This window comes from Herbaspirillum sp. SJZ107 (assembly GCF_006715485.1).
GTDB lineage: Bacteria > Pseudomonadota > Gammaproteobacteria > Burkholderiales > Burkholderiaceae_D > Telluria.
Genome location: NZ_VFNH01000001.1, coordinates 1,704,144 through 1,761,814 on the forward strand (window position 1 = coordinate 1,704,144; position 57,671 = coordinate 1,761,814).

General features: G+C 66.7%; 40 protein-coding genes (2 of these 40 cut by a window edge). 14 read left to right on the plus strand and 26 right to left on the minus strand.

What is annotated here, in order from left to right; all coding sequences use genetic code 11:
* A protein-coding gene (locus tag FBX97_RS07695) for an ATP-binding protein (protein ID WP_141830040.1) crosses the window boundary here: on the plus strand, positions 1-2,217 show its 3' portion. The gene continues 99 nt to the left of window position 1, outside the view; only the last 2,217 of its 2,316 coding nucleotides appear in the window; the start codon falls outside the window, past its left edge; the stop codon is at positions 2,215-2,217.
* 6 nt (positions 2,218-2,223) lie between these two features.
* On the opposite strand, the gene FBX97_RS07700 is transcribed toward FBX97_RS07695, so the two are convergent.
* Positions 2,224-2,661, minus strand: a complete 438-nt coding sequence (locus FBX97_RS07700; RefSeq protein WP_141830042.1) for an NUDIX hydrolase — start codon at positions 2,659-2,661, stop codon at positions 2,224-2,226.
* 19 nt (positions 2,662-2,680) lie between these two features.
* Positions 2,681-5,866: a response regulator gene (locus FBX97_RS07705; protein ID WP_141830044.1), complete on the minus strand. Its 3,186-nt coding sequence runs from the start codon at positions 5,864-5,866 to the stop codon at positions 2,681-2,683.
* A 143-nt stretch (positions 5,867-6,009) separates the two neighbouring features.
* On the opposite strand from FBX97_RS07705, the gene FBX97_RS07710 reads away from it, so the two are divergent.
* The 3 genes from FBX97_RS07710 to glf all read left to right on the plus strand — a co-directional run bounded on the left by FBX97_RS07710 (position 6,010) and on the right by glf (position 9,054).
* Positions 6,010-7,155 (plus strand): mechanosensitive ion channel family protein, encoded by a 1,146-nt coding sequence (locus FBX97_RS07710; RefSeq protein WP_185748502.1) that lies wholly within the window; start codon positions 6,010-6,012, stop codon positions 7,153-7,155.
* Positions 7,156-7,303: 148 nt separating this feature from the next.
* Positions 7,304-7,618 carry a KGG domain-containing protein gene (locus FBX97_RS07715; protein ID WP_141830047.1) on the plus strand — a complete coding sequence of 105 codons (315 nt, stop codon included), beginning with the start codon at positions 7,304-7,306 and terminating at the stop codon, positions 7,616-7,618.
* 281 nt (positions 7,619-7,899) lie between these two features.
* Positions 7,900-9,054: a UDP-galactopyranose mutase gene (glf, locus tag FBX97_RS07720; protein ID WP_141830049.1), complete on the plus strand. Its 1,155-nt coding sequence runs from the start codon at positions 7,900-7,902 to the stop codon at positions 9,052-9,054.
* Positions 9,055-9,581: 527 nt separating this feature from the next.
* Here the strand turns inward: glf and FBX97_RS07725 are convergent.
* The 10 genes from FBX97_RS07725 to uxaC form a co-directional block, all read right to left on the minus strand.
* The gene (locus FBX97_RS07725) at positions 9,582-10,805 is read right to left on the minus strand and encodes a glycosyltransferase family 1 protein (RefSeq protein ID WP_141830050.1); all 1,224 of its coding nucleotides are present in this window, start codon (positions 10,803-10,805) and stop codon (positions 9,582-9,584) included.
* 356 nt (positions 10,806-11,161) lie between these two features.
* On the minus strand, positions 11,162-12,367 hold the full coding sequence (locus FBX97_RS07730) for a DUF2863 family protein (RefSeq protein ID WP_141830051.1): 1,206 nt from the start codon (positions 12,365-12,367) through the stop codon (positions 11,162-11,164).
* Between the two features lie 109 nt (positions 12,368-12,476).
* Positions 12,477-13,196: a GntR family transcriptional regulator gene (locus FBX97_RS07735; RefSeq protein WP_255517342.1), complete on the minus strand. Its 720-nt coding sequence runs from the start codon at positions 13,194-13,196 to the stop codon at positions 12,477-12,479.
* Positions 13,197-13,232: 36 nt separating this feature from the next.
* Positions 13,233-14,186 (minus strand): sugar kinase, encoded by a 954-nt coding sequence (locus tag FBX97_RS07740; protein ID WP_141830052.1) that lies wholly within the window; start codon positions 14,184-14,186, stop codon positions 13,233-13,235.
* A 115-nt stretch (positions 14,187-14,301) separates the two neighbouring features.
* Entirely contained in the window at positions 14,302-16,422 is a 2,121-nt protein-coding gene (locus tag FBX97_RS07745) for a glycoside hydrolase family 28 protein (protein ID WP_255517343.1), read from the minus strand.
* Between the two features lie 42 nt (positions 16,423-16,464).
* Positions 16,465-17,736 (minus strand): porin, encoded by a 1,272-nt coding sequence (locus FBX97_RS07750; RefSeq protein ID WP_141830055.1) that lies wholly within the window; start codon positions 17,734-17,736, stop codon positions 16,465-16,467.
* 42 nt (positions 17,737-17,778) lie between these two features.
* Complete coding sequence (locus FBX97_RS07755) at positions 17,779-19,074, minus strand: MFS transporter (RefSeq protein ID WP_141830056.1); 1,296 nt, start codon at positions 19,072-19,074, stop codon at positions 17,779-17,781.
* Positions 19,075-19,195: 121 nt separating this feature from the next.
* A complete protein-coding gene (locus tag FBX97_RS07760; RefSeq protein WP_141830058.1) occupies positions 19,196-20,623 on the minus strand; it encodes a tagaturonate reductase in 1,428 nt (475 codons plus the stop codon).
* A gap of 78 nt (positions 20,624-20,701) precedes the next feature.
* Positions 20,702-22,300, minus strand: a complete 1,599-nt coding sequence (locus FBX97_RS07765; RefSeq protein WP_141830060.1) for a UxaA family hydrolase — start codon at positions 22,298-22,300, stop codon at positions 20,702-20,704.
* Between the two features lie 21 nt (positions 22,301-22,321).
* Positions 22,322-23,716, minus strand: coding sequence for a glucuronate isomerase (gene uxaC, locus FBX97_RS07770; RefSeq protein WP_141830062.1), 1,395 nt, complete (start codon positions 23,714-23,716; stop codon positions 22,322-22,324).
* 343 nt (positions 23,717-24,059) lie between these two features.
* Between uxaC and FBX97_RS07775 the strand changes: the two genes are divergently transcribed.
* On the plus strand, positions 24,060-25,352 hold the full coding sequence (locus tag FBX97_RS07775) for an NCS2 family permease (protein ID WP_141830064.1): 1,293 nt from the start codon (positions 24,060-24,062) through the stop codon (positions 25,350-25,352).
* A 77-nt stretch (positions 25,353-25,429) separates the two neighbouring features.
* Here the strand turns inward: FBX97_RS07775 and FBX97_RS07780 are convergent, their stop codons facing one another.
* Positions 25,430-28,063: an EAL domain-containing protein gene (locus FBX97_RS07780; protein WP_185748503.1), complete on the minus strand. Its 2,634-nt coding sequence runs from the start codon at positions 28,061-28,063 to the stop codon at positions 25,430-25,432.
* Between the two features lie 302 nt (positions 28,064-28,365).
* Positions 28,366-28,998, minus strand: a complete 633-nt coding sequence (locus tag FBX97_RS07785; protein WP_370457178.1) for a response regulator — start codon at positions 28,996-28,998, stop codon at positions 28,366-28,368.
* Positions 28,999-29,284: 286 nt separating this feature from the next.
* On the opposite strand from FBX97_RS07785, the gene FBX97_RS07790 reads away from it, so the two are divergent.
* Positions 29,285-30,097: a YdiY family protein gene (locus FBX97_RS07790; protein WP_141830069.1), complete on the plus strand. Its 813-nt coding sequence runs from the start codon at positions 29,285-29,287 to the stop codon at positions 30,095-30,097.
* Between the two features lie 98 nt (positions 30,098-30,195).
* Here the strand turns inward: FBX97_RS07790 and FBX97_RS07795 are convergent, their stop codons facing one another.
* The 4 genes from FBX97_RS07795 to FBX97_RS07810 form a co-directional block, all read right to left on the minus strand.
* Positions 30,196-30,690, minus strand: coding sequence for a hypothetical protein (locus FBX97_RS07795; protein WP_141830071.1), 495 nt, complete (start codon positions 30,688-30,690; stop codon positions 30,196-30,198).
* A 197-nt stretch (positions 30,691-30,887) separates the two neighbouring features.
* A complete protein-coding gene (locus FBX97_RS07800) occupies positions 30,888-32,195 on the minus strand; it encodes an MFS transporter (RefSeq protein WP_141830072.1) in 1,308 nt (435 codons plus the stop codon).
* A complete protein-coding gene (locus FBX97_RS07805; RefSeq protein WP_141830074.1) occupies positions 32,192-32,515 on the minus strand; it encodes a thioredoxin family protein in 324 nt (107 codons plus the stop codon). The genes FBX97_RS07800 and FBX97_RS07805 overlap by 4 nt, the downstream gene beginning before the upstream one ends.
* Before the next feature lie 102 nt (positions 32,516-32,617).
* Positions 32,618-35,731, minus strand: a complete 3,114-nt coding sequence (locus tag FBX97_RS07810) for an amidohydrolase family protein (RefSeq protein ID WP_141830076.1) — start codon at positions 35,729-35,731, stop codon at positions 32,618-32,620.
* A gap of 12 nt (positions 35,732-35,743) precedes the next feature.
* On the opposite strand from FBX97_RS07810, the gene FBX97_RS07815 reads away from it, so the two are divergent.
* The 4 genes from FBX97_RS07815 (at position 35,744) to FBX97_RS07830 (ending at position 38,348) form a co-directional block, all read left to right on the plus strand.
* Positions 35,744-35,950 (plus strand): hypothetical protein, encoded by a 207-nt coding sequence (locus FBX97_RS07815; RefSeq protein ID WP_141830078.1) that lies wholly within the window; start codon positions 35,744-35,746, stop codon positions 35,948-35,950.
* A gap of 11 nt (positions 35,951-35,961) precedes the next feature.
* Positions 35,962-36,150 carry a DUF3606 domain-containing protein gene (locus FBX97_RS07820; RefSeq protein WP_141830080.1) on the plus strand — a complete coding sequence of 63 codons (189 nt, stop codon included), beginning with the start codon at positions 35,962-35,964 and terminating at the stop codon, positions 36,148-36,150.
* 147 nt (positions 36,151-36,297) lie between these two features.
* Positions 36,298-37,464 carry a mechanosensitive ion channel family protein gene (locus FBX97_RS07825; protein WP_141830081.1) on the plus strand — a complete coding sequence of 389 codons (1,167 nt, stop codon included), beginning with the start codon at positions 36,298-36,300 and terminating at the stop codon, positions 37,462-37,464.
* 32 nt (positions 37,465-37,496) lie between these two features.
* A complete protein-coding gene (locus FBX97_RS07830) occupies positions 37,497-38,348 on the plus strand; it encodes a glucose 1-dehydrogenase (RefSeq protein WP_141830083.1) in 852 nt (283 codons plus the stop codon).
* Positions 38,349-38,462: 114 nt separating this feature from the next.
* Here the strand turns inward: FBX97_RS07830 and FBX97_RS07835 are convergent, their stop codons facing one another.
* From FBX97_RS07835 to FBX97_RS07845, 3 genes are all read right to left on the minus strand, one after another.
* The gene (locus FBX97_RS07835) at positions 38,463-40,874 is read right to left on the minus strand and encodes a penicillin-binding protein 1A (RefSeq protein WP_255517344.1); all 2,412 of its coding nucleotides are present in this window, start codon (positions 40,872-40,874) and stop codon (positions 38,463-38,465) included.
* Positions 40,875-40,961: 87 nt separating this feature from the next.
* Positions 40,962-43,772 (minus strand): EAL domain-containing protein, encoded by a 2,811-nt coding sequence (locus tag FBX97_RS07840; RefSeq protein WP_141830085.1) that lies wholly within the window; start codon positions 43,770-43,772, stop codon positions 40,962-40,964.
* A gap of 60 nt (positions 43,773-43,832) precedes the next feature.
* Positions 43,833-45,176: a chloride channel protein gene (locus FBX97_RS07845; RefSeq protein WP_141830087.1), complete on the minus strand. Its 1,344-nt coding sequence runs from the start codon at positions 45,174-45,176 to the stop codon at positions 43,833-43,835.
* 44 nt (positions 45,177-45,220) lie between these two features.
* Here FBX97_RS07845 and FBX97_RS07850 point away from each other — a divergent pair, with 44 nt between their 5' ends.
* Positions 45,221-45,715, plus strand: a complete 495-nt coding sequence (locus FBX97_RS07850; RefSeq protein ID WP_141830089.1) for a MarR family winged helix-turn-helix transcriptional regulator — start codon at positions 45,221-45,223, stop codon at positions 45,713-45,715.
* Positions 45,716-45,887: 172 nt separating this feature from the next.
* Here the strand turns inward: FBX97_RS07850 and FBX97_RS07855 are convergent, their stop codons facing one another.
* Positions 45,888-47,276 carry a metallophosphoesterase gene (locus tag FBX97_RS07855; protein ID WP_141830091.1) on the minus strand — a complete coding sequence of 463 codons (1,389 nt, stop codon included), beginning with the start codon at positions 47,274-47,276 and terminating at the stop codon, positions 45,888-45,890.
* Between the two features lie 186 nt (positions 47,277-47,462).
* On the opposite strand from FBX97_RS07855, the gene FBX97_RS07860 reads away from it, so the two are divergent.
* Both FBX97_RS07860 and FBX97_RS07865 read left to right on the plus strand, forming a co-directional pair.
* Entirely contained in the window at positions 47,463-49,892 is a 2,430-nt protein-coding gene (locus FBX97_RS07860) for a TonB-dependent siderophore receptor (RefSeq protein WP_141830093.1), read from the plus strand.
* A 226-nt stretch (positions 49,893-50,118) separates the two neighbouring features.
* On the plus strand, positions 50,119-50,883 hold the full coding sequence (locus tag FBX97_RS07865; protein ID WP_141830095.1) for a ZIP family metal transporter: 765 nt from the start codon (positions 50,119-50,121) through the stop codon (positions 50,881-50,883).
* Between the two features lie 2 nt (positions 50,884-50,885).
* Here the strand turns inward: FBX97_RS07865 and FBX97_RS07870 are convergent, their stop codons facing one another.
* Together FBX97_RS07870 and FBX97_RS07875 are read right to left on the minus strand one after the other, a co-directional pair.
* Entirely contained in the window at positions 50,886-51,455 is a 570-nt protein-coding gene (locus tag FBX97_RS07870) for a DNA-binding protein (protein ID WP_141830097.1), read from the minus strand.
* 29 nt (positions 51,456-51,484) lie between these two features.
* Positions 51,485-52,693, minus strand: a complete 1,209-nt coding sequence (locus FBX97_RS07875) for a cation:proton antiporter (protein ID WP_141830099.1) — start codon at positions 52,691-52,693, stop codon at positions 51,485-51,487.
* A gap of 181 nt (positions 52,694-52,874) precedes the next feature.
* Here FBX97_RS07875 and FBX97_RS07880 point away from each other — a divergent pair, with 181 nt between their 5' ends.
* On the plus strand, positions 52,875-54,587 hold the full coding sequence (locus FBX97_RS07880) for an ATP-binding protein (RefSeq protein WP_141830101.1): 1,713 nt from the start codon (positions 52,875-52,877) through the stop codon (positions 54,585-54,587).
* On the opposite strand, the gene FBX97_RS07885 is transcribed toward FBX97_RS07880, so the two are convergent.
* Positions 54,588-57,029: a catalase gene (locus tag FBX97_RS07885; protein WP_141830103.1), complete on the minus strand. Its 2,442-nt coding sequence runs from the start codon at positions 57,027-57,029 to the stop codon at positions 54,588-54,590.
* Between the two features lie 191 nt (positions 57,030-57,220).
* Positions 57,221-57,671 carry the 3' portion of a response regulator transcription factor gene (locus tag FBX97_RS07890; RefSeq protein ID WP_141830105.1) on the minus strand. 119 nt of this gene lie beyond the right edge of the window, so the window shows 451 of its 570 coding nt (coding positions 120-570); its start codon lies off the right edge, out of view — the gene reads right to left on this strand; its stop codon occupies positions 57,221-57,223.

Below are 57,671 nucleotides of genomic sequence, written 5' to 3' on the forward strand. Positions count from 1 at the left end.
ATACGCGCCCGCAGCCTCGAAGAAGCCCTGGTGCATGCCGGCAGCGACGGCTTTGCACTGATCCTGGCCGGCTACTCGGGCGACGCCGATGCCATGTTCGCCAGCGTGCGCGAACTGCGCGCGCGCCTGCCCCACACGCCGCTGCTGGTGCACGGCATCCCGCAGCATCCGCCATTCACGCTGGAGTCGGTGTTCGAGGCCGGCGCGCTGGCCGTGCTGCACGATCCGGTTTCGGTGCCGATCCTGCGCACCAAGGCCAGCTTCTTCCTGGAAGCCTATGCCAGCGCGGCCAAGCGGCGCCGCGCCGAGGCGGCGCTGCAGGAAACCCGCGCCCGCCTCGAATCGACCATCGCCAGCGCCGAAGTCGCGGTGTGGGACTGGGACGTGACACGCGACCGCGTCACCGGCGACCTGCGCATGACCGAACTGTTCGGACTAAACCCGGAGACCAGCGACGGCGCCCCGCTGTCGCGCTATTTTGCCGCCGTCCACCCGGACGACCTGGCGCCGACCGAGGCGCGCCTGCGCCAGGCACTGGAAACCGGCGCGCCCTACGACGCCACCTTCCGAGTGCGCACCTTCAGCGGCGGCTGGCGCTGGCTGCTGGCGCGCGGCCGGGTCGAGCGCGGTCCACGCGGCGCGGCGCGGGTGCGCGGCGTGGTGATCGACGCCACCCTGCAAAAGGAATCCGAGGCGCGCCTGCAGTCCAGCGAAGAACGCTACCGCACCCTGTTCGAGTCGGTCGACGACGGCGTCTGCCTGATCGAAATGCTGTACGACGCCAGCGGCAGGCCCTGCGACTACCGCTTCCTCGAAGTCAACCCGGCCTTCGAGCGCCATACCGGACTCAAGGACGCGGTCGGCCATACCGTGCGCGCCCTGAATCCGACCCACGAGCAGCACTGGTTCGACACCTATGGCCGGGTGGCCCAGACCGGCGAGCCGGAACGTTTCGTCAACGAGGCGGCCGGCCTCGGGCGCTGGTACGACGTGTACGCGGCGCGCGTGGGCGCGCCCGGCAGCCACCGCGTGGTGGTGCTGTTCAGCGACATCACCGAACGGCGCCGCACCGAAGTCGAGCTGCGCCGCCTGGCCGACGACCTGGCCGAGCAGGACCGGCTGAAAACCGAATTCCTGGCCACCCTCGCCCACGAGCTGCGCAACCCGCTGGCGCCGATCCGCAGCGGCCTGCAGCTGATGCGCCGCGCCAAGGCCGACCCGGCCGCGATCGCGCGCGTGCAGGACATCATGGACCGCCAGATCGACCACCTGGTGCACCTGGTCGACGACCTGCTCGACATTGCGCGCATCACGCGCGGCCAGGTCGACCTGAAACCGGCCCTGATCGACCTCGGCGACGTCCTCAACGCCGCGGTCGAGACCAGCATGCCGCTGATCGAAGGCGCACGCCACCATCTCGACGTGCGGCTGCCGGCGGCGCCGCTGACGCTGCATGCCGACTTCACCCGCATCACGCAGGTGATCAGCAACCTGCTCAACAACGCCGCCAAGTACACGCCGCGCGGCGGCGCCATCGTGCTGGCGGCCGAGCGCGACGGCGACCAGGCCCTGATCGCGGTGTCCGACAACGGCATCGGCATCCCGCCCGAGGCGCTCGACGAGGTCTTCAAGATGTTCACCCAGGTATCGCAGCACGCCCAGCACATCCCGGGCGGACTCGGTATCGGGCTGTCGCTGGTGCGCAGCCTGGTGGAGCTGCATGGCGGCTCGATCACGGCGGCCAGCGGCGGCGCCGGCCAGGGCAGCGTGTTCACGGTGCGCCTGCCGCTGGCCCAGCCTGCGGCAGCCGTTGCACCCGCTGCGGCGCAGTTGGAGGCCGCAAGCGCCGCTTCATCCGGCCTGCGCGTGCTGGTGGTCGACGACAACCGCGACGCCGCCGAGACCCTGGGGGCGCTGATCGGCATGATGGGGCACGAGGTCGCGGTGGCCAACGACGGTTACCAGGCGCTGCGCATGATGACGACCATGCTGCCGCAGGTGGTATTCCTCGACATCGGCATGCCGGGCATGTCCGGCTACGAGGTGGCGCAGGCGGCCCGCCGCGATCCACGGCTGGACGCCACCCGGCTGGTGGCGCTGACCGGCTGGGGCGGCGAAGCCGACCGCGCGCGCACGCGCGAGGCCGGGTTCGACGAGCACCTCACCAAGCCGGCGACGGTGGCCGCGATCGAGGACGTGCTGGCCAGGCTGGCCTGAACGGATCTACCACTCGAGCGCCATCAGGCGCTCGGCCATGCGCGGCCAGCACAGGCGCGCCGCTTCGGCGCGCGTGGCCCAGCGGAAGCCGTCGGTCTCCGGGGTCGGCTTGCCGGTCACGTGGTGCGGGAAAAAGCTGTGGCAGACCAGGTGGTCGAGCGTCGGCAGCTCATCCCCGGCGTCGACGCGGAACAGGTGCAGCGCCTTGTCGCGCCGGTATTCGACCCGCCCGATCTCGACGAAGCGTTCCGGCGCGAACACCAGGCCGGTCTCCTCGCGCAGCTCGCGCATCGCGGCCTCCAGGAGGCTTTCGCCGGCATCCTGCATGCCCTTAGGGATGTCCCACTTGCCGGTACCCGTCACATGGCACAGCAGCAGGCGCCGCTGCGCGTCGACTACCAGCGTGCCGCAGGAAATCCCCTGTTCCTTCGTCGCTGCCTTCATGGTCTCCTTTTCGTGATCGTCACGGCAGCGCCCGCGCGACTGCGCCGAGCGCCTGTTCCAGTGCTTCCAGGCTGACCGGCTTGGTCAGGTGCTGGTCGAAGCCCGCTTCCTGCGACTGCTGCTGGTCGCTGTGCGCGCCCCAGCCGGTGAGCGCGATCAGCACCACCTGCTGCATCGTGCCCATGCGCCGGATCGCCCCCGCCAGGTCGTAGCCGTTCATGCCGGGCAGGCCGATGTCGAGGAAGGCCAGGTCGGGCTGGAACGACTCCGCCAGGAACAGGCCTTCCGGACCGTCGTGGGCGACGCGCGTGGTGTGCCCCAGCAGCTGCAGCAGCGCGGCCAGGCTGTCGGCGGCATCCTCGTTGTCGTCGACCACCAGCACCCGCAGCGGCGCCGTGGCCGCCGCCCCGCCTGCGGCGCCGTTCTCCTCGGGACGTGCATGCGGGCTGCCGGGACGCAGCGGCAGGCGCACGGTGAAGGTGCTGCCTTGCCCCTGGCCGCCGGAAAAGGCGCTGACGCGGCCGCCGTGCAGTTCGACCAGGCGCCGCACCAGCGACAGGCCGATGCCGAGGCCGCCCTGGGCCCGGTCGAGGCTACCGCGCACCTGGGTGAACATCTCGAACACCGAGCCGATCGCTTCCGGCCCGATGCCGACGCCGTTGTCGGACACCGCGATCACTGCCTGGCCATCGTCGCGCCAGGCTGCCAGCCGGATGGTGCCGCCGTGCGGCGTGTATTTGGCGGCGTTGTTCAGCAGGTTGGACAGCACCTGCACCAGGCGCGTGACGTCGGCCTCGAGCTCGAGCGGATCGGGCGGCAAGTCCACTTCCAGCCGGTGGCCGTGCGCTTCGACCAGCGCCGCGCTGGTCTCGACCGCCATGCCGACGATGGTAGGCAGCGGCACCGCCTCCTTCTTGAGTTCGATCTTGCCGCGCGTGATGCGGGCGATGTCGAGCAGGTCGTCGACCAGGTGGATCAGGTGGCCCAGCTGGCGGTCCATCATGCCGTGCACGCGCTTGGCGGCGGCCGTGTCCCCGGGCGCCATGCGCAGCAGGTCGAGCCCGGTGCGGATCGGTGCCAGCGGGTTGCGCAGCTCGTGCGCCAGCGTGGCCAGGAACTCGCTCTTGCGCAGATCCGCTTCCGACAGGTCGGCGGCCACCCGGCGCAGCTCGTCCTCGGCGCGCTTTTGCTGGGTGATGTCGCGCGTGATCGTCGCCAGGCCGAGGTTGTTGCCGTCGCCGTCGGTCACTGCGAAGCCCTTGAAGTAGACCGGCAGCGGCTCGCCGCCGTCCGGCTGGGCCAGGCGCAGCTCGCCCTCCCACTCGGCCTGGTCGCCGGTCAGGGCCGCCATCACCTGTCCGACGATGAAAGGACGGTCTTCGCGCGGGAAGAAATCGATCATGCGCCAGGCCGCGATGTTGGCCTGCGCGCCCAGGCCCGCCATGCGCCGCCCGGCCGGGTTCAGCCAGATGCCGCCGGCGTCGGCCGTGAAGATGCCGATGAAATCCGAGGATTGCTCGGCCACCGCGGCCAGGCGCCGGATCCCGGCCTCGGCGCGGCGGCGGTCGCTCTCGTCGCGGAAGTACAGCGCGGTGCCGCCCTCTTCCATCGGAAAGGCGTTGATCTCGAACCAGCGTTCCTGGCCCGGGTCGAAGGTCTCGATGCGGCTGGCGGCGCGCCCGGCCACGCTGTCGCGCAGCGCGCTTTCCTGGGGCGTGCCGCGCAGCGTGCGGAACAGGTCCCAGAACTGGGCCCCGACCAGGTCTTCGTTGCGTCGCTGCGTGACGTCCTCGGCGGCGCCGTTGGCATAGGTGATGCGCCATTCGCGGTCGAGCGCGATGAAGCCTTCGCTCATGCTGTCCAGGATCGCGTGCGAACGCTGCTCGGCGGCCTGGCGCTCGGCGGCTTCGTGGCGCTGGCCGATCACCAGCGAGGCAGTGTTGGCCAGCAGCGCCATCGCCGCCTGTTCCTGCGGCGTGGCGTGGCGGCGGTCGCGGAAGTACAGCGCGAAGGTGCCCAGCACGTCGCCGGACGGCGCCAGGATCGGCATCGCGCGGCTGGCGTGCAGCCCGTAGGCGCGGGCCAGGTCGCGGTGGCCTTCCCACAGCGCGTCGTGCTCGATGTCGGCGCTGTTGACGGTGGCGGCGCGCCAGGCGGCGCTGGCGGCGGCCGCGCCCACCGGCCCGACCCGGATCGCATCGACCTCGCGCTGGAAGGCGGCCGGCAGCGACGGCGCCGCCGCATGGCGCAGGCGCCTGCCGTCGGGTGTCATCAGCTGGACCGAGGCCAGCGCCGCGCCGCCGCTGTAGTCCTCGGCGGTGCGCGCCAGCACGTCGAGCACGTCGCCCAGCGGAGCGTCGGTGACGGCCAGTTCCAGGGCGCTGCGCTGGCCCACCGCCAGCAGGTTGGCGCGGGTGCGCTCGGTGACGTCGACGCCGTGCAGCAGCACCCCGTCCACGTTGCCGTCCGGCTCGCGCAGCGCCATGCACACGAAGTCGAGGAAATGCTCTTCCAGCGCCGCGCAGCCTTCGCCGCCGCGCAGCAGCACGCGCACGTTGTGGCCTTCGAGGGCCTGGCCCCTGGCATATACCTGGTCCAGCACCTCGATGAACTCCTGGCCGGCCAGCTCCGGCATCGCTTCGCGCAGCGGCAGGCCGTCCAGCGCGCGTCCGCAGGCCAGCTCGCGGTAGCGCTGGTTGGCCATCTCGATCACGTGGTCAGGGCCGCGCATCACGCCCATGATGGCCGGCGCGCGATGAAAGATGTCGCGCAGGGCGGCGCGGTGGCGTTCTTCCTCCACCCGGGCCAGCTGTGCGCTCTTGCGGTACAGGTCGATGAATACCGATACCTTGGCGCGCAGCACCACCGGGTTGAAGGGCTTGGTCATGTAATCGACCGCCCCCAGCGCATAGGCCCGCTCCAGCGGGAACTCGTCGGCGTCCCCGGCGGTCAGGAAGATGATCGGCAGGCCCTGGGTGCGCGGGTGCTGGCGGATCAGTTCGGCCAGCTCGAAGCCGTTCATGGTCGGCATGCGCACGTCCAGCAGCACCACCGCAAAATCGCGCGCCAGCACTTCGCGCAGCGCCGCCTCGCCCGAGGTCACGGCGACCAGTTCGCCGACGCCGGTCAGGATCGCCTCCAGCACGGCAAGATTGGCGGGCTGGTCGTCGACGAGGAGGATGTTGGGGGTGTGGTCGGTGCTCATCGCGCCGCAGGCTCCGCGCGCAGGTGGATTGTTAATAAGACAATGTAGGCGCGATGCTGCTGAAAGTCAATTGTGCGCGGCAGTTTAACGTGCCACTCCAGACTAGGCGGTTCGTTTCATGCACGATGCCTGGAGTTTGCCCCATGCCTTTCTCGTTTCACTTGCCGCTTCATTTTCCGTTCCGCGCCGATGGCCGCGCGTTCTCCTTCCTTAACAATTCGCTCGAAGCCTGGACCCTGGCGCTGGCGATGACGGTGCTGGCCGGCGCCGCCATGCTGTTCCTGCGCCGCTATGTGCTGCGCCATGTTGCCGCGAACGCGCGCAAGACCGAGACCAATATCGACGACTTCCTCGCGGCCATGCTGTCGCGTACCTATTTCGTGTTCATCGCGGCATTCGCCATGTATTTCGGCAGCACCTTCCTCGACCTGAATGCCAAGCGCGACTTGTTCGTGGCGCGCGTCGCGGTCGGCGCCTTGCTGCTCCAGCTGGCGATCTGGGGCGACGTCGGCCTGCGCGCCTGGCGCGACCGCGTGCGCCTGGGCGGCGACGGCGAACGGCGCGCGTCGCGCAGCGTACTGACCTTCATGCTGCGCCTGGCGCTGTGGACCATCGTTACCCTGATGGTGCTGGATAATTTCGGCATCAATATCACGACGCTGGTGGCCAGCCTTGGGGTCGGCGGTATCGCGGTCGCGCTGGCGACCCAGAACATCCTCGGCGACCTGTTCGCCTCGCTGTCCATCATGCTCGACAAGCCGTTCGAGATCGGCGATTTCATCATCGTCGGCGACGTGCTGGGTTCGGTCGAGCATATCGGCCTGAAGACGACGCGCCTGCGCGGCCTGGGCGGCGAACAGGTGGTATTTTCGAACGGCGACCTGCTGAAGAGCCGCATCCACAACCACAAGCGCATGGAGACGCGCCGCAATGCCTTCGTGCTGCGCGTGGCCTACGGCACCAGCGAGGAGCAGCTGTGCCGGGTGCCGCGCATCATCAGGGAGATCATCGGCGCCAAGCCGAACATCGATTTCGAGCGCGCCCACTTCTTCCGCTGGAGCGAATGGTCGCTCGACTTCGAGATCGTCTACCACTTCCGCAGCCCGGACTACATCCTGCACATGGATGCCCAGCAGGACATCTTCCTCGACATCTACCGCCGCTTCCAGCAGGAAGGCATCCAGTTCGCCCACCCGATGTCGATCGTGCGCCTCGGCGAGCCGGTACCGGGCGGCATGGCAGCGGGACGGCCGGCAGGCGCGATGCCGCCGGGGCCGTCGTTTCACTAAAGATTTTGAACATTGGTTACAAAGCGAGATTGACGGACTCTTCCTACACGGCGGCCTCAGCGTGTCCTATTCCGTGTCCTATGCCCGGCGCATAAGATGACTTCACCTCAACGAGGCACCCAATGTGAACTACTAAAGGAGAACGATCATGGCATCGAACAACCAGGGCGGCAACAAGGGTAACAACCAGAGCGACACCTCCAACCGCGGCTTCGCCTCGATGGATCCGCAGAAACAACGCGAAATCGCTTCGGAAGGCGGCCGTGCAGCCCACGCGTCGGGCAATGCCCACGAGTTCACCTCGGAAGAAGCACGCCGTGCCGGCTCGATGAGCCACAAGAACGACGGCAACCAGCAAAGCGAGGGCGGTGGCGGCAGCAAGCAGTCGGGCAACAGCACCCGCGGCGGCACGCCGGAACAGCACGCCAAGGCCGGCTCGCAGAGCCACAAGAACGACAAGTAATCGTTCCGCGGGCCAGTCCCGTGCAACAGCCGCCGGCATTGTCCGGCGGCTTTTTTTTGTATGAACTACATCAGCTTCGCTTCGCTCAAGCGGCCTCAGCTATAAACGCCGTGCATGACGCGGCGCGGCAATCGTGCGGGGCTTTGTGACTGACTAGTGATATATTTTTGTCACAATATCAGCACACGAAACGTTGCAATGGTGTGCGGAATGTTTTGTACGACGTGCCGCCGGTACGGGCAGGACCAGAAGAATTACTACTCATCATTTAGGATAAATCAATGAAAAAGAATGTTGCCATCGTCGGAGCTGGTTTTTCCGGAGCTGTCGTCGCCAATCAGCTTGCGCACGCGGGGTACAACGTCGAAGTGTTCGAGTCCCGCTCCCATATCGCGGGCAACTGCCATTCCGAGCGCGATGCAGAAACCAACGTCATGCTCCACGTCTACGGTCCGCACATTTTTCACACTGACAATGAGCGCGCCTGGGAATTCATCAACCGCTTCGGCGAGATGATGCCCTATGTGAACCGCGTCAAGGCCATCACCAACGGCCGCGTGTTCACCCTGCCGATCAACCTGCTGACGATCAACCAGTTCTTCAACAAGACCTTCCGCCCGGCCGAAGCCGAAGCCTTCATGGCCGAAATCGGCGACAAGACCATCGAGAACCCGCAGACCTTCGAAGAGCAGGCACTGCGCTTCGTCGGCCGCGAGCTGTACGAAGCCTTCTTCAAGACCTACACGATCAAGCAATGGGGCCTGCAGCCGAGCGAACTGCCGGCCAGCATCCTGAAGCGCCTGCCGGTCCGCTTCAACTACGACGACAACTACTTCAACCACAAGTACCAGGGCATGCCGAAGGACGGCTACACCGTCATCGTCGAGAAGATGCTGGACGTGCCGGGCATCCAGGTGCACCTGAACACCAGGTTCGACCCGAACGCCAAAGGCGACTACGACCACGTGTTCTACAGCGGCCCGATCGACGCCTGGTTCGGCCACACCGAAGGCCGCCTGCCCTACCGCACGCTGGACTTCGAAGTCTTCCGCGACACCGGCGACTACCAGGGCAATGCGGTCATCAACGTCTGCGACAACTCGCAGCGCTATACCCGCGTCACGGAACACAAGCACTTCGCTCCGTGGGAAAAGCACGAAAAGACGATCTGCTACCTGGAATACAGCCGCCAGTGCGAGGAAAAGGACACCCCGTACTACCCGATCCGCCAGGCCCGCGAAAAGGCCCAGCTGGAAAAGTACGTCAACCTGGCCAAGCAGGAAACCAACGTCACCTTCATGGGCCGCCTGGGTACCTACCGCTACCTGGACATGGACGTCACCATCAACGAGGCGCTGATCACCGCGGACAAGTTCCTGGAAACCGCGCAGGCCAAAGGCGCCATGCCGGCGTTCGTGATCGATCCGCTGGCCTGATTGCCAGGCTTCGGCAACGAAAGGCGCTTCGGCGCCTTTTTTGCGTTTACGGCGCTCCCACATCCGGATTGCCGCTACAGGCGGCCTGCCTTTCCGTGATGCGAACGATTATTCTGACCCATGCGCAGGCGCCGAGAGACGTAGGAAGCCGACTGACCAGTAGGGTGGAAGACTCTGCCGTCCATGCGTCCAGCCACCCGCATTCTGCCGCCCGGCAGACCATTTGCAGAACGCCCGTCGCCTGTGGCGGTAACCCGTTGAGGCCTCATTCAGGCGTCACCTGGACGCGTGGACGGCATCGGCGCTGCATTGTCGCAGGCCTCGGGGTGCAGCCGTCCACCCTACCGTCGTCCCGTCTTCCGCTCGGGCATCCGGGATGAACGGCGCGCGCGCCATTATCGTGACGCGAACGAAAATAGTCGCTCGCCCTTCGGCAGCCAAGCAAATGTCCAGACGCAAAAAAACCGCCGGTGCAAGCGCACGGGCGGTTCTGGGCGCACGGGCCGGTAAGGCCCGTTCGTTCCGGCTTAGCCGGCAGCTTGCGCCGGCGTATCGGTCACACGCGCAGTCTTCAGGTTGGCCGCGACCGGCAGCACCTCGACGGCGTCGTTGGCGCTGACTTCGGCCTTGGCCGCGTTCAGGCGCTCGGCCTTGTTCGACGGCTGGGTCGACTGGATGATCTCGTGCATCGCGTTGGCGGTCTTGTCCCACGAGGTGTTGGCCACGACCTTGCGCATGCGCTCGGCCAGATCGGCTTTCTGGGCGTCGTCCAGGGCCAGCATGCGATCGCAGGCGGCGATGAATTCCTGGGCGTCGTTGGCGATTTCGACCACGTGGCTGTACGGGACCTTGACGTCGGTGATCGGGGTCGAGACCGACGGCAGCTCGGCTGCCATGTATTCCAGCACCTTGGTCGGGCTGATGAACTTGGTCGACTCGTTCAGCGCGAACGGCAGCAGGCAGACATCCCAGCCGGCCAGGAACTTCGGCAGCTCGTCATAGGTGCGCTGGCCCATGTAGTGGATGTTGGCGCCTTGCGGCAGGTTGGCTGGGTCGATCTTGACCACCGGGCCGACCAGCACGATCTGCCAGTCCGGACGGGCGGCGGCGACTTCCTTGATCAGGTCGGTGTCGAAGCGCTCGTCGATGACGCCGTAGAAGCCGAGGCGCGGATGGGCGACGTCGGCCTGGGCCGGGTGGCTGTTCGACTTGTCCAGTGCCTGGCGGAAGTGCTTGGCGTCGACGCTGCTCGAGAAGCAGTAAGCGTTGGCGTGGCGGGTACGCTTCGATTCGTACAGGCTCGGGCCGCCGGTGAAGCAAATGTCGGCGATGTTCAGCAGTGCGCTTTCGCGCTGCAGCAATTGTTTCGGCGGATTCTTGAAGGCAGCCAGTTCGTCCATGCAGTCATAGATGACCAGCGACGGCTCGAAGCTCTGCAGCAGCGGCAGGGCCATCGGGGTGTAGAACCAGACCACCGGACGTTCGCCTTGCGGCACCAGGTCGGCCAGCAGGGTCTGCAGGGTCGGCAGCTGGTCGTCGTGGAAGCCCCATTGCTGGATCGGGGTGTGCGGACGGCACACGGTGATGTTCTTGGCGACTTCGGTCTTCTGCAGGAATGCCTGCCCTTCATGGTGCACCGGTTCTTCGACGAACAGGATATTGTAGTGTTCCGCCAGGCGAGTCATCAGGTGCTGGGGACGCTGGAAGACAAAATCCCAACGCAGGTGGCAAAACACGATCAGGGTCGGCATGTTCAAGTTCCTTTCGCCTTCGTGGCGTTTCTAGTTAATCTGGATTGCGACCGGCGGGTGGCGCACGCTCTTGGGAAGCGACGCTCTCATCGCAGCGGACATGCAATCCTAACATGCAATTTTCCTAATATTTTTCGCTTGTGCAGCGCAAAATTTCTTTATGGGAATTGTTTGGCTCGGCCAGCCCTGCTCTTCCCTATGAAGAGGCTTGTCTACCACGGCTGGTGTAGGTTACGTCCTACATATAGAAAGGGTAAAACCGTACGACGACTCATCCTGTACGCCTTGCGTGCGCATCCATGTGCAGACCCGGTTGCGGTGCCGGGACCCGGCTGCGCACGCCCTGTGACAGCGCCCTAGGCGGTCAGGTAGGGTTCGGCGCCCTGGGGCTCGCCGTCATCATCGAAGCCGGTCGCCACCAGTATCCCATCGAGGTCCACCGTGGCGAGCGCGTCGCACAGGTCTTCGAGCTCGATTTCGAGGTCGTCGGCCAGGTCGACCGGCTTGTCGATGGTCGCCAGCGGCGCCCCGCCGCCCAGCGCGTACAGGTTGATGCGCAGCGCCGCATGGTCTCCGGCCTCGACCGGCGCCACCACCGCCTTGATGCGCTCCGGCTCGAGGTCCTGGCCATCGAGGCGCCAGTTGACTTCGGCCAGCGTGGCGAGCATCGCCAGCTCCGACACGCCCTGCTCCATCGCCCCGTAGAACAGGTCCTGGTACAGGAAATTGAGATCGAGTTCGGTCGGCTTGCGCGACAGGTTGCGCTGCAACAAAGGCGCGATGCTGCCGGCCCACATGCGGTAGCGCGCCAGCCGTCCTTCGAAGTAGGCGTCGGCCGCTTCTTCGTCCTTCGGCACGCGGTAGAACGGGTCGTCGGCGTGCTTGAGGGAAAAGCCGAGCAGGAAGCGCAGTTCCATCGCTTCTTCGTGGGCGTCGGCCAGTCCCGGCTGCCAGCCGCGCATGCTGGCCTCGATCGCCGGGGCGGCGACCAGCTTTTTCGAGCGCATCGATTGCAGCGCCTCGCGCAGCATCTCCTGCAGGTCGCTGTAGCGCAGGGCTTCGACCTCGTCGAGGTCGTACAGGTGGCGCACCAGTACCACGCGCGCATCGGCGCTGGCCAGGCCGGCCTGGCGGAAGCTGTCGTTCAGTTCCTCGAAGGCGGCATCGTCCTGGAACACGTCGGCCTCCACCAGGCCGCCGGTACTGGTGACGAACAGCGGGATCATGAAGGCGTCGATCTCGAGTTCCTCGTCGCCCTCGCGCGCATGCACGGTCGCGGCTTCTTCCTCGATCTTGTCGCGCAGCCAGCGGCAGGCGCCCGGATCGGTGTAGCGCGCCAGTTCGATGGCGCCGTACAGCACCTCGTCGTGCTTGCGGCGCAGCGCGCGCCGCACCAGTGTCTGCACGTCCTGTTCGCGCGCGGCCAGCACGGCCGGCTCGAGGTCTTCGCGCTCGGCGATCTCGAGCGCAAGATCGACCAGGTTCTGCGCCAGCGCTTCGTGGTCGGGCTCCGCCGCCTGTTTCACGGGCTTGCGGGGTGCGGGGCGCTTGTTTTTGGGCATGGCGAAATCATTAAAGAGTCATTGAGCCGCCATGGTAACAGGATGAAAATACGCCGCCAAACGCGACTGCCGCGCGTCGCGCCGCGGCGGCATCCGGATGCCGCCGCCTTCAACGCGGCGGGCGGCCATTAAGATGGGCGGTAAAGAACTCGGGACGCAGTTTGCGCGTGACTTCCAGCACCGGCATCACGTGGTCGAGGTGGTCCAGCAGCGCGGCCCGGGCACGCGCCGGATCCTGGGCCTCGATCGCGTCCACCACCGCCCGGTGCTCCTCGAGCACGCCCGCCATCCTGCCTTCCAGCGGCAGGGTCAGCTGGCGGTAACGGTCCATTTGCGTCTTGGCCTGCTGGATGATCGGCCACACCCCGGGATAGCCGGACAGCTCCGCCAGCAGCGCATGGAAGCCCTCGTCGGTGCGGTGGAAGCCGTGCAGGTCGTTGGCGGCGATCGCCGTTTCCTGCTCGGCCAGGGTCGCACGCAGGCGCGCCACGCCCTCGGCGCCGGCCCGCAGCGCCGCCTTTTCGATGATCGCGGTTTCCAGCGCATGGCGTACCAGGTTGGCTTCTTCGAGCGCATCCAGCGGGATGCGGGCGACGAAGGTGCCGGAGCGCGGGATGACCTCGATCAGGCCTTCGTCGGCGAGGCGCTGCACGGCTTCGTGCACCGGGGTGCGGCTGGTGCCGAACTCCTCGGCGATGTCGCGTTCGACGACGCGTTCGCCCGGCAGCATGGTCATACCGACGATGCGCTGGCGCAGGCACAGGTAGACCCGGCGCGCGGCCGTGATGCAGGGGTCGGCAAGGGATTGCGGTGGTGTCGGCGTATTCATGGATCGTAGTCTAGCGAAAACCCGGGCATTCTAGCGTCACAGCGGCGCCGGCATGGCATCGAGCGGGATGATGGCACCGCGCACGCGGATCACGGCACCCGCCAGGCGGTGGCCTGCCCTGGCCGCTTCCTGCGGATCCTTGCCCGACAAACGCGCCGCCATGTAGGCCGCGCCGAAGGAATCGCCGGCCGCCGTGGTGTCGACCACGTCCTGCACCGGTTCCGGGGCCACCTCGTGCAGGCTGTCCTCGGCCCACACCACGCAGGGGTCGGCACCGCACTTGACCACGACTTCGGCAACGCCGTAGCCGCGGGTGCGCTCGATCACCTGCTGCACGCTTTCCTGGCCGTACAGGGCGATCTCGTCGTCCAGGGTCAGCAGCGCGATGTCGGTGTTGGCCAGCACGCGGCGGTAGACCTCGCGCGCGGTCTCGGCGCTTTCCCACAGGCGCGGCCGGTAATTGTTGTCGAAGACCACGCGGCCGCCGCGTGCGCGGCACTGCGCCAGCGCCGCGATCAGCAGTTCGCGGTCGGCCGGCGCCAGGATCGCCAGGCTGATGCCCGACAGGTACACCATCGGCGACGCGGCAAGCTGCACCAGCACCTTGCCGGCCTCCGGCGCTTCCAGCCAGTGGCGCGCGGCCGAATCCTTGCGCCAGTAGTGGAAGCGGCGTTCGCCGTCGGGGTCGGTCTCGATCATGTAGATGCCCGGCAGGCGCTCCGGCAGGCGCTGCACGCAGGCGGTGTCGATGCCCTCGCGTTCCCAGCTGGCCAGCATCTCGGCCGACATGCCGTCCACGCCCAGTCCGGTGACGTAGGCGACGCGCACTCTGGCCGGATCGAGCAGGCGCGCCATGTAGACGGCGGCGTTCAGGGTATCGCCGCCGAAGCGGTAATCCATGGTCGCGGCATGGCCTGCGCTGCTGCCGGCGGCGCTGCGCTGCAGCTCGATCATGCATTCGCCGATGGCGTAAACGGTTTGGGCTTGCATCGTGCTCCTCTTGTCGTGTACTGTGTTGTCGAGATTAAAATCAAGAGCCCCGCCCGCCGTGGGGCAAGCGGGGCTCCAGTGGCACCCGGGTGCTGCCGGGCACCGATGTTACCGCTTATTTACGCGAGGCCCAGGTCGAACCGAAGAAGTTCGATGCGCCGATCGACGGGAAGTCGACGTAGGCCTTCGAGCAATCCACGACCTTGGACGGGTCGACCGCCTTGGTCGGCACGCCGTTGATCACGTTGCGGTTCTCGGCATTGGCGATCAGCGGCAGGTTGACGCCCTTGATCGTCAGGTTGGCATCCGAGGTGGTCAGCGTGATCTCGTCCGGCGAGTCGGCGACGACGTTGGTCATGGTCATGCCGAGCGGGTACTGCGGGTTGTTGTAGCCGCCGGTGTTGGCCTGGAAGCCCTGCAGCTTGACCGCGCTCTTGCCCTGGATGCGCACGTTTTCCATGGTGATGTCATGGAAGTTCGGGAACAGCGGGCCGGCCGCCGGCAGTGCCTTGGTCGAGTAGTAAGGCGTGAACAGCAGCGCGTTCAGGCCTTCCTTGATGCAGATGTTCTTGTAGCGAACATTGCTGACTTCACCGCCGCGGGCGTAGTCCGACTTGATGCGCAGGCCCTCTTCGGAATCCCAGAACGCGTTGTCGTAGATGTCCAGGTTCTTGACGCCGGCGTTGGTTTCGGAGCCGACCGAGATGCCATGGCCGTAGTAGATGTGGTTGTGGGCCACGATCATGCCCGACTTGCGGTCGGCACGGACGTCGCGCGCGCCGTCGATGCCCGGCAGGCCCGAACCGCTAGGGCTCGGGTTCTGGCTGCCCTTGAACGCCATGTCGTCGTCGCCGGTCGACACGTAGTTATAGGCGAACACGAAGTTCTTCAGGTAGCCGTCGAAGGACATCTTGGCCGCCGACTTGGTCGTGCTGCCGGTGGTCAGGGCCACCGAGGTGGCTTTCGAGGCCGAACCCGGGTCGAAGGCGTCGGTGTTCTTGACGTTGTCTTCGGTGAAGGTGTCGCCGTTGTACAGCGGATTGCCGTTGCCGGCCGGGTTGGCAAAGGCCGCCAGCGACGGCGTCTGCACCTTCACGCCCCACACCGTCAGGCCATCGATGCCGCTCGGCACGACGTGGAAATTGGCGCTGTTGTTCAGGCTGATGCGGTACAGGGTCAGGTTCTTCGCATAGTTGAACACCATCATCCGGAAGTTCGACTGCGAGCCGTAGCCGGTGGTGCCGTTCTGGACCATGTTGCCCAGGAAGGCCAGGTCCCACCAGGTCATGTTGCGCACCGACGATTTCGAGTCGACGAAGGTACCGCCGTTGTCGCAGGAAGTGCCGTCGGCCGCCTTCTTGCCCGTGAGCCAGGCCGCATAGGTGTTCGAGCAGGTCATGTCGACCTTCATGATCGGGTACAGCGCGTCGGTGGTGACGATCTCGGCGTAGCCGCGGCTGTCGATCGCGCCGTCGCCCATCACGGCCGAGTTGACCAGATTGTCGCCGCCGATCAGCGGCAGGCAGTTGCTGGAAGATCCGGCCTTGGTGGCCGAGGTCGCGGTGTTGGCGCAGTACTTGCCCGTGGTCTTGTCGGCCACATAGGCGGCGGCGTCGCGGGTACCGTACAGGGTCACGCCCTTGTCGATCCACAGCGTCACGCCGGACGGCAGGGTCAGCGGGCCGGAGATGAAGCTGTCGCCCACGCCACTCGCATTCACCACCAGGCGCACCGCGAACTTGCTGGCCTTGTAGTCCGGCTTGGCCAGTTCCTCGCCCGACACGCCGGCGATGTTGACGTTGGCCACGTTGGCGGCCTTCTGCGACGCGGTGGCGGCGGCATCGGCCGCGGCGATCCTGGCGCCGACTTCGGCTTCCACGGCGCCGCCGCAGGCGTTCAGCGCCGCCTGGATGCGGTCCTGGTCCGGGTTGACGACGGCGCGGTCGACGGCGACGGCAACGCCGGCCTTGGATGGATCGGCTTCCGGCGGCAGCGAGCCGTCGGGACGGCGCACCAGCTTGGGCGAGGCTTCCAGCGTGGCGCACACCTGGGCGTCGGTCGGCAGCTTCGGCTCGGCCGGCAGGTCCGGGTCGAAGGTGGTGGTGCCGACCTGGTAGACGGCGCCCGCGCTGTAGCTCACTTTCGCGGCGTCCGAGCCACCGCCGCCACCGCCGCCGCAGGCGGCCAGCGAGGCTGCGATGACGAGCATCGGCAGGACGATTTTGGTCTGTTGCATGGTCATTGTGTGTCTCTTTGTATTTCTGGTAAATGCAGCAAATTAGAAGCGGGCGATCAGGCCGATGCCGAAGGCGCGCGGGCTGTTGCCGGGGGCCAGGAAGGCGTCGTCGCGGCCGATGTTGTTGCTGTCGATCGGCGACTGGCCCAGGTTCACGTTCTGCTGGGCGTGGTTGCGGATCTTGGTGTAGTACACGTACGGGGCCAGCAGGCGGTTGAAGTTGTAGATCGCGCCCAGCGAGTACTGGTTGGCGCTGTAGTCCTGCGGGCTGCCGAAGGTGGCGTTCTTCAGGTTGAACAGCTTGCCGGCCGAGCCCATGACGCTGAGCTTGCCGATGTCCTGGGCGATCGAGATCATGGCGGCGTTCTGCTTGGCGGTGCCGTAGGCGACGCCGCTGTAGAAGTCGCCCGAGGTCGGGACCGCGGCGTCTTCGAAGCCGTACTTGCCCTGTTCGAAGCCGAGGCCGATGGTGGTGCCGGTATGCAGCTTGTAGCGGGCGATCACCTTGGCGAACTCGGTCTTCACGCCCGACGAATCCATCAGGCGGAAGCCGTAGCCTTCGGTCAGCGCAGTGGTATCGATGCCGGTGTTGTTCTGGCGGTCGTAGCCGGCGCCGACGGTCAGCGGGCCCCAGGTGTACTTGGCGGCGACCGACCAGCGGCCGCGGTTGGTGTTGCTGGCCTGGTCTTCGTCGAAGCCGTAGGAGGCGCCGACCTGGAGGCCGTAATATTCCGGCGACACGTAGTGGGCCGAGTTCTTGTAGCGCGCTTCGCCGCGCGAGAAGATGCTGTCGGTGTTGCCCGACATCTGGGCCGAGGTGTTGTTCCACACGTCCAGGCCGTGCACGGTCAGGCCGAGGTTGCCGCCGAACTCGCCGCCCGAGCCGATCAGGCTGCGATACACCGAGTCGTTGTTGCCGACCACGAACTGGCCGAAACGCTTGCTTTCGATGCCGACGTAGGTGTTGCGCGAGGTCAGGGTCGAGGATTCGCCGCGGTTGTTCACGCCGCCCTGGTCGAAGTTGTTGAGCGCGGCCTCGATCTGCCACACGCCCTTCAGGTCGTCGGTCACGCCGATGTTGCCACGGAAGCCGAGGCGCGAATTACCGTCCGAAACGCGGCCGCGGCTGCTGTAGGGGGTCGCGCCGCCTTCGGCCTGGACCGATTCCAGCTGGCCGTTCAGGAAACCGTAGATCGTGGTGTCCACTTTCAGGTTGGCGAGTTCACCGAGCGTGGTTTGCGCCAGCGCAGCGTTCGAAAGGCATGCCAGGGCGGCCGCCGCCAGGATGGTCTTCCTGGAGATAAAGTGCGTCATTTGAAATCTCTTGTCTTCTTGCTTGGGTTAGTACAACGAAACTCAGGATTGCGCCGCCGTTGTCGACGGGGTGATGCCCAGGGGCGGTTGCGGTCCGCGTTCGCGCACCATCAGCCACACCACGACTGCCGCCAGCAGGTCGAACACGGCCAGTACGCCGAACAGCGGGCTGAAGCCCACGTGCGTGACCGCGATGCCGAACAGCAGGGTGAACAGCGTTGCGCCCAGGTAGCCGGACATGCCGGCCAGGCCCGTGGCGGTCGCCACTTCGTGTCTTCCGAACACGTCGGAAGTGATCGAGTACAGCGCGCCGGACAGGGTCTGGTGCGCGAAGCCGCCGATGCACAGCAGCAGGATCGCGGTGTACGGACTCGCCACCAGGCCGACGCAGCCCGGCGCGATCATGCAGACGGCGCCGATGCCGACCACCCACTTGCGCGAGGCGAATACCGAAATCTTGAAGCGCTTGTGGATGATCGGCGACAGGTAGCCGCCCAGCACGCAGCCGATGTCGGCGGCCAGGAAAGGCAGCCAGGCGAAGGCGGCGATCTCCTTCAGGTCCATGTGGCGTTCGGTGGCCATGTACAGCGGGATCCAGGCGTTGAAGGTCTGCCAGGCCGGTTCCGACAGGAAGCGCGGGATCGCGACCGACCAGAAGTTGCTGCTCCTGACGATCTGCTTCCACGAGGCCTTGGCGACCTTGTCCTGCGGCCGGTCGTCCTGGCCCGACAGGATGAGGTAGCGTTCGGCGTCGGTCAGCTTCTGCTGGTCGCGCGGGTGCTTGTAGAACAGCACCCACAGCAGCGTCCAGACCACGCCGATGGCGCCGACCACCACGAAGGACATGCGCCAGCCGCCGTGCAGGATGGTCCAGACCACCAGCGGCGGCGCGCACAGGGCGCCGATCGAGGAGCCGATGTTGAACCAGCCGATGGCGACCGAGCGTTCCTTCGGCGGGAACCATTCGGTGGTGGCCTTGACGCCGGCCGGGATGCCGGCTGCTTCGGTCAGGCCGAGCAGGCCGCGGAAGAAGGCCATGCTTTTCCAGCCGCTGGAGAAGGCGGCGCAGGCGCAGGCCACCGACCACGCCAGTGCGAACACGGCGAAGCCGATCTTGGTGCCGACCGCATCCAGCACGTAGCCGGCGATCGGCTGCATCAGCGCATAGCAGACCTGCCACGCGACCACGATGTACGAGTACTCCTGCTTGTCGAAGTTCAGGTCCGTCATCATGGTCGGCGCCGCCACCGACAGCGTATTGCGCGCCAGGTAGTTGACGATCAGGCCGAGCGTCACCAGGCCCACCATCCACCAGCGCATGCCTTTCATTTTCTTCATGTCGTGTCCTCCAAATCCTGTTTTTACGCACCGGCAGGCGCGCAAGGTCCCGGGCCGCTGCACGCTTGCGCGTTCGCGGCTTCTCTATCGCTTCCGTTCGGGTGGGTTCAGCCGCTGCCGGTCAGCCCAGCAGTTCGCGGATGCCGCGCCGCCTGATCTGCTCGAGGGCGACCGTGACCGCGTAGGTCAGGCCGGGGACCTCGTTCAGGTCCCTGCCCCACAGCTTGGCATTGGCCAGCCAGCCCGAGGCCAGCTGCGCCATCGACCATGCGCCGCTGTCGACCTTCGGCCAGGCCTGGCGGAACCAGTCGAGGTTGGCCGGATCGTCGGACAGCTCGATCAGGTCGCCGCGGTACAGCACCATGGTCGCGGCCAGGGCCAGCACCAGGCGGCGCGGCAGGCGGCCGGCGTTCAGCTCGGCGTAGCGCAGCAGCTGCGGCATCACGCGCGCGGCGAACTTGCTCCAGCTGTTCAGGGCGATCGAGGCCAGGCGGTGGTGGATGGAGGGGTTGCGGAAGCGCAGCAGGACGTCGTCGGCGAAGGCTGCCAGTTCCTTGCGGTCCATCTCGAGCGCCGGAATGATCTCGTCCGCAATCGCGGCGCGCAGAAAAGGGCCGACGCCGCTGTCGTCGACCGCCGGGCCGACCGCTTCCAGGCCGGCCAGCAGGGCCACCGGCACTAGCGTGGTGTGGCCGCCGTTGAGGATGCCGACCTTGCGCTTCTTGTAGGGCGTGATGTCGTCGACCAGCTTGACGTTGAGATCGGCACCTTGCAGCTTGAGCTCGTCGCCGACCCAGGACGGGCCCTGGATCACGAACAGGTAATAGTATTCGGCAGACACCAGGAAGGGATCGTCGTAGCCCAGTTCCTCCTTGATCTTCTCGGCGTCGCCCGCCGGGTAGCCGGTGACGATGCGGTCGACCAGGGTCGAGCAGAAGGTGCAGGCATCCTCGATCCACTCGGCGAAGCCCGGTTCCAGCGACCATAGTGCGGCAAAGTGCAGTACCGCGGCTTTCAGCGCCGGGCCGTTCCTGTCGATCAGCTCGCACGGCAGCAGCACCAGGCCCTTGTCCCTGGCGCCTTCGAAGGCTTGATAGCGCCTGAACAGCAGCTGGGTGAGCTTGGCCGGGAAGGTGGCTGGCGGCGCATCGTCGATGCGGTCGGTCTGGTTGACGGCGATGCCGGCTTCGGTGGTGTTCGACACCACGAAGCGCAGGTCGGGATTCGAAGCCAGCGCCAGGTAGTCGGCGTACGCGGTGCCGGGGTCGATCTCGCGCTGCACGCATTCGACGGTGCGGTAGGCCTTGACCGGCTCGCCGGCTTCGTTCAGGCCGCGCACCAGCACGGTGAACAGGCCGTCCTGGGTGTCCAGCAGCGGCGCCGCCGAGCCGCCGCGCGGGCGCACCACCACCACGCCGGCATCCAGGCCGGTGCGCTCGTTCAGCAGGTCGATCTGCCAGTCGAAGAAGCCGCGCATGAAGTTGCCCTGGCCGAACTGGAGGATCTTGATGGGCAGCGCGAACGGGGCGCTGCGTTTCAGTTGTTGCATGTGTCTCTTTCTTATAGCTGTTCGCGTGATGCCTGCGTCCGCGTGGACGGCGGAGCCGTCCACCCTACCCGCGCTCCATCAAAGGGAAATATCGCGCTTCCAGAAGATGAAGTCGTACTGCTGCAGGCGATCCGCCTTGCAGGTGTACTTGCCGCCGGCGGTGGCCACCACCATGTCGAACAGCCCGCGCGCGACGTCCGGCAGCGGCTTGCCTTCGATGACCGGACCGCAGTCGTAGTCGATCATGTCCGACAGCTTGTTGGCGACCCGGGTATTGCTCGAGATTTTCAGCACCGGCACGATCGGGTTGCCGGTCGGGGTGCCGAGGCCGGTCGAGAACAGAACCACGTTGGCGCCCGAGGCCACGATGCCGGTGACGGATTCGACGTCGCCGCCGGGGGTGCACAGCAGGGACAGGCCCGGCTTGTCGGTCTGCTCGGCGTAGTCCAGCACCGAGACGATCGGCGAGGTGCCGCCCTTCTTGGCGGCGCCGGCCGACTTCATGGCGTCGGTGATCAGGCCGTCGCGGATGTTGCCCGGGCTCGGGTTGTCGGCGAAATGGGTGCCGACCGCCAGCGCGCGCTGCTCGAAGTCGCGCATCATGCCCAGGAAGCGGCGCTTGTCCTCGTCTTCCACGCAGCGCTCGATCAGATTGGCTTCGACGCCGCACAGTTCCGGGAACTCGGCCAGGATCGAGGACCCGCCGACGGCGACCACCATGTCCGACACGTAGCCCATCGCCGGATTCGCCGAAATGCCCGAGAAGCCGTCGGAGCCCCCGCATTTCACGCCGATCTTCAGGTGCGACAGCGGCACCGGCCGGCGGGTGACCTTGTTGGCTTCCTTCAGGTGCGACAGGGTGTCCTGCAGCACCGCCTTCATCATCTTTTCTTCGCTGTCCCACTGCTGCTGTTCATAGATCAGCACCGGCTTGTCGAAATTCGGATTCTGCTTGGCCAGCGCTTCCTTGAACATGGCGATCTGGGCGTTCTGGCAGCCCAGCGAGAACACGGTGATGCCGGCCACGTTCGGGTGGTCGGCGTAGGCGGACAGCACGCGGCACAGCGAGCGGGCGTCGGCGCGGGTGCCGCCGCAGCCGCCGTTGTGGGTGATGACGCGCACGCCGTCGAGGTTCGGGAACGGACGCACCACCGGCTTCGGCGCCTCCATGTCCTCGCCCAGCAGCTGGAACGTCAGCGACGCCAGGTCGTCCTGGGCGTAGCCGAGCGGACGTTCGAGCGCATTGCGCAGGTGCTCGACGTTGCGGTTCTCGCAGAACACCAGCGGGAAGATCAGCCAGTAATTGGCGGTGCCGACGCGGCCGTCGGCGCGCACCACGCCGTCGAAGGTGGCGCCGGCGAGGTCGGCCACGTCCGGCGGGGTCCAGGTGTAGGGCTTTGACTCCCCGATTTCGACTTCCGCCGCATGGTGGGCCAGGTTCTCGGTGGTGACCGCCTCGCCCTTCCTGATCGGCTGGGTCGCCTTGCCGACGGTGACGCCGTACATGGTCAGCAGGTCGCCGACCGCGAACGCGTGCCGGGCCAGCTTGTGCTTGGTCTTGATCGGCGTGGCGACGAGGATGTTCTCGTCGTTCCACGTGACGACTTCACCCGGGTTCAGGTCGGTCAGGGCGACCAGCATGCTGTCGTCCGGGTGAATGCAGATTACTTTTTGCATGAAGGTGCGCCCTGCTCTTTCTTAAAGGCCGAAATAGTTCTTTGCGTTTTCGTAGCAGATGCCGCGCACGATGGTCGACAGCGCCTCGAAGTCGTTGGGGTATTCGCCGCCCTCGACCCATTCGCCGAACTGGCGGCACACCAGGCGGCGGAAGTAGTCGTGGCGCGGGTAGGACGCGAAGCTGCGCGAGTCGGTCACCATGCCGACGAAGACGCCCAGCACCGAGTGGTTGCCGAAAGCCAGGATCTGCGCCAGGTTGCCCAGTTTATGGTCGTTGAACCACCAGGCCGGGCCGAACTGCACCTTGCCGGCGACGCTGCCGTCCTGGAAGTTGCCGATCATGGTCGACAGCACTTCGTTCATGGCCGGGTTCAGGTTGAACAGCATGGTCTTCGGCAGCTGGTCGTTGGCGTCCAGCGCCGACAGCAGGGACACCAGGCCGTTCGAGGTGGTCATGTCCGAGATCGAGTCGAAGCCGGTGTCCGGTCCCAGGGTCTGCAGCATGCGCAGGTTGTTGGAACGCATGGCGCCGATGTGGAAGCACATGGTCCAGCCGAATTTTGCATACACGGTGCCGATGCTTTCCAGCAGGCCGCGCAGGTACTGGGCCTGTTCCAGCTCCGACAGCGTTTCGCCGGCGATGCGGCGGGCAAAGATGGATTCCAGCTGGTCCGGAGTGGCGGCGACGACCGGCAGCGGCATGTCGATGGCGTGGTCGGAGATACGGCCGCCGCGGGCGTGGAAGAATTCCACGCGCCTGGCCAGCGCCGCCATCATCGAGGCGAAGGAATCGATCTTGATGTCGGCCACCGCGGACAGGCGGGTCACGTAGTCGGCGAAACCTTCCTTGCTGATGCGCATGGCATTGTCGGGACGGTAGGCCGGCAGCACCCGGGTCTTCAGGCCGGAATTGGCGATCTCGGCGTGCTGCAGCAGGTCGTCGGCCGGGTCGTCGGTGGTGCAGGCGATTTCGACCTTGGCCTGCTCCAGGAAGGACCAGGTGTCCATCCCGGCCAGCTTGGCGTTGGCCTGTTCCCAGATCGCGTCGGCATTCTTTTCATTGATGATCAGGTCGATGCCGAAGATGCGGCGCAGTTCCAGGTGGCTCCAGTGGTAGATCGGGTTGCCGATGGCCAGCGGCAGGACCTTGCAGAAGGCATCGAACTTTTCGCGGTCGCTGCGGTTGCCGGTGCAGTATTCCTCGGCGACGCCGGCGGTGCGCATCAGGCGCCATTTGTAGTGGTCGCCGGCCAGCCAGAGTTCGGCAATGTTGCGGAACTTCTTGCGCTCGGCAATTTCACCCTGCTGCAGGTGCGAGTGGTAGTCGATCACCGGCAGGTCGGCCGCCACTTCGTGGTACAGCTTGCGGGCGACGTCGGTGGTGAGGAGGAAATCCTTGTCCATGAATGCGGTCATGCTTGTTGCTCCTTGCGCTTGGTTGCGTTGCGCCCTCGGTCGGCGTTCTGATATATCAGAATGGTATGCCTAATATATTACATACGCAAGGTCTTTCGTTCTCGGAAAGTAACAAAACAGCTAAATTGGTCAGACCAAACAACGAAACCGTTCAGTTCATTATCGCGCATAAACCATTTTGGCCCAACCAATCTCTACTTTGTTCTATCTAGAAATAAAAATTTTCAATGAATGACAAACGATCAATGAAGTGTGACCGCCCGGACGCGGGATGTTATGCTTCGGCCGTCCCTATAAAGACGCACGGATACAACACCAATGAACCACCAAGGAACCATCCCCCATGTTTGAACGCCTTTTCAAGCTCAGAGAAAGCGGCAGCGACGTCCGTACCGAGATGCTGGCCGGTCTGACCACGTTTCTGACCATGGCCTATATCATCTTCGTGAATCCCTCGATCCTCGGCGACGCCGGGATGCCGAAGGATGCCGTGTTCGTCGCCACCTGCCTGGTCGCGGCCCTCGGCAGCGCGGTGATGGGCCTGTACGCCAACTACCCGATCGCGATGGCGCCCGGCATGGGCCTGAATGCCTACTTCGCGTATGCGGTGGTCCAGGGCATGGGGGTGTCGTGGCAGGCGGCGCTGGGCGCGGTATTCATTTCCGGCTGCCTGTTCATCCTGGCGTCGCTGTTCGGCCTGCGCGCGATGATCGTCAACGGCATCCCGCACTCGCTGCGCGTGGCGATCACGGTCGGCCTGGGGATGTTCCTTGCACTCATCGCACTCAAGAATGCCGGCATCGTGGTGGCCAATCCGGCGACCCTGGTCAAGGCCGGCGACCTGCACCAGCCGGGCGCGATCCTGGCCGTGATCGGCTTCCTGCTGATCGTCACCCTGGACCGCCTGCGTGTGCGCGGCGCGATCCTGATCGGCATCGTGGTGGTGACGGTCCTGAGCTTCTTCTTCGGCGGTAACACCTTCCACGGCCTGGTCTCGGCACCGCCGTCGATCGCCCCTACCGCCCTCGCCCTCGACATCCCGGGCGCGCTGGCGGTCGGCATCCTGAACGTGATCCTGGTGTTCTTCCTGGTCGAGCTGTTCGACGCCACCGGTACCCTGATGGGCGTGGCCAGCCGCGCCGGGCTGCTGGTGGAGGGCAAGATGGAGCGCCTGAACAAGGCCCTGCTGGCCGACAGCGCCGCCATCGTGGCCGGTGCGGCGCTCGGCACCTCGAGCACCACCGCCTACGTGGAAAGCGCGGCCGGCGTGCAGGCCGGCGGCCGCACCGGCCTGACCGCGCTGACGGTGGCCGTGCTGTTCCTGGCCTGCCTGTTCATCGCGCCGCTGGCCGGCGTGGTACCGCCCTACGCCACTGCCCCGGCCCTGCTGTTCGTGGCCTGCCTGATGCTGCGCGACCTGGGCGACATCGAATGGGGCGATACCACCGAAGCGATCCCGGCCGCCATCACCGCGCTGGTGATCCCGTTCACCTATTCGATCGCCGAGGGCATCGCCTTCGGTTTCATCACCTATGCGGCGCTGAAGCTGACCACCGGCCGCGCGCGCGACGTGGCGCCGGTGATCTGGGTGATCGCGGCGCTGTTCACTTTCAAGATCGTCTACGTCGGCACCTGACGCGGCTTAGGTACGTCCGATCTTCGCCAAAGCCGGGCGGCGCCACTCGCGTGACGCCGCCCGCGTGATGTCACCCGTCAAGCCTGCGCCGGCACCAGCCCTTCGCTCAGCATGCGCGCAAACTCGTCCGGCGCCACCGCCTTGCTGTAGTAATACCCCTGGATGATGTCGCACCCCATTTCGGCCAGCATGGCCAGCTGGCCGGCTGTCTCGACGCCTTCCGCGACCACGGTCAGGCGCAGGCCATGCGCCATCGCGATGACGGCGCGCGAAATGGCGAGGTCGTTGTCGTCCTCGAGGATGTCGTCGACGAAGGACTTGTCGAGCTTGAGCTTGTCGACCGGGAAGCGTTTCAGGTAGTTCAGGTTGGAGTAGCCGGTGCCGAAGTCGTCGATGGCCAGGCGGATGCCCATCGCCTTGAGCTGGGCCAGCAGTTCGTAGCTCTTGCCGGCGTCGGCCATCGACGCGCTTTCGGTCAGCTCCAGTTCCAGCAGTGCCGGATCGACCCCGTAGGCTTCCAGGATGAACTTCAGGGTGCCGACGATCTCGTCGGAGAACTGGTAGACCGACAGGTTCACCGACACCGGCACTACCGGTAGCCCGGCTTCCTGCCAGTAGCGGATCTGGGCGCAGGCGGTCATCAGCACCCAGGTACCGATTGGCAGGATCAGGCCGCTCTCCTCGGCCAGCGCGATGAAGGTGCCGGGCGAGACCATGCCGCGTTCCGGATGGTTCCAGCGCAGCAGTGCCTCGGCGCCGACGATGGCGCCGCTCGCCAGATCGACCTGGGGCTGGTAGTGCAGTACCAGTTCGTTGCGGTCGACCGCACGCCGCAGCGCGGTCTCCATCCTGAAACGGTCGCTTGCATCGCGGTTCAGCTCCGGGCGGTAGAAGGCGTAGCGGTGGACGACGCCGTCGGCGGCCAGGCGCTGGGCCGCTTCGGCACTGCGCACCAGTGTTTCGTAGTTGTCGCCGTCGTTCGGATAGACGGCAATGCCGACGCAGGGGTCCATGTGCAGCTCTTCGCTGCCATACGCGTAGGGCGCGCCGAGCGCGGCCAGCAGGCGGCGCGCGGCGGCGGCAAGTGCCTCGTTGTCCGGCCGCACGGCCACCAGCACGAAACTGCCGTCCGAAAAGCGCGCCACGGCGTCGCCGTTGCCGATTTCACGCATCCGTGCCCCGGCCTGCTGGACCAGCACCTGGTCGGCGTTCGGCCCCAGCGTCTCGCGGATCAGCGGCATGCGCACGAAGCGCAGCAGCATGAAGCCGAGTACCTGGCCGGTGGCCTTGGCCTGCCCCTGCATCTGGCGCAGGCGGTCGCGCAGCAGCAGGCGGTTGGGCAGGCCGGTCTGGGTGTCGAAGTTGCTGACGTAGCGCAGGCGCGCTTCGGCGCCGCGCAGTTCCGTGGTGTCGATGCCGGTACCGAGCACGTATTCGATGCTGCCGTCGGCGCGCTCGAGGCGGGCGTGGTTCCAGATGATGTTGCGCAGTTCGCCGCCGCGGGTGCGGAACTCGCCCTGCAGCCGGGCCGGCAGGCTGCCGGCGGCCAGCTGGCCGAACATGCGCTGCAGCACGTCCTCGTCGTGGGCGCCGCGCAGCACCTCCCAGCATGGCCTGCCGATGGCCTCGGCGACCGGCCAGCCCAGGGTTTCCTCGCAGGCGCGGTTGAACATCACGATGCGTCCTGCCGGATCGGTCAGCAGGACCAGCGCGCCCGCGGTCTCGACCACGGCAGACAGCCGGTTGCGCTCCGAGCGCAGCGCGTCGGTACGCTCGACCACCAGCGCTTCCATGTGCGCATACCGGCGCGCCCGCGCGAGCGCCGGGGCGACCTGCCTGGCGATGCTGTCGAGCAGGCTGCGGCACTCGTCCGCCAGCGGTGCCGACGGCAGCAGGTGCAGCATGCCGGCCGGCACCCCGTCCGGCCCTGGCGGCAGCGGCAGGTGCCAGGCCCCGGGCGGGAGCGCCTCGGGCGCCTCGCCGAAGCCGCGCGCCGCCAGCAGCCGCGTATCGCCGCCGGCGTCGAAGACGCTCAGGCCCGCCGCCTTGATGCCCTGCAAGGCCGCAAGATGCTCGACCGCGGCCAGCGCCACCGCGTCTTCGCTCATGGCGGCGTTGAGCGCGCCGGCGATCGTGCCCAGCACGGCCAGCGCACGCACCGATTGTTCCAGCCCCGCCTGCTTTTCGGCGAGCGCGGCATTCATGCGCAGGGTCTCGTCATGGGTGGCGTTAAGCAGGTCGAAGATCTGGCGGCGTTCGGCCGCCATCAGCTCGAGGCCGGCCGGTTCGCCGGCGGCGTCGCCATCCTCGTTGCGGCGCAGCAGACGGCGCATCCGGGTGCGCAGCTCGGCGGCTTCGTAGGGTTTGCGGACAAAGGCATCGGCGCCGGCTTCGAGGCCGCGCACGATATCCTGCAGCGTGCTCAGCCGGGTCAGCAGCAGGACCGGGATGCCAGCGTACCCGGGATCTGCCTTCAGCGTGCGGCACAGGGTGAAGCCATCCATCCCGGGCATGGCAATGTCGCTGACGATCAGGTCGGGCCGGCGCCGCCCGACCTGGGCCAGCGCCTCGAGGCCGTCGGCCGCAAGCGCGACTTCCCAGCCGGCTTCTTCGCTCAGCATGCGCGTCAGGTGCTGGGCCTGGGTCGGGCTGTCTTCCACCACTAGGATGCGGATCTTCCCGGAAATTGTCTCTTCTTGCTTCGCTCTCATTGTCCAGTCACCGATGAACTCGCGCCACGCACGCATCTTGCGGCGCGATAACTTGCATTCATGATACCGAGTATGTCGAAACAATAATATTTACAAAGATATTGATCAAGCAACACCTTTGTATTGACGCCGAGATGCCGGGCGTCCCGGCTGCTGCCGCGCTCGCGCTCTCCGAGGGCGAACCCTGTCGAATCCTGGGCTAGGAACGTCATGAATCGGACGCGCACTGTAACGAATTCAACGACGCACGAGCTCACATGATGTTGCTTATACTCAACAATATTGGCCAAAATGTGACATGCTCAGCCGGCCAGGCCGTGTTGCAGCGCGTAGCGGATCAGTGCCGCATTCGAAGACAGCCCCATCTTGCGGAAGATGCGGCTGCGATAGGTATTCACCGAACTGATGCTGATCCCGAGCTCGGCGGCCACCTGCTTGATCTGGAGTCCGGAACCGATCAGGGCAACGATTTCGCCCTCGCGCGTCGTCAGGCTGTGGTGCGCCGGACGCGGCGACGGACAGGCAGCCTCGCGGGCCAGCAGTTCGCTGACGCGCGGGCCGAGGTAGGCCCCGCCCTGCGCGGCGCGGCGCACGGCTTCGGTCAGTTCGGCGGCTGCGGCTGCCTTCGAGACGTAGCCGAGCGCGCCGGCGCGCAGCGCCGCCAATGCATAGCGCTCCTCCGGGTGCATGCTGAGCATTACCACGCGCAAGGTGGGGAAATGGCGCCGCAATTCGGCAAGTCCATCGAGCCCGTCGTAGTCGGGCAGGCTGATATCGAGCACGACCACGTCGGGCCGTACCTGTGCGATCAACGCGAGGGCCTGCTTCAGGTCTGATGCCTCGCCGACGATTTTGAGGTCGGCGCTGTGCCTTACGATCTTCTTGATTCCTTCTCGGATCAATTCGTGATCGTCGGCGATGACTACCCTGATCAAAATGCTTCCTTCTTACATCCACGCTGGTATGTCAGCGAACGGGGCGCATTCTTTCATCTGTCGACTGACATTGCAAACATAATGATTCATGACTTAACAATTGTAATACTTTGCCTGGTAACTCCTGGATATAAAAATTCATGCACGAAAGGTTCTCGCGCCATGCTTTGGGCTACAATGGCGCCTCCGCCGGACGCGAGCGTACCGGTGGACCATCCATGAACGAAGGCTGTCCATCGTCCGCTGCCGACCCGGCGCGCACATGGCGCATACGGCAGCCGTACAGATGCCTATGAAATCTTTCTCGATTCTGGCGCTGGCCCTGGCCAGTGCCGCCGGCAGCGCCGCTGCCGCGCCCGACGACCTCGGCGCCACCGCACCGTCGTCCACCTATTTCACCCAGGCGCCGTCCAAGCCGATCCCCGAGGGCAGCAACTGGTACACCTCGGCGGAACTCGGCGCCATCAGCACCAGCGGCAATACCAGCGGCACCTCGGTGACCGGCAAGGTCGACGCGCGCCACGAAATGAGCAACTGGAGCAACGAGTACATCTTCAGCGGCTATTTCAAGGAGGACGAGATCGACAACGGCGACGGCACCCGCAGCCGCACCCGCTCGGCCCAGCGCTACTCGGTCTCGGCCAAGGCGGCCTACAAGCTGCTGCAGGACGGCAATCGTGCCTTCCTGCTCGGCTCCCACGTCAGCGACAAGTTCGGCGCCTATACCCGCTATTCGAGCCTGTCGGTCGGCTACGGCACCCAGATGCTGCGGCGCGAGGACCGCACGGTCGACGTCGAAATCGGTCCGGGCGTGTTCCATGGCGTGACGTCGGAAGGCGGTGTCGAGTCCGGCCTGACGGTGCGCGGTGCCGCCCAGCTGCGCTGGCGCGTGAGTCCGTCGGCGGCATTCAGCCAGACCGTGAGCGTGGAGCGCGGGACTTCGAACATGCACTCGGTCGCCGAGACGTCGCTCAGCACCAAGATCAACGGCACGATGCAGATGAAGGCGGCATTCAGTGCGCGCAACGACACGAACGTGCCGGATGAGAAGAAGAATACCGATACGCAGACGTCGTTGACGCTGGTGTATTCGTTCTGAGTTCTCTGGCGCCATACCCTAGCCGCCAGGCTTGGCCAATGAACGTGGTCCCCGCCTGCGCGGGACCACGTTCATGCAGTGTTACATCAAGTGCTGCATTACTTCTTCAGCAGGACCTGGCCCTTCAGCTGGATGCTGCCCTTGCCGGTTGCCATGTCTTCGCCGCCCAGCAGCGCGCCGCCGCCGGTTGCCTTGGCATAGCGGCCGGTACCGCCGGTGATCTGGAAGCTCGCGTTGCTGAACACGTAGTTGGTGCCTTCGCCGGTCGGCACGAACTGGCCGCTGTACGACGCGAACAGCATTTCGCCGGTCAGCGTGGTGATCATGAAGCGGCCATCGCTGAAGGTGAACGAGGTGCCGCTCGGGGTGATGCAGTCGCTCGACAGGAAAGTGACCTTGCCCAGGACATTGCTGTCGCCGTAGCCCAGGATGGTGCCGCCGAACTTCGAATCGCAACGCAGCGACGGGCCAGGGATTTCCTGCAGCGTGCCGTTGAGCTCCAGATCCTGATAGCTCGACTGGCCGGCGGTGGCGGACAGTGCTGCGGACATCAGGACGGATGCGGTGGCGATACGCAGGACGGTTTTGAGCATGGTACTTCTCCGAAATATTGAGTGAGGTCAAATCATATCTTTTTTGCATGCGGAACAGCGCACGGATATGCTTTTATGTTGAAATTTTAAGACACTTCACCCTATTTCGTTGATACGAAGGAAACTTACCTTGGTATTTCGCCAGCATAAAAGCTGCACCGGAGGCGCGGCCTCGGTGCAGCGGCATGATGCTGGCCTCAGGAGGCGGCCGCCGCCCTGCCCTGTTTCGACGGACCTGCCAGCGCCAGTGCGATCAGGCTCAGCAGCGCGGCTGCGCTCAGGTACCAGCCGACGTACTGCAGGCCGTAGGTTTTCGCCAGCCAGGTGGCGACGTAGGGCGCCAGCGAAGCACCCAGGATGCCGGCCAGGTTGAAGGTGAGCGAGGCGCCGGTGTAGCGCACCTCGGCCGGGAACATTTCCGACAGCAAGGTGCCGAGCGGGCCGTAGGTCATCCCGATCAGGCACTGTCCGATCACCATGAACGCCACCACGCCGGCCAGCTGGCCGCTGCCGAACAGCGGCCCGAACGCCAGGCCGAAGACCGCGATCGCGACCGAGACCAGGATCATCGCCGTGCGCCGGCCATGGCGGTCGGCCAGCACCGCCGCCAGCGGGATCGTCAGTCCGAAGAACACGATCGCGATCAGCTGCAGCACCAGGAACTGCTGGCGCGAGTAGCCGAGCGCGGTGGTGCCCCAGCTCAGCGTGAACACGGTCATCAGGTAGAAGATCACGAAGGTCGCCATCGCGGCCAGCGTACCCAGCACCAGCGGACGCGTATGGTCGCGCAGCACCGCCGCCACCGGCAGCTTGACACGCTCGTTACGGTCGAGCACCGCCTGGAACGCCGGCGTCTCGGTGATTTTCAGGCGCACGTACAGGCCGATGAGCACCAGCAGCGCGCTCGACAGGAAGGGAATGCGCCAGCCGTAGGCGAAGAAGTCGGCATCGCTCATCACCTGCGACAGCAGCAGGAAGATGCCGCCCGACAGGAAGAAGCCGATCGGCGCGCCCAGCTGCGGGAACATGCCGTACCAGGCGCGCTTGCCCGGCGGCGCGTTCTCGGTGGCCAGCAGCACCGCCCCGCCCCATTCGCCGCCCAGGCCCAGGCCCTGGCCGAAACGGCACAGCGCGAGCAGCAGCGGCGCCAGGGTGCCGATGGTGGCGTAGGTCGGCAGCAGGCCGATCACGACGGTGGACACGCCCATGGTCAGCAGCGCCGCCACCAGCGTGGCCTTGCGGCCGATACGGTCGCCGAAGTGGCCGAACACGGCCGAGCCGACCGGACGCGCGAAAAACGCGATGGCGAAGGTGGCCAGCGACGACAGCGTGGCCGCGGCCGGGTCGGCGGCCGGGAAGAACAGTTTCGGGAACACCAGCACCGCGGCGGTGGCGTAGATATAGAAGTCGAAGAATTCGATGGTGGTGCCGATCAGGCTGGCGAACAGGACGGTGGCCGGGCGATTGGTGGCGCTGCCTGCGCTCTGGGGCGGCTGTTTGCTCATGCGCGCTCCGCCTGGCTCAGTGCATCGGCGACTTCGCGGCTGTCCGCCGGGCGCACCACGCGCGCCACTTCCTTGCCGTCCTTGAGCACCACCACCGTCGGCCACAGCTTGATGCGGAACGAACGTCCCAGCGGCCGGCCCGGTCCATCCTCGACCTTGATGTGCGCCGCCTGCGGATGGGCCGCCACGGCAGAGGCGATGTCGTCGCGCGCGGCGTTGCAGTAACCGCACCAGTTGGTCCCGAAATCGAGAGCCACGATACCGGGATGCGCGTCGATCGCGCCGCGTTCGGGCTGGGTGGTGTCATAGGGCTTGGTCATGCAAGGTCTCCTTTACTGTCTTGTTGAGGCAATGACAATAGAGTACCGCAAAACGCTGCCTTCGGCACCGCCCAGTCCTGTTTCAACCTTGCCGGTTGCCGTTCAGTCGGCGTGCCCGTGGTCCTGCTCGCACTCGGCTGGTTGCGCCTTGCAGCGCGCTGCGTATGCCGCCAGGTTGCCGCGTCGCGCCGCCAGCGCCGCCGGTGTGCTGAACGGGGCCAGGATTTCTGCCTGCGTGTAGGTGCGCCCGTTCTTGATCACATACTGCACGGCGGCGGCCGCGCGCAGGTCGGCCAGCGGATTCCCTCGCACCGCGATCAGGTCGGCCAGCTTGCCTGCTTCCACCGAACCGAGATCGCGCTCCACTAGCGCCATCCTGGCGGCATTGATTGTCACCGTCTGCAGTGCCGTGTAGTTACCGAGCGCCATGCCGGCCGCGCGCAGGTTGAGGTGCAGCTGAATGCCCGGCACCACCAGGGGCGAGTCGGTGCCATTGGCCACCAGGCCGCCGGCCGCCACTACCTTGGCCTGCTGGGTAGCGTCGTTGACGATGCCGGCCAGCTGGGCCGCGGTGGGCGGCACGGCGTTCTGCAATCCCGCCACGAAATTCGGCGGCACCAGGATGAAGCGCGGGTCGGTGGCGATGCCCGGGTCGAGCCCGGCCAGGGCCGACGCCGAGAACAAGGTGTCGATCAGGTGGAAGCCACCCTTGCCGTAGATGTCGTAAGCATCCTGGTAGGTGATCGCCTTGACGAAGGATTTCGACCAGCTGTAGCCCATGCGCTGGGTGGCCGACAGATGGGTGGTGCCTGCGATGCCGGTCTGGGCGCCCGGACTGATCGGGTGGGTCCCGCTCGGCACGCCGAGGTCGAGGGCGCCCTGGGCGATCCGGCTCATGACCGGGATCGGCGCCCGCACGTAGGACTTCATGAAATCGACGTCCATGCGTTTGGCCTTGGCGATCTCGATGTCGGCCACCTCGGGCGTGCGCAGGCTGCGCGCGAAATGGTAGAACAGGCGGTTGCCCTCCCACAGCGGCGGCGAGACGAACAGGCGCGGTCCCACCAGCCGTCCGGCTTCGAGCGATTCGCGCAGCTCGATCGACTGGTGCAGCGGCCCGCCGACCGACTGCCCGGTGGTCACACCGTAGGACAGCATCAGCGGCAGCCACTGTCCGACCTGGCCGCCCTGATACAGGGTCAGCGGATGGATGTGGGTTTCGATCAGGCCCGGCATCACGGTCAGGCCGCTGGCGTCGACGTAGCGCTCGGCGCCGGTTTCGCTGCCGGCACGATGCGGCCGTACCCAGGCGATGCGATTGCCGCGGACGAGAATGTCGACGTCATAGCGCAGCGAGGGCGACAGTCCGTCCCATAGCGCGCCGGCGCGGATCAGGGTAGTGCCGGCTGGAACCTGCTGGCGCCAGCTCAGCCGCACTGGGACGTCGGCCGGGGTGCCGGGGTTGCCGGTGGCGTCGACGCGCAGGGTGCGGATGCGCTCGGCCGATTTGTACAGCAGCGTGTTCGAATCGCCCCAGGATGGCAGGTCGGCCGGTTCGTTCGACAGCACGCGCGCCTGGCCGGCGGGCGAGCCGTCCGGGTTCAGCGGCATCAGGTGCAGCAGCGAATCCATGATGAAGGCGACCCGGCGCCCGTCCGGCGACAGTACCGCCGCACCCTCGTCGCGTTCGCTGATCTGGCGCGGCGCGGCCGCCACGCCGTAGAAAACCGCCTGGCGCGTGGCAAGGTCGATCACGCGCAGCTTGTTGTAGCCCTCGCGGTAGCGGTTGTTGATGCGTTCGTTATCGACGACCAGGATGCGGCGCCCGTCCGGTGTCCATTGCGGCGTGCTGACCTGGCTGCCGACGGCCGTGACGATCACCTCGAAGCTGCCGGTGGCACGGTTCCAGACCTCCAGCTGGCCGGCCAGCGTGGTGTAGGCGATGCGCCCGCCGTCGGGCGACAGCTTCGGGTTGGCCATCGAGCGGCCGGGAATCGCCGCCAGCCGCGTGCGCGCACCGGTGGCGACGTCGACCTGGTCGACCGCGAGCTGGCCGGCATTCCCGCGTTCGCTCGAAAAGTAGACCGCGTGGCCGTCGGCGCTCCATTGCGGACTGGTGTCACGGTCGATGTCGTCGGTCAGCCGGCGCGGGACGCCGCCAATGCGCATCACCCAGACATCGTTCAGGGCGACAAAGGCGATACTTTGTCCGTCCGGCGACAGCACCGGCGCGCTGATGCCCGACACCGCGCGCGCGCCCCGGTCGTCGAAATGGCGGTCCTTGCGGCGCGCAAAGGTGGGGCGGCGCAGCCCCAGTTCAGCACGGAAGGCGATGTCCGATGGGTTGCCGCCGAGCGCGTCGCGGACCCGGATGTGGCCGTCGGCCGTGTACAGAAAGCGCCCGTCCGGCAGCCAGCGCACCGGAAACGGGAAGATGTCCTCGTCGGTCGTGACCTGGGCGCCGCCGACCACCAGCTGGCGCGCGGCGTTCTGGTAGACCAGGCCGGCGCCGCCCGGGGCCCAGGTCGGGGCCGTGCCGGGGGCGACGATCGCGGCGGCGCCGCCGGCCAGCGGCGCGGTCACCACGTTGGCGCCGTCGACATATGCCACGCGCGTGCCGTCGGGCGACACCACCGGATTGCTTTCCATGCCCGGCCCGGCCGTGACCCGCTGCGGCTGGCCGCCGCCGCTCGCCACACGCCAGATCTTGTATTGGCCGTCGTTGCTGCGGTCGCTCGAGAACACCAGGCCGCTGCCGTCGGGCAACCAGGCCGGCTCGCGGTCGTCGTTCGGCCCGGTCGTGAGTTCGGTGGCGTTGCGGCCGTCCGGCATGATGGTCCAGATATGGTAGTTGCCTACGGGAGCGTAGTTCTGGAAGGCGATGCGGCTGCCGTCGGGCGACCAGACCGGCGCGGTCGGCTCCAGCTGCCAGCCGGTGATGCGGGTCGCCTTCCCGCCGCCAATGGGCATGATCCAGAGCGCGCCCTGGTTCGAAAACACGATGCGTGTACCGTCGGGCGAGGGTGCCGCGGCCATGTCGGTCCCTTCGCGCAGCTCGACCACGTAGTCGCGGGTGGGGCCGCGCAGGTCGTTGAGCTGGTCGGCACCGGACCGGTGGGGCCACTGGCAGGCGCTGAGGAAGGCGGTGGCGATGGCGGCGGTGAGTACGGGGCCGGCCAGCGGGCGGAAGGAATAAGGCGTGGCGGAATCGTTCATGACGGTCTCCGGGTGAGTGACCAGCTGATCCTAAAGCCGGGTTCGCTCGACAGTGCAAGTATCAGCGCTTTTGCTGAGCACGCTCAACAGGTATTACTGCTGCATTGGAACCTTTTTGGAATTAAATTGTTCCGTAAAGAATGCGAACTCAACGTGAAGCAGCGAACGGAAGCGCTGCCCGGCGGGTGGCATCCTGAAATCGGTATAAACGTAAAGTAAAGGAGCCCATCATGTCTGACGATCTGCACAACCGTGGTCCGCAGGACCGCAGCCGCATCAACCTGCATGAGCCGTGGGAAGTCCAGTACTGGACCAAGACCCTCGGCGTCTCGAAGGAAGAACTGGAACGCGCGGTCAAGTCGGCCGGCAGCAGCAGCGTGAACACGGTGCGCCAGCACCTGACCGGCAACAAGCACTAAGCGCTACCGTTCCACTCCGTGCCCGGCCGCGCCGGGCGCGAGCACGCTCCGCCATCTTCATGGACGCGACACGCGTCCATTCCGTATGCCGCCGCATTGCCTGCAGTGCCGGCGCGCCTCGATACAACCTGATTCGCAAGGAGCCCAATGACTATCCGCGGCTATTTCACTTCCCTCGACATAAGCTGGACCAACCTCGCCTTCGCGGTCGGCGCGGCGGTCGTCAGCTTCACCCTCATCCACGGCGCCGTGATGCTGTTCCGGCGCCGCCTCGACGCGCTCGATGGCGCACGCGCCCACAGGCCCCTGGTCGACGTGCTGCGTCAGACACTGGCACGCACCAGCAAGCTGGCCATCCTGGCGACCTCGATCCTGATCGGCGTATCCGTGCTCAACCTGCCGCCGCCCTGGGATGCGCGCGTCGGCCACCTGTGGTTCCTGACCCTCGGCGCCCAGATCGCGCTGTGGCTGCACCGCGCGATCGACGTCAGCGCGCGCCGCTACTTCCAGACGCACGGCAAGGGCCGCGAAGACGACCAGGTCTCGGTAGCGCATACCCTCGTCATCTGGGCGATGCAGTGGAGCGTGTGGACCATCTTCCTGCTGGCGATGCTGTCCAACCTCGGCATCAACGTCACCACCTTCGTGGCCAGCCTCGGCATCGGCGGCGTGGCCGTCGCGCTGGCGGTGCAGAACATCCTCGGCGACCTGTTCGCTTCGCTGTCGATCGCGCTGGACAAGCCCTTCGAGGTCGGCGATTCGATCTCGGTGCCGGAATTCTCCGGCTCGATCGAACATGTTGGCCTGAAGACGACCCGCATCCGCGCCCTGTCGGGCGAGCAGATCGTGATCGCCAACGCCGAACTGCTGCGCAAGGTGGTGCACAACTTCAAGCGCCAGTCGACCCGCCGCGTGCAGTACACGCTGCGCGTCAACCCGTCCACCGCGCCCGAACTCGCGGCCAAGGTGCCGGAGCGCCTCGGCGCCATCATCCAGGCCAAGGACCAGGTCAAGTTCGACCACGTCAACCTGACCACGATGACCCAGGACTTCATCGAGTACGACATCGTCTACAACCTGCAGGATGCCAACTACGGCCTGTTCCTGTCGACCCAGCAGGCGGTACTGCTGGAAACCATGGAGATGCTGCGCGATCTGGGCATCTCGACCGCGCCGCGCGCCCAGGAATTCACGCTGCACGAGCAGCCCGGCAAGGGCGACGCCCGTGCGCCGGCCGGCGCCGAAGGTGTTAACGCGCCGACCTATGGGATTCCTGGCGGCACGCGAGCGCCATCCCTGATCCGTGGCGCCTAAAATTCCCACTCACGTTTCAAAAGGAGAAAGCAATGCCCGAAGAAAAGCAATTCCCCGCACAGCAACAGCAGCCCCCGGGCACCGAAGCGCAGCTTACCCCTAAGGCCGACCACGGCGAAACCAGCTACGTCGGCCGCGGCCGGCTCGAGGGCAAGGCAGCAGTCATCACCGGCGCCGACTCCGGCATCGGCCGCGCCGTCGCCCTGGCCTATGCGCGCGAAGGCGCCGACGTCCTGATCGGCTACCTGAACGAAGACGAGGATGCGCAGGAAACCGCGCGCCTGGTCACCGAAGCCGGCCGCAAGGCGGTGCTGTTCCCCGGCGACCTGTCCGATCGTAACGTGTGCCGCGCGCTGGTCGACAAGGCGGTGCAGGAATTCGGCCGCATCGACGTGCTGGTGAATAATGCCGCCTACCAGATGACCCATGAATCGATCGAGGAAATCCCGGACGACGAGTGGGAACACACCTTCGCGGTGAACATCAGCGCGATGTTCTACATCTGCAAGGCAGCGGTGAAGCACATGAAGCCGGGCTCGGCCATCATCAACACCACGTCGATCAATTCCGACAAGCCGACGCCGCAGCTGCTGGCCTACGCCACCACCAAGGGCGCGATCGCCAACTTCACGGCCGGCCTGGCGCAGCTGCTGGCCGAAAAAGGCATCCGCGTGAATTCGGTGGCCCCGGGCCCGATCTGGACCCCGCTGATTCCGTCGACCATGCCGCCTGAGAAGGTCGAGAGCTTCGGCGCCGAGACGCCGATGAAGCGTGCCGGACAGCCGAAGGAACTGGCGCCGGTGTACGTGATGCTGGCGACCGACGAGGCGAGCTACGTGTCGGGCGCCCGCATCGCGGTGACCGGCGGTACGCCGATCCTGTAAACGGTCGCATCAACGTCGTCCCCCTCCGCGGGGGCGACGTTCATTTTCGTTCGCGTCACAGTAATTCCACAAACACGCTATCCGGCATTACCGTTCGCATCACGGTAAATCACCTCAAGCATCATTCGGCAACTGGTTGCCCTGCCCCGGCGGCAAGGGTTCCTGCTCCGGCTCCGGCATCGGCGCCTGCTCCGGGCTCGGGCCGACCGGCTCGTCGGCCGGCGGACCGCCTTCCTGCTCCATGTCGCCGCCCTCTTCCATGTCCTCCTCGACCGGCGCTTCCTCGCGGCGGTACACCGGCGCCGCCTTCTGGCCGCCCGGGAACAGCGCGTCGGCGCTGACCTTGCCGCTGGCGAGGGCATCCTTGAAGAAGTCGCCGACCAGCAGGATCGCGCTATGGCCACCCTGGCCCCAGTAATTCGAGCGCATCGTCACGCGGTTGTCGTTGAAGCCGACCCAGGCGCCCGCCACCAGGTTCGGGTGCATCATGATGAACCAGCCGTCGGCATTGTTCTGGGTGGTGCCGGTCTTGCCGGCGACGTCGGCGGTGATGCCGAACTTGTAGCGGATCGCGGTGCCGGTGCCGCGGTTGATCACGCCGCGCATCATGTCCAGCAGGGTGACGGCGGAGGCCTGCGACAGCACGCGCTGCGGCTGCTGCGAACCGAAGTCGGCGATGACCTTGCCGTCGCGGTCGGTGATCCTGCGCACGAACACCGGGTGCCGGTATTCGCCCTGGGTGGCGATGGTGGAATAGGCGCTCACCATTTCCAGCAGCGTCACCGGGCTGGTGCCGAGGGCGATCGACGGCACCTGGGCCAGCTTCGACTGGCGCACGCCCATGTCCTGGGCCAGCTTGACGATCGGCGCCACGCCCACGTCCTGCATCACCTGCGCGGTGATGGTGTTCTTCGAGAACACCAGGCCGTCGCGCATCGTCAGCGTGCGCCCGGTGGTGCCGCTCATGTCGGTCGGGCGCCAGATGGTGCCGTCGCCGAAGCGGATGCTGGTGACGGCGTCGCGGTAGGGATGCTCGGGCGCGATGCCCTTTTCCAGCGCGGCGGCGTAGACGATTGGCTTGAAGGTGGACCCCGGCTGGCGCGCCGCCTGGTTCACGTGGTCATATTGCTCGCGCTGGAAGTTGCGGCTGCCAACCCAGGCCTTGACTTCGCCGCTGGCCGGGTCCATGGCGACGAAGCCAGCTTCCAGGCGCGACTTGGCGATTTTCAGGTTGCGCATGAACTCGCGGTTTCCCCTGAGGCGCTTGAGTACGGCCTCCGGCTTGTCGCCGGCTTCGACCGCCTTGCGGTACTCGCCCGATTCGCGCACGAAGGCATTCAGCAGGTCGCCGTGCGACTGCCAGAAGTACTCGAACGGCGTCACGTTCTCGCGCATCGAGATGTAGGTCTGCGGCTGGCTGGCATTCACCTGCCACGAATGGGCCCAGTCGACGTCGGCGATCGCCTGCAGTGCATCGGCCTGGCGTTCCACTGCGCGCACGGCGTCCTGCTGCAGGTCGTAGTCGAGCGTGGTCTGCACCACCAGGCCGTCCTGCTGCAGGTCGGCGTCGTTCTTGTCGGCCCATTCGACCAGCCAGCGCCGTACGTAGGCGGTGAAGTGGTCGTCCTTGCCGGTGCGCTCGGCCTGGCGCGTGAAATGCAGGCCCAGGCGCCGCCGCGACAGCTGCTTGTAGCGGTTCTCGTCGAAGGCGCCGGCTTTCAGCATCTGCGCCAGCACCACGTTGCGGCGCGCCAGCGAGCGTTCCGGATTGGTCACCGGGTTGTAGTAGGCAGTGCCCTTCAGCATGCCGACCAGGGTCGCGGCCTCGGTCTCGTTCAGCTGCAGCGCCGGCTTGTTGAAGTAGGTGCGCGCCGCCGCCTCGATGCCGTAGGTGTTGTACAGGAAGGGCACCGTGTTCAGGTAGGCCTCGAGGATCTCGGTCTTGCTGTAGGTGTTCTCGATCTTGAAGGCGGTGATCAGCTCCTTCAGCTTGCGGTTGATGTTGCGCGCGCGGCCGATCTCGTCGCGGAACATGTTGCGCGCCAGCTGCTGGGTGATGGTCGAGCCGCCCTGGGCATCGCCCTTGAGGTTGGCGACGAAGGCGCCGGCGGTACGGGTGAAGTCGATGCCGTGGTGTTCGTAGAAGCGGTGGTCCTCGGTCGCGATCAGCGCCGTCACCACGTGTTTCGACACCTGCGACAGCGGCACCCTGTCCTGCACCCCCTGCTCGAAGCTGGCCAGCTCGCGGCCGTCGCTCGAGACGACCACGGTCGGACGCGCCACGCGCGCCTGCTTCACGTCCTCGATACCCGGCGTCAGCGGGAACAGGATGGCGATATAGATGACGAAGACGGCCACCAGCAGGACCGAGGCGCCGCCGACGATCCACAGCCAGCGCTGCAGCGGCGGCTTCTGCATGAGCAGCCCATGCGCGCGCGCGTACTCCTGCCGGGCACGCGCCCCGGCGCGGTCCAGCAGCCTGCGTTCGCGTCCATTCCATTGCTTGCCGTTGTTATGGTCATCCACTTCGGTTCCTGCCTGCTACATATTAATAGAGCTGCAAGTATAGCTGACGGCGTGTAAATGTACGCTGCACAAGAGTACGTACGGCGCTCAGGACGACGCCGGATGGGGATCGACGCGGCGCCCGTTGCGCAGCAGCGCTTCCACGGTCGGCCCGGGCTCGGCCTTGCCATACACGTGTCCCTGCACCTCGTCGCAGCCGCGCCGCTTCAGGGTGTCGAGCTGGGCCTCGGTCTCGACTCCTTCGGCGATGGTGCGCATGCGCAGTCCGCGCGCCAGTTCGATGATGGCCGACACCATCGCCGCGTCGTCTTCGCTGCAGGCGATGTCGCGCACGAAGCTGCGGTCGATCTTGAGCACGTCGACCGGGAAGCGGCGCAGGTAGGACAGGCTCGAATAGCCGGTGCCGAAATCGTCGATCGACAGCTTGATGCCCATCCGTTTCAGCTCGCCCATGGTGCGGATCGCGCCTTCGACGTCTTCCATCACCAGGCTTTCGGTGATTTCGATCTCGAGCGAGGATGGCGGCATGCCGGTTTCCTCGAGCACGCGCTCGATCTGGCGCAGCAGCCCGGGGTCGGCGAACTGGCGCGCCGACAGGTTCACGCCCACCCGCAGCGGGCCGTAGCCGGCATCCTGCCAGTCGCTGTGCTGGCGGCAGGCGGTGCGCAGCACCCAGGCCCCGATCGGGACGATCAGGCCGGTTTCCTCGGCCAGGTTGATGAAGCGGTCCGGACGCACCATGCCCATGCTCGGATGGCGCCAGCGGATCAGGGCCTCGACCCCGACCACCGAGCCGCTGAGCAGGTCCACCTGCGGCTGGTAATACAGCTCGAATTCGTTCTGGCTGAGCGCACTGCGCAGCGCCATCTCGAGCGCGAGGCGGTCGCGGGCCCTGGCATTCATGCTGGACGTATAGAACTGTACCGTATTGCGCCCGGTCTCCTTGGCGCGGTACATCGCGACTTCCGCATGCTGGATCAGGGTGGCGGCGTCGTTGCCGTCGAGCGGGAAGCCGGCCACGCCGGCGCTTCCGGTCAGCACCAGCTCGTGACCGTCGACCACCAGCGGGTGCGCCAGCGCGGCCAGCACGGTACGCACGGTGTCGGCGGCTTCGCCCTCGTCGGCACGCCCGGGCAGCACTAGCACGAATTCGTCGCCGCCGGTGCGCGCCACCGTGTCGCTGCGCTCGACCGCGCCGGCGATGCGCGCGGCGACTGCCTTCAGCAGGCGGTCGCCGGCCTGGTGCCCGAGGGTGTCGTTGACGAACTTGAAATGGTCGAGATCGAGCGCGGCCACCCACACCGAGGGCCGCCCGCCCGAGAAATTCAGCGCTCCCTCGATGCGGTCGTGCAGCAGCGAGCGGTTGGCCAGGCCGGTGAGCGTATCGAAGCGCGCATGCGACTCCAGTTCGGCCTCGTAGCGCTTGGCCGTGGTCACGTCGTACTGGGTCATCACATAATGGGTGGTCCGGCCTTCGCGGTCGTTGACCGGCGCGATGTAGACTTCGGCGAACAGTTCGCGTCCGTCCTTGCAGCGCAGCCGCATCGATGCCTGGCCTTCGCGCCGCTCGCGCATCGCGCTGCGCAGTTCGGCCACCGCGGCCTGGTCCGGCTCCTTTTCGCCCAGTTCGAGCAGGCTACGCCCCACGACCTCGGCGCCGGCATAGCCGCGCATGCGTTCGAAGGCCGGATTCACGTGCACGATCGGGAAACCCGGCCGGGTGGCACTGATCAGGATCACGGCATTCGCGCTGGCGTCGATGGCGCGCCGGTACAGGCGCAGGTCGACCAGGGCCTCGCGCAGGTCGGCGGTGCGGCGTATGACCAGCTCTTCGATGCGGCGTGTACGCCGCACCCGGCTCTGCACGTAGGCGGCCGCCGCCAGGCTGGCCAGCACGCCCAGCACCAGCATCGTCAGCGGACCGGTCCCGCTCACCATTTCGCTGGAATGGCCGGCCAGCCGCAATTCCCACCGCTGGCCGGCGACGTCGAAGTGGCGTCGGGTGGTGAACACGGTGTCGTTCATCCAGGTGCGCCAGGCCGGCTCGGTCTTGCGTTCGAGTGTGTCGTGGCGGTACGCCAGGCGCCGGGTGCCGTCGTACGGCCCGTGCAGTTCGATCGACATGCCGGCGCGTGCCAGCAGGTTGCCGCTGGCCAGGCTGCCCCCGACCATGTCGGCGACGTCGATCACGACCGCGGTGTCGCCGACCGCAGCGGCGCGCCGGGTTTCCTGGGCGGCGGGATGGGTACCGGGGCGGTACAGCGGCTGCACCAGCACGATGCCCATCCTGCCGCTGCGCTGGATCAGCGGCAGCATGACGGTGGACGCCGGCGCGCCGCTGTCCACCGCGCGTACGAACGCCTCGTTTTCGTCGCTGTAGAACAGGGCGTCGTAGCCGAGAACGCCGGTATTGCCGTCGGCCGGCTCGATGTACTCGATTACCAGGTAACGGTCGCGCGGCGCGGCCGGCACCAGGCCGCCGTCCCTGCGTTCCCGGATGCGAAAGCCTGGCCGCTCCACCGCTTGCGCGCGCTCGTAGGCGGCGCGCTCGTCTGCGTAGACGATGCGTTCCATGACGACCGCCTGGATGTACGGATGGCTGGCCAGCAGCGGATGTGCGAACGCGGTGAACTGGGCGCGGCTGACCTGCCCCATGGCGCCGAACAGCGCATTGGTGGCCTGCAGCACCTCGAGCGCTTCGTTGAAAGTGCGGCGCACGGCGGCAACGCGGGTTTCGGCAAACTGCAGGAAGGCCGAGCGCGCTTTCTCCTGTTCGGCGCTACGGGCGTCGGCGAAAAGGAGCGCAGTGATCCCGAGTCCTGTCAGCAAGGTCAGGACCGCGAGCAGGGAAGGCAGCCGCGCGCGCAGGCGGCCTGGGCGCGCTTTTTGGGTGGACATGACCCATGCTAGCAGGCTTCAGCCGTTATGCACGCTGTATTGACGATCAGTCCGCCGTGCTCATTCGCCCGCCTGGGCCGGCGGCTTGACGCGCCCCAGCTGCATCCGCGCCAGGCTCGGGTACAGCGGCGGGCTGATCGCACGCGCGACGACGAAGGAAACCAGCGCGCATGCCATCAGGCTGAGTACCATCGCATGGCCGTCGACCATTTCCATCACGATGATGAAGGCGGTCAGCGGCGCCTGGGTCGCGGCGGCCAGGAAGCCGACCATGCCGAGCGCGATCAGCGCCGGCACCTGGGCGTGGTACAGCAGCAGCGCGATATCGTTGCCGAGCGCGGCCCCGATCGCCAGCGAGGGGGCGAAGATGCCGGCCGGGACGCCGGACCAGGTGGTCAGCCAGGTGGCCAGGAACTTGAACAGCGCGTAGGCCGCCGGCATCGTGCCGCTGCCCTCGACCATGGCGCGCGTGGTGCCGTAGCCGGAGCCGAAGGCGGCGCCGCCGGTGACCAGGCCGATCACCGCCACCGCCAGCCCGCAACCGGCCGCGAACCATACCGGACGGCGTGCGCGGAAGCGCGAAAAGCGGTCAGGACTCTGGCCCGACAGCGAGGCGATCAGGAGACGCGAGAACAGGCCGCCGGCAATCCCGGCCACGATCGCCAGCAGCAGGCCCGGCCACAGCAGGTCGAGGCCGATCGACGACGCGTGGATGACGCCGAAATAGGCGCCGTTGCCGTGCGCCGACACCGCCACCAGGCCGGCCAGCACGATGGCGGCGATGATCAGGCCACTGCTGCGCTGCTCGGGTGCTCGCGCCAGTTCTTCGATCGCGAACATGACCCCGCCCAGCGGCGTATTGAAGGCGGCGGCGATACCGGCGGCGCCACCCGCCACCAGCAGGCCGTGCACGCCGACCGCGGCCCCGGGCGGCATGTTGGCAGGCATGAAGCGCCTCGCCTGCAGCATGATGCCGGCGGCGATCTGTACCGACGGGCCTTCGCGCCCGAGCGACAGTCCGCCCAGCAGGCCGCCGGCGGTCAGCAGGATCTTGGCGACGCTCAGGCGCAGCGACACGAACAGCCCGCGCTCGGCCTCGCCGACGCGCGGCTCGAGCGTGGCCATCACCTGGGGGATGCCGGAGCCGGCCGCGCCGGGGGCGAAGCGGCGCGTCAGCCAGACCACCGCGGCCGCGCACAGCGGCGTCCACAGCAGCGGCGCCCAGGCCGCATGCCGGCGCAGCACGGTGAACTGGGCGCTGGCGGTCTCGGCCAGCCAGGTAAAGCCGACGATGGTCAATCCGGCCAGGATCGCCAGCGCGACCACCAGGCCGCGCACCGCCCAGACGCGCCAGTCGGCCAGTTCGCGCCGCAGCGCATCGTCCCACTCGCCGGGCGAATTCATGCGTCCGGCATCTTCGGTTGCCGGTTTTCCGCTATCATCCTGCCATGTCCCCATCTTCAGATCCCATCCAGGCCGCGGAGCCGGCGTCGACCACACGCGTGCTGCGCCAGTTCCGCATCGTCTTCAATTCCGTCAAAACCCACTTCCGCCAGGTCGAGCGCGAGGCCGGCGTCGGCGGCGCCCAGTTGTGGGCGCTGTCCGTGATCGAGCGCCGGCCCGGGATCGGCGTGACCGAACTCGCGCGCGAGCTCGACATCCACCAGTCCACCGCCAGCAACCTGATCAAGGCGCTGTGCGAACGCGGCCTGGCCGTCGCCGCGCGCGAAGGCATGGACCGCCGCAGCGTGTCGCTGCGCATCCTGCCGCCCGGCCAGGAAGTGCTGCGCAGTGCCCCGATGCCGTTCGCGGGCGTGCTGCCGGACGCCCTCTCCAGCCTCGACGAAGCCACCCTGGCCCGCCTCGAACAGGACCTCGGCAAGTTGATCGCCCTGCTCGAAGCCGACGAGTCGGTCGGCAAGGTGCCGCTGGCCCAGCTCTAGAGCATCCATCCCGTTTCGATCGGAAAAAAAAGGCTCCCGGCAGGACCGGGAGCCAAATAGATACATCGTATCCTCATCGCTGATCGCAACGGCGGCGTCGTGCTGCCCTGCTCACGCTTCTATGATGGCACGGATGCTGTGCTTAAAGCAAGTACATTTGACGAAATGTATGTCAGTGTACCTGCCCCACGGCGCACTTCGACTTGCTGCCACGGATCTCGCACGTCGTCTTCTCGTTCCCATCCCGGTCATGCACGACCACATGCCAGCTGTCGGTCCCGGTACGCTCCATGCTCATGAAGCCGAAACCGTCGATCCAGGAACTCATCGCGTCGACGCGCGCACCCGGCGCCGGCAGCATGTCGGGGATGGTGGACGGCAGCGGCACGATGTCTTCGGCGGTGCCGGCGAATCCGGCCACGAACTGGGTCGGATGGTCGGTCGCGAAGCTGGTCTGTTCCCACAGGTGCACGTGGCCCGACAGCAGCACGTCGACGCCGGCCGGCAGCAGGCGCGGCGTGAACGGGGCGAAGGTCTGGATCAGGCCGGCGTCGCCGCCAAACAGCTTGATCGCGCCGGTGTCGGCATTGCGTTCGGCGCCGAAGTTGTAGAGCGGATGGTGGTCGACCGCGATGCTGTGGCGGGCACGCTTCGACAGCGCCTCGATCTTGCGCCAGGTGTCGGCATACTTGTCCAGCCGTGCGTCGCCTGGCTTGAAGCCCTTGTACGAGGTGTTCGCGCTGTCGAACACCAGGAACTGGGCGTCGCCGCCGATCGGCACCACGTAGGGATCGGCATAGTCGGCGACGGCGTCCCGGGCCGGGTCGTCGCAGCTGCGGCCGTTCATCGGATGCGGGTCGAGGAAGCGCCACCAGCCCTGGCCGCCGCGCACGCAGGTCTCGTGGTTGCCGCGCGCCATGATCCAGGGGGCGGCGTCCAGCAGCGCCTTGCCCGGCGTGAAGAAGTCGGCGTTCCAGGCATCCCAGCCATACCCCCAGGGCGAACCGGCGCAGCCGGGCCGGTCGGCCGGGCACGACGCCTCACGGTAGTGGAAGTCGCCCACGTGCACGACCAGGTCCGGCTTCCAGGCGGCGGCGCTGGCCGCCACGCGCGCGAACGGATAGGCCTTCGGATCGTTGCAGTCCTGGGTTTCCTTGGCCGTCAGGCGGCAGCCGGTGTCGCCGATCACGACGATGCGGCGCGGTTCCGCCTTCGGCAGCGGCAGCGCCTGCCCCGCCACAGCGATGCGCGCCGCGCCGGCCGGCAGCGCCGTCTCGCAGGACAGCACGGCGCCGGACGCCGGACCAGGCCGCGGCTTGCCGTCGCCGCCGGCGCGCAGCGGGATGGCACCCCACGGTGCGCGCACCGCCATCGCTGACGTCTTGCCGTCGATCTCGATGGCCGGGCAGGATTGGGCGGTGGTGATCGCGCGCGCGATCGCGGCGCCGTCTTCGCCGACGATCACGAAGGCGGCTTCGGGCGGATGGGACGCCGGGACGCTGGCACAGCCGCCGAGGATGGCGAGCAGGCTTGCAAGAGACACTGAGCGGAAAACGGGCATGGGCCGGCCTTGTTCAAAATTGCGAATTTACCACATTCAACGTGGCGCGCCGTCAGCTACTCGCAGTACATAATCTTTGAGCATATAAGCATAGGCGCATTCGGTATTGGCGAAGAGCTTGACCAACTGCTAAGCTTGCGCCCCCTCGACGGCCGCAGTGCCGTCGCAACATCCTCCCTAATATATATGAGCACCAAACATAAGAAGACGAATCCCTCGCGCGCCCTGCTCGCCCTGACGCTCGTCGCCGCCAGCTTCCCGGCCGCCCAGGCCCAGACCACCTCGGCCGCCCAACCGGCCGCTGGCGCCGACACGCCCGCCAACACCGTGGTCGTCACCGGCACCCGCTCGCTGAACCGCCGCAGCCTCGACACCGAATCCCCGGTCGACGTCATCTCCAGCAAGGACCTGCTGGGCACCGGCTCGGGCGAACTGGCCACCGTGCTGTCGCGCCTGCTGCCGTCGATGAACTTCGCGCGCCCGACCGGCGCCGACGCCAGCGACGCCGTGCGCCCGGCCCAGCTGCGCGGCCTGTCGCCGGACCAGACCCTGGTCCTGGTGAACGGCAAGCGCCGCCACACCTCGGCCGTGGTCAACGTCAACGGCACCCTCGGCCGCGGCTCGGCCCCGGTCGACCTGAACGCCATCCCGCTGGCCGCGATCGACCACATCGAAGTGCTGCGCGACGGTGCCGCTGCCCAGTACGGCTCGGACGCGATCGCCGGCGTGGTCAACATCATCCTGAAGCGCGGCGCCGACGGCGGCGAAGTCGAAGCCATGTACGGCGTCTACGACAAGGGCGACGGCGACCAGACCACGGTGCGCGGCTCGACCGGCTTCGCACTGGGCGACAAGGGTTGGGTACGTGTCGCGGTCGAGGGCGCCAACCGCCTGGCGACCAACCGCTCCTTCGCCGACCCGCGTCCTGAATCCGGCCCGCGCCAGGGCACCATCACCCAGCGCTACGGCGATCCGGACAGCAAGCCGAAGACCCTGTTCGTCAACGGCCAGTACAGCCTGACCGACACCATCGACTGGTACGCCTTCGCCAACTACGGCGAGCGCAAGACCTCGTCGGCGGCCAACTGGCGCACTGCCTACGCCACGCCGTTCAACCCGGCCAACCCGGTCCTGCGCACGTCCCTGTATCCGGAAGGCTTCCTGCCGCTGGAAAACAGCAAGTCGGTCGACTCTTCGCTGGTGACGGGCCTGCGCGGCGAATTCGCCGGCTGGCGTTGGGATGCAAGCCTGAACTATGGCCGCAACCGCTTCTCGCTGGACGTCGACAACACGGTCAACTATGCCCTCGGCGCCGCCAGCCCGACCAGCTTCTACGCCGGCAAGCTGACCTCGACCCAGGAACTGGCCAACCTGGACGTGGCACGCGACATCCCGGTGGCCTGGATGGCCGGCCCGCTGACGGTGGCCTTCGGTGCCGAAGCGCGCTACGAGTCCTATGACATCGGCGCCGGCGAACCGAATTCCTACTTCGGTTCGGGCGCCCAGGGCTTCTCCGGCTTCCGGGCCGAGAACGCCGGCAAGAACAGCCGCAACAACCAGTCGCTGTACCTGAACCTGGAAGGCGACATCCTCAAGGACCTGTCCGGCTCGCTGGCGGTGCGCCACGAGCGCTACAGCGACTTCGGCAACACGACCTCGGGCAAGGGCTCGCTGCGCTATGCCTTCACGCCGGCATTCGCGCTGCGCGGCACGGTGTCGAACGGCTTCCGCGCGCCGTCGCTGGCCCAGGAGTACTACACGATCACGACGACCAACACGCTGCAGGTCCCGGGCCAGGGCGCCCAGCTGATCGAAACCGGCACCTTCCCGGTCGGCAGCGCGGCCGCCGGCGCGCTCGGCGCCCAGGCGCTGAAGCCGGAACGCGCGCGCAACCTGAGCTTCGGCGCCCAGTGGCAGCCGATCCGCAACTGGACCACCAGCATCGACCTGTACCGCATCGACATCGACGACCGCATCGTGTTCTCGTCGAACCTGCAACTGGCCAACGCGCCGGCGCTGAACAACGCCTTGCGCGCCCAGGGCATCTTCGTCGGCGCGGCGCGCTACTTCACCAACGCCGTCGACACCCGCACCAAGGGCGTCGACGTGGTCAGCACCTACCGCCTGCCGCTGCAGCAGGGCGCACGCGCCGACTTCACGCTGGCCTACAACCACAACGACAACGAAGTGCGTCGCGTGGCCGGCAATCCGGCGATCCTGGCTGCCAATAACCTGACCCTGGTCGACCGCCAGTCGATCAACCGCCTGACCGTGGGCTCGCCGAAGGACAAGCTGACCCTGTCCGCCGATTACACCCGCGGCGTCTGGAGCGGCCACGCCAACGTGACCCGCTACGGCGAATTCACCGTGCCGCAGAACAATCCGGCACTGGACCAGAACTACGATCCGCAATGGGTGCTGGACGTCTCGGCCAGCGTGCGCGTGGCCAGCAACTGGCGCGTGACGCTCGGCATCGACAATCTCACCAACCGCTATCCGGCGCAGGTGACCTCGGTCAGCAACCTGAACCTGAACGGCACCCAGCCGTACAGCGTGTGGGCGCCGAACGGCTTCAATGGGCGCTTCCTGTACGCGAAGGCTGGCTATAGCTGGTAATCCCGCTGGGGTAAGTTAGCCGAAAAACCGTCGTCCCCGCGCAGGCGGGGATCCAAGTTCTGCGTGCGTTACGACTGCTCGACAAACTTGGTTCCCCGCCTCCGCGGGGACGACGTTTACACACAGACACAAGATTCTGCTCTGCCGGTGCGTCTCTTGCCCAAGAGAACCGTACACCAGTCAACTCCTCCTTTGCTTATCATGCAGATAACAAAAGGAGACCCCCATGCAATCCATCCCCCTCTGGGCCCAGGCCGGTTTCTGGGGCCTGGTTGCCGGTGCCGCCCTGGTCCTGGGTGCCGGCGTCGGCTACTACCTCAAGGTCCCGCAGCGCCTGATCGCCGCCATCATGGCCTTCGGCAGCGGCGTGCTGATCTCCGCCCTCTCGTTCGAACTCATTGCGGAGGCCTACGACAAGGGCGGCTTCGGCTCGATGGCCACCGGCTTCCTCGGGGGCGCGGCGGTCTACACGGCGGCCAACTGGGTGCTCTCGCGCCAGGGCGCCAAGCACCGCAAGCGCTCGGGCGGCCAGCAGCCGTCGGAACAGGAAGACAGCGGCAGCGGCCTGGCGATCGCGGTCGGCGCCCTGCTCGACGGCATCCCGGAGTCGATCGTGATCGGCCTGTCGATGCTCGGCGGCGGCGCGGTCAGCACGGTGGCGGTCGGCGCGATCTTCCTGTCGAACGTGCCGGAAGGCTTGTCGAGCGCGGCCGGCATGAAAAAGGCCGGCCGCTCGCCGCTGTACGTGTTCGGCATCTGGGGCGGGATCGCCCTCGCCTCCGGCATCGCCGCGCTGGTCGGCTATACCGTGTTCCAGCAGTTTTCGCCGCAGGTGGTGGCCGCGACCACGGCGGTGGCGGCGGGCGCGATCCTGGCGATGCTGGTCGATACGATGATCCCGGAAGCCTTCGAGGCGGCCCATGATTTCGCCGGCCTGATCACGGTGGCCGGCTTCCTGGCCGCGTTCGCGCTCAGCAAGCTGGGCGGCTGAGCTCAGGACCTCGCCACGGTCCGGATCATGTCGAACGGCGAACTGGCGCCGGGCCCCGAGCGCGAGGACAGCAGGCCGCTGTCGAAGCGGCCGAAGCCGGCATGCGCCTGGTCGGGCCGCGGCGTGCGCCAGCTGGGCGCCAGGCCGTAGCGCTCGTCGTCCAGGTCGCCGCCATCGGCATCGCGGCGTGCCTCCAGCAGGGTCACGCGCGCAGTCAGCGCCGCCACGGTATCGCGCAGCGCGGCCAGCTCCGCCTCCTTCGCGCTCAGAACTTCCTCGTGCGCCGCCTGCAGCGCCGCCACCCGCGCCTTGATGCGCGCATCGGCATTGGCGTGCAGGCGCTCTGCCAGCTGGCCCACCACGGCGCGCAGCGCCTCCTCGGTATCGTCGCGCTGCAGGCCGACGTCCGGATCCTCGTCGCGCAATTCGCGCAGGTATTTGTGGATGGTCGACTTCGAGCCGCTGTCGCCCAGCGCATGGCGCACCGCATCGACCGACGGATACTTGCCGTCCGCCAGCATGCGGTCGCGCACCGACCTGACCTGTGCCTTCGTGAGTCCGCTTCGCGCCATGATCCGCCTCCGCTATTCGAGAATGCCGTTCAGGAGCTGGCCTGCTCCACCAGCCCGCGATGCTGTGCACGGTTCAGTTTCGGATGCACGACCGGCACTGTCAACATCGTGCTGCCGACGGCCATCAGCAGCAGTGCGGTGAAAGTCTCGCTGGTGATGATGCCCTTGTCGAGCAGGATGTTGGCAAAAATGATTTCGATCAAACCCTTGGTTTGCAGCAGCCAGCCGATGATCGAGGCTTCGCCGCGCTTCCACTTCAGCATGCGACCGGCAATGTGGGCACCGGCAAGCTTGCCGCCGACCGAGGCGAACAGCAGCAGGCCGCCGACGAAGAACACGGCATAGCCACCCATGTCCCATTTGGTGCGCAGGCCGGTGCTGAGGAAGAACACCGGCATCAGCACCAGCAGCACGTTCTTGAACAGCGCATCCAGCTTGTCCTGGCCGAACCAGTCGGCGTCCATCACCACGCCAGCCAGGAAGGCGCCGACCATGAAGTGCAGGCCCGCCCAGTCGGCGCCGAAGCCGCAGGCGATCAGCCAGATCATGGCCACGTACCAGCGGTCGGATTGCGGCAGGCGCGCCATCAGGCGCCGGAACACCAGCGTCAGCAGCGCGAAGCCGGCCAGGAAGCCGAGCTGGCGGCCGACGCGTTCCCAGTCGAGCAGGATCAGGGCCAGCACGCCCCAGATGGCGACGTCGTCGAGGCTGGCGTAGCGCAGGATGCGCTGGCCCATCGGCTGGCGCAGGATGTCGAGCTTTTCCATCAGCAGCACCAGCACCGGCAGCGCGGTGACGGCGCAGGCCATGCCGGTTCCCAAGGTAAATTGCCAGACTTGCGCCTTGGGACCCATCCAGCCCGGATAGGCGACCAGCAGCAGCGCCGCTCCGCAGCCGAACAGCAGGGGCATGCCGAGCGACAGGCCGGCGGTGGTGGCGCTCTCGCGGCGGTAGGTCCACACTTTTTTGAGGTCGAGTTCGATGCCGGCCAGCATCACGAACAGCATCACGCCCCATTGCGCAATGCCGCTCAGGATTTTCATGACCTCCGGATTGAATACAAACTTGTGATATTCGGGAAAAATCGCACCGGCGACGCCTGGACCGAGCACGATGCCGCCGATGATCTGGACGATCGCCAGCGGCGCAACATAATCGGTGCGGCCGAGCCGCCACACCAGATACGGCAGGCTGAAGATCAGTAGCATCGCCAGCAGAAAGATCTCGGTGTTACTCATACGTCTCCTCGGTGTTATGTAATTATGTAACGCTATGATCCGCCTATGCTAACGGACAATTGAATGTTTGAAAAGCAATTGGATGCTAGGTCGGCTGATAGGTGTGGCTGGGCGCACGCAAGCGTTCTGCGTGATTTGACGATGGTTGATAGAATTTCATTTTTATTAGCATCGAATCGTTATGGAACTGAGCGCCCCGGTGGCAGACGATGCGCGCCTCGCCGTGCTCGAGTCGTATGGCATCCTCGACACGCCGCCCGAGCAGGCCTTCGACGACGTGGTCAAGCTGGTCACCCAGCTGCTGCATGCGCCGATCGCCGTGGTCAACCTGATTGCACGGGGCCGCCAGTGGTTCAAGTCGGAAGTCGGCCTCGGCGTGCGTGAAATGCCGCTCGACGACTCGATCTGCAAGTTCGCCTTGCTGGAAGAGTCGCGGATGGTGGTGCCCGACACCCTGAACGACCCGCGCTTCAGCTGCAATCCGCTGGTCACCGGCGCGCCCGGCCTGCGCTTCTACGCCGGCCAGGTGTTGAAGACGCGCGACGGCGTCCCCTTGGGCACGCTGTGCGTGCTGGACATGGCACCGCGCCCGGAAGGCCTGACGGCGCAACAGGAATTCGCGCTGGCCACGCTCGGCCAGCAGGTCATGAGCCAGATCGAACTGCGCAAGGCACTGGTCGACCAGCAAGCCCTGATCGCACAGCAGGCGTCGGCCCAGGCCGCGCTGCGCCAGGCCGACCGCAAGAAGGACGAGTTCCTCGCCATGCTGGCCCACGAACTGCGCAACCCGCTGGCGCCGATCACCTCGGCCGCCGCCATCCTGTCGAATTTCAAGTTCGACGAAGCCATGGTCAGGCGCGCCAGCACCATCATCTCGCGCCAGGCCAGCCACATGACCTCGCTGATCGACGACCTGCTCGACGTCTCGCGCGTCACCCGCGGCAAGGTCGAACTCGAACTGGTCGAGCTCGACATCAAGGACGTGATCGCCGACGCCGTCGAACAGGTGCGTCCGCTGGTCGAGCGCCACGGGCACACGCTGGACCTGCAACTGGCGCCGGGCCAGGCCATCGTCAGCGGCGACCGCAAGCGCCTGGTGCAGGTGGTCGCCAACCTGCTCAGCAACGCCGCCAAGTACACGCCGGATGGCGGCCGCATCGAGGTCGCGCTCGAGACGGGGCCGGATACGGTCGCGTTCACGGTCCGCGACAATGGCATCGGCATGACGCCGGAACTGATCGGCCATGCCTTCGAGCTGTTTTCGCAGGGCGCGCAGGGGCTCGACCGCAGCCAGGGCGGCCTCGGCATCGGCCTGGCACTGGTCAAGAGCCTGGTGCAGCTGCATGGCGGCAGCGTCGGCGCCGAGAGCGCCGGCAGCGGCATGGGCAGCACCTTCCACCTGACGCTGCCGCTTGCCGCGCCCTCGGCGCCGCGGCGCGAGGCACGGCGCGGCGGCCCGGACGACGGGCAGGCACCGGCGCTGCGCGTCGGCATCGTCGACGATAACCAGGACGCGGCGGTGACGCTGGCCCTGTTCCTCGAGACCAGCGGCCACACGGTCACGGTCGCGCACTCCGCCGGCGCCGCCCTCGCCGCCCTGCCGGCCTTTGCGCCCGACGTCTGCCTGCTCGACATCGGCCTGCCCGACATGAACGGTTTCGAGCTGGCGCGCGCCCTGCACGGCAGTGGCGGCGCTGCGCGCCCGGTGCTGATCGCCGTCACCGGCTACGCCCAGGACAAGGACCGCGACGCCGCGCTGGCGGCCGGGTTCGACGACCTGCTGGCGAAACCGGTCAGCCTGGATACGCTGAATACGGTACTGGCGCGCATCGGGCTGGGCCACGGGCCACGGCAGGGTACAGCGCCTGCCCTGACCCGGCTCCCTGCTGGTTGATCACACCCGCGGCGGATCGGTCTCGCGCGCATACACCTTGTACTGCGCCACCGCCCTGGCGAAGGCCCGCAGCGCCGCCGGCAGCTGCGCCGGATCGGCCACGATCAGCCCCGGATCCGGTTCGCCCCCCGGCAGCGCCGGCGGCATCCCGGCCGCGACCACCAATTGCCGCCCTGCCCCCAGGATCAGGAAGGCCTTGTCGTGGCGATAGGCGTCGCGCACGAAGTCGAGGACGCGGCCGTCGCGCGCCAGTCCCGCCGCCGACCCTTCGCCGGGCGCCACCACCACGGCGTCGTACATCACCGAAGGCGTGGTCTCGACCGTCACCTCGACGTCCAGCGGTTTGTCGTTGACGGCTTTCAGTTCGCCCAGGCGCAGGCCGACGATGCGCGGCTGGGCGCCCTCTTGCAGCAGGAAGGCGTACAGGCGACGCACGGCGGCGGCGTCGACACCGTCGCCGGCCAGGATCGCGATGCGGCGCGTGCGGATGCCGGTCTTGCCGGGGTGGGCCAGCAGCGACAGCGACGGCGACGGCGCATAGTCCGGAATCGGGGTGTCGTTCACGCGCGGCAGCGGCGGCGGCACCGGGATGCCGAGGCCGTCGGCCACGGCGCGTGCCAGGCCGGCATCGACGTTGGCCAGGCCGGCGACGATGCGGGCGCGGATCGCCGGGGTCTGCACCCGCGTCAGCTCGAACCGGAAGGCGTCGATGATGTGCTTTTGTTCGACCGGCGTCTGGCTCTTCCAGAACAGGCGCGCCTGGCCGTAGTGTTCGGCGAACAGTTCCGGCTTGCCGCGCACCTTGCTGGCATCGATGTGCTCGGCATAGCTGACGAAGCCGCGCTGTCCGGCCTGGAACGGGCACCCGCCGGCCAGCGAGTTCGGCTCGTAGGCCACGCGGCCCCGGTTGATGGCCTGGCGGTGGAAGCCGTCGCGCTGGTTGTTGTGGACCTGGGCGAGCGGGCTGTTGATCGGGATCTCGTGGAAGTTCGGCCCGCCCAGGCGCGTCAGCTGGGTGTCGACATACGAGTGGATGCGCCCCTGCATCAGAGGGTCGTTGGTGAAGTCCAGGCCCGGCACCAGGTGGGCGGTGCAGAAGGCCACCTGCTCGGTCTCGGCGAAGAAGTTGTCCGGGTTGCGGTTCAGGACCAGCTTGCCGACCGGGCGCAGCGGCACCAGTTCCTCGGGCACCAGCTTGGTCGGATCGAGCACGTCGAACACCTTGAAGGCGGCGGCCTGCTGTTCGGTGAAGATCTGCAGCCCCAGTTCGTACTCGGGGAACTGGCCGGCCTCGATCGCTTCCCACAGGTCGCGCCGGTGGAAGTCGGGGTCGGCGCCGGCCAGCTTCACCGCTTCGTCCCACACCAGCGAATGGGTGCCTTGCAGCGGGGTCCAGTGGAACTTCACGAAATGCGACTCGCCTTGCGCATTCACGAGGCGGAAGGTGTGCACGCCGAAGCCCTGCATGGTGCGGTAGCTGCGCGGGATCGCGCGGTCGGAGTTCACCCACAGCAGCATGTGGAAGATCTCGGGCGACAGCCCGGCGAAATCGTAGAAGGTGTCGTGCGCGCTCGAGGCTTGCGGGATCTCGTTGTGCGGCTCCGGCTTGACCGAATGGATGATGTCCGGGAACTTCATCGCATCCTGGATGAAGAACACCGGGATGTTGTTGCCGACCAGGTCGAACACGCCTTCCTCGGTATAGAACTTGGTGGCGAAACCGCGCACGTCGCGCACGGTGTCGGCCGAGCCGCGCGAGCCGGCGACGGTGGAAAAGCGCACGAACACCGGCGTGCGCTTGCCCGGTTTCGAGAACAGCGCCGCGCGCGTGAGGCTGGACAGGTCGCCGTAGTTCTCGAAATAGCCGTGGGCGCCCGAGCCGCGCGCATGCACCACCCGCTCCGGGATGCGCTCGTGGTCGAAGTGGGTGATCTTTTCGCGGAAGATGAAGTCTTCCATCGCGGTCGGGCCGCGCAGGCCGATCTTCAGCGAATCCTGGTTGTCGGCGACCTTGACGCCCTGGTTGGTCGTGAGTTCGCGGCGGGTAGCGTCGACGCGCACGCGGTCCAGCGGGCCATTGAGCGGATTGTCGCCGATGTTCGGCTGGCCGTCGCCGGTCTTGCGCGAGGCGATGTCTTCGGTGGTCGTGCTGGCGGTGGCCAGCGGCGTGTCCGGCACGAACACTTCGCCGCGGTGGGCGGCGTAGGCGGCCAGGCCGTACTCGAGGCCCTTGGTCGCGTTGTAGGGACGGTCGGCGGCAAGTTCCTTGTCTTCGCTGACCTTTTCCAGCAGGCGCTCGCTCTCCGGCGTGTCGGCGCCCAGGCTTTCGGGCGGATTGGGGTCGGCCGGACCGCCTACCGTACTGAGGATCGATCCCGCACCGTCAAGCGGGCCGTTGGGAGAGAACGCGGGGTCCTTGGGGTCGTGCTCATGCGTGGCCATGCATCACCTCGTTGGGTTGTGATGGAAAAGGCGCACACAGTCCGGTTGTGCCTACTGGAAAAATGTCTTGCGTCCGGCTAAACGTGTACGCGATAGCCGAGTCTGCTTGCATAAGGGGTGGGGGTTTTTGAGGGATGCCAAACGAAGCTGCTGGCATGGGAACTATCGAAATACGTCGCTAACGCACGGCGTTACTTGACCCGCTGCTTCTCCAGCTTGCGCGCCAGCGTCCGCCGGTGCATCCCCAGCCGCCGCGCCGCTTCGGAAATATTGAAATCGGTCTCGGCCAGCACCTCGTGGATGCGCTCCCACTCCAGCGTCTTGATCGAGGTCGAGCGGTTGGTCAGCTCCACTTCGACGTTGCCGGCCACATGGTCGAAGGCGGCTTCGATGTCGTCGGTGTTGGAAGGCTTGGCCAGGTACTGGCAGGCGCCCAGCTTGATCGCCTCGACCGCGGTGCCGATGCTGGCAAAGCCGGTCAGGACCACGATCAGCATCTCGGGATCGTGCTGGTGCAGCATCTGCACGCAGGCCAGGCCCGAGCTGTTGCCCTTCAGCTTGAGGTCGACCACGGCATAGCCGGGCGAATGCTGCTGCAGCAGGTCGGTGGCTTCTTCGAGGCCGGGGGCCAGCAGCACCTTG

Bases quoted from the DNA above. Each gene is read 5' to 3' on its own strand.
- FBX97_RS07700 (WP_141830042.1), bottom strand. From the start codon at position 2,661: ATGAAGGCAGCGACGAAGGAACAGGGGATTTCCTGCGGCACGCTGGTA.
- FBX97_RS07705 (WP_141830044.1), bottom strand. From the start codon at position 5,866: ATGAGCACCGACCACACCCCCAACATCCTCCTCGTCGACGACCAGCCC.
- FBX97_RS07710 (WP_185748502.1), top strand. From the start codon at position 6,010: ATGCCTTTCTCGTTTCACTTGCCGCTTCATTTTCCGTTCCGCGCCGAT.
- FBX97_RS07715 (WP_141830047.1), top strand. From the start codon at position 7,304: ATGGCATCGAACAACCAGGGCGGCAACAAGGGTAACAACCAGAGCGAC.
- glf (WP_141830049.1), top strand. From the start codon at position 7,900: ATGAAAAAGAATGTTGCCATCGTCGGAGCTGGTTTTTCCGGAGCTGTC.
- FBX97_RS07725 (WP_141830050.1), bottom strand. From the start codon at position 10,805: ATGCCGACCCTGATCGTGTTTTGCCACCTGCGTTGGGATTTTGTCTTC.
- FBX97_RS07730 (WP_141830051.1), bottom strand. From the start codon at position 12,367: ATGCCCAAAAACAAGCGCCCCGCACCCCGCAAGCCCGTGAAACAGGCG.
- FBX97_RS07735 (WP_255517342.1), bottom strand. From the start codon at position 13,196: ATGAATACGCCGACACCACCGCAATCCCTTGCCGACCCCTGCATCACG.
- FBX97_RS07740 (WP_141830052.1), bottom strand. From the start codon at position 14,186: ATGCAAGCCCAAACCGTTTACGCCATCGGCGAATGCATGATCGAGCTG.
- FBX97_RS07745 (WP_255517343.1), bottom strand. From the start codon at position 16,422: ATGCAACAGACCAAAATCGTCCTGCCGATGCTCGTCATCGCAGCCTCG.
- FBX97_RS07750 (WP_141830055.1), bottom strand. From the start codon at position 17,736: ATGACGCACTTTATCTCCAGGAAGACCATCCTGGCGGCGGCCGCCCTG.
- FBX97_RS07755 (WP_141830056.1), bottom strand. From the start codon at position 19,074: ATGAAGAAAATGAAAGGCATGCGCTGGTGGATGGTGGGCCTGGTGACG.
- FBX97_RS07760 (WP_141830058.1), bottom strand. From the start codon at position 20,623: ATGCAACAACTGAAACGCAGCGCCCCGTTCGCGCTGCCCATCAAGATC.
- FBX97_RS07765 (WP_141830060.1), bottom strand. From the start codon at position 22,300: ATGCAAAAAGTAATCTGCATTCACCCGGACGACAGCATGCTGGTCGCC.
- uxaC (WP_141830062.1), bottom strand. From the start codon at position 23,716: ATGACCGCATTCATGGACAAGGATTTCCTCCTCACCACCGACGTCGCC.
- FBX97_RS07775 (WP_141830064.1), top strand. From the start codon at position 24,060: ATGTTTGAACGCCTTTTCAAGCTCAGAGAAAGCGGCAGCGACGTCCGT.
- FBX97_RS07780 (WP_185748503.1), bottom strand. From the start codon at position 28,063: ATGAGAGCGAAGCAAGAAGAGACAATTTCCGGGAAGATCCGCATCCTA.
- FBX97_RS07790 (WP_141830069.1), top strand. From the start codon at position 29,285: ATGCCTATGAAATCTTTCTCGATTCTGGCGCTGGCCCTGGCCAGTGCC.
- FBX97_RS07795 (WP_141830071.1), bottom strand. From the start codon at position 30,690: ATGCTCAAAACCGTCCTGCGTATCGCCACCGCATCCGTCCTGATGTCC.
- FBX97_RS07800 (WP_141830072.1), bottom strand. From the start codon at position 32,195: ATGAGCAAACAGCCGCCCCAGAGCGCAGGCAGCGCCACCAATCGCCCG.
- FBX97_RS07805 (WP_141830074.1), bottom strand. From the start codon at position 32,515: ATGACCAAGCCCTATGACACCACCCAGCCCGAACGCGGCGCGATCGAC.
- FBX97_RS07810 (WP_141830076.1), bottom strand. From the start codon at position 35,731: ATGAACGATTCCGCCACGCCTTATTCCTTCCGCCCGCTGGCCGGCCCC.
- FBX97_RS07820 (WP_141830080.1), top strand. From the start codon at position 35,962: ATGTCTGACGATCTGCACAACCGTGGTCCGCAGGACCGCAGCCGCATC.
- FBX97_RS07825 (WP_141830081.1), top strand. From the start codon at position 36,298: ATGACTATCCGCGGCTATTTCACTTCCCTCGACATAAGCTGGACCAAC.
- FBX97_RS07830 (WP_141830083.1), top strand. From the start codon at position 37,497: ATGCCCGAAGAAAAGCAATTCCCCGCACAGCAACAGCAGCCCCCGGGC.
- FBX97_RS07840 (WP_141830085.1), bottom strand. From the start codon at position 43,772: ATGTCCACCCAAAAAGCGCGCCCAGGCCGCCTGCGCGCGCGGCTGCCT.
- FBX97_RS07845 (WP_141830087.1), bottom strand. From the start codon at position 45,176: ATGAATTCGCCCGGCGAGTGGGACGATGCGCTGCGGCGCGAACTGGCC.
- FBX97_RS07850 (WP_141830089.1), top strand. From the start codon at position 45,221: ATGTCCCCATCTTCAGATCCCATCCAGGCCGCGGAGCCGGCGTCGACC.
- FBX97_RS07855 (WP_141830091.1), bottom strand. From the start codon at position 47,276: ATGCCCGTTTTCCGCTCAGTGTCTCTTGCAAGCCTGCTCGCCATCCTC.
- FBX97_RS07860 (WP_141830093.1), top strand. From the start codon at position 47,463: ATGAGCACCAAACATAAGAAGACGAATCCCTCGCGCGCCCTGCTCGCC.
- FBX97_RS07865 (WP_141830095.1), top strand. From the start codon at position 50,119: ATGCAATCCATCCCCCTCTGGGCCCAGGCCGGTTTCTGGGGCCTGGTT.
- FBX97_RS07870 (WP_141830097.1), bottom strand. From the start codon at position 51,455: ATGGCGCGAAGCGGACTCACGAAGGCACAGGTCAGGTCGGTGCGCGAC.
- FBX97_RS07875 (WP_141830099.1), bottom strand. From the start codon at position 52,693: ATGAGTAACACCGAGATCTTTCTGCTGGCGATGCTACTGATCTTCAGC.
- FBX97_RS07880 (WP_141830101.1), top strand. From the start codon at position 52,875: ATGGAACTGAGCGCCCCGGTGGCAGACGATGCGCGCCTCGCCGTGCTC.
- FBX97_RS07885 (WP_141830103.1), bottom strand. From the start codon at position 57,029: ATGGCCACGCATGAGCACGACCCCAAGGACCCCGCGTTCTCTCCCAAC.